The 57671-nt window shown below is 66.7% G+C and carries 45 protein-coding genes, 1 tRNA gene, 1 rRNA gene, 2 pseudogenes and 2 CRISPR repeat arrays (1 of these 51 running past the window's edge); of the genes and pseudogenes, 22 read left to right on the top strand and 27 right to left on the bottom strand.

The features are described from left to right. Together VH569_RS32075 and VH569_RS32070 are read left to right on the top strand one after the other, a co-directional pair. Nucleotides 1-787, top strand: the 3' portion of a protein-coding gene (locus VH569_RS32075) for a (2Fe-2S) ferredoxin domain-containing protein (protein WP_423320946.1). 47 nt of this gene lie to the left of the window's left edge; the window shows 787 of its 834 coding nt (coding positions 48-834); its start codon lies beyond the left edge, outside the window; its stop codon occupies nucleotides 785-787. Nucleotides 788-933: 146 nt separating this feature from the next. Then, complete coding sequence (locus VH569_RS32070) at nucleotides 934-3108, top strand: TonB-dependent receptor (RefSeq protein WP_423320944.1); 2175 nt, start codon at nucleotides 934-936, stop codon at nucleotides 3106-3108. Between the two features lie 52 nt (nucleotides 3109-3160). On the opposite strand, the gene VH569_RS32065 is transcribed toward VH569_RS32070, so the two are convergent. The 3 genes from VH569_RS32065 to VH569_RS32055 are packed head-to-tail and all read right to left on the bottom strand — an operon-like array spanning nucleotide 3161 to nucleotide 6052. Next, nucleotides 3161-3955, bottom strand: a complete 795-nt coding sequence (locus VH569_RS32065; RefSeq protein WP_423320942.1) for an ABC transporter ATP-binding protein — start codon at nucleotides 3953-3955, stop codon at nucleotides 3161-3163. After that, the gene (locus tag VH569_RS32060; RefSeq protein WP_423320940.1) at nucleotides 3952-4959 is read right to left on the bottom strand and encodes a FecCD family ABC transporter permease; all 1008 of its coding nucleotides are present in this window, start codon (nucleotides 4957-4959) and stop codon (nucleotides 3952-3954) included. Before VH569_RS32060 ends, VH569_RS32065 begins: the two co-directional genes overlap by 4 nt. Nucleotide 4960: 1 nt before the next feature. Beyond that, nucleotides 4961-6052: an iron ABC transporter substrate-binding protein gene (locus tag VH569_RS32055; RefSeq protein WP_423320939.1), complete on the bottom strand. Its 1092-nt coding sequence runs from the start codon at nucleotides 6050-6052 to the stop codon at nucleotides 4961-4963. Between the two features lie 147 nt (nucleotides 6053-6199). On the opposite strand from VH569_RS32055, the gene VH569_RS32050 reads away from it, so the two are divergent. Then, nucleotides 6200-6334 (top strand): hypothetical protein, encoded by a 135-nt coding sequence (locus tag VH569_RS32050; protein WP_423320938.1) that lies wholly within the window; start codon nucleotides 6200-6202, stop codon nucleotides 6332-6334. 57 nt (nucleotides 6335-6391) lie between these two features. Here the strand turns inward: VH569_RS32050 and VH569_RS32045 are convergent, their stop codons facing one another. Beyond that, the gene (locus VH569_RS32045) at nucleotides 6392-7813 is read right to left on the bottom strand and encodes a cation-efflux pump (RefSeq protein ID WP_423320936.1); all 1422 of its coding nucleotides are present in this window, start codon (nucleotides 7811-7813) and stop codon (nucleotides 6392-6394) included. Nucleotides 7814-8363: 550 nt separating this feature from the next. Between VH569_RS32045 and VH569_RS32040 the strand changes: the two genes are divergently transcribed. Then, nucleotides 8364-8498, top strand: a complete 135-nt coding sequence (locus VH569_RS32040; RefSeq protein WP_423320935.1) for a hypothetical protein — start codon at nucleotides 8364-8366, stop codon at nucleotides 8496-8498. A 197-nt stretch (nucleotides 8499-8695) separates the two neighbouring features. Next, nucleotides 8696-8968: pseudogene (locus tag VH569_RS32035) on the top strand (transposase); the annotation flags it as partial. A 99-nt stretch (nucleotides 8969-9067) separates the two neighbouring features. Here VH569_RS32035 and VH569_RS32030 read toward each other — a convergent pair. Beyond that, nucleotides 9068-9253: a hypothetical protein gene (locus tag VH569_RS32030; RefSeq protein WP_423320934.1), complete on the bottom strand. Its 186-nt coding sequence runs from the start codon at nucleotides 9251-9253 to the stop codon at nucleotides 9068-9070. A gap of 30 nt (nucleotides 9254-9283) precedes the next feature. Between VH569_RS32030 and VH569_RS32025 the strand changes: the two genes are divergently transcribed. Further along, nucleotides 9284-11350: a putative bifunctional diguanylate cyclase/phosphodiesterase gene (locus VH569_RS32025; RefSeq protein ID WP_423320933.1), complete on the top strand. Its 2067-nt coding sequence runs from the start codon at nucleotides 9284-9286 to the stop codon at nucleotides 11348-11350. A gap of 29 nt (nucleotides 11351-11379) precedes the next feature. Here the strand turns inward: VH569_RS32025 and VH569_RS32020 are convergent, their stop codons facing one another. Continuing rightward, the gene (locus VH569_RS32020; protein ID WP_423320931.1) at nucleotides 11380-13053 is read right to left on the bottom strand and encodes a sensor histidine kinase; all 1674 of its coding nucleotides are present in this window, start codon (nucleotides 13051-13053) and stop codon (nucleotides 11380-11382) included. Continuing rightward, the gene (locus tag VH569_RS32015; protein ID WP_423320930.1) at nucleotides 13044-14033 is read right to left on the bottom strand and encodes a BMP family ABC transporter substrate-binding protein; all 990 of its coding nucleotides are present in this window, start codon (nucleotides 14031-14033) and stop codon (nucleotides 13044-13046) included. Before VH569_RS32015 ends, VH569_RS32020 begins: the two co-directional genes overlap by 10 nt. A 319-nt stretch (nucleotides 14034-14352) precedes the next feature. Between VH569_RS32015 and VH569_RS32010 the strand changes: the two genes are divergently transcribed. Then, nucleotides 14353-15087 (top strand): substrate-binding periplasmic protein, encoded by a 735-nt coding sequence (locus VH569_RS32010; RefSeq protein WP_423320929.1) that lies wholly within the window; start codon nucleotides 14353-14355, stop codon nucleotides 15085-15087. Nucleotides 15088-15211: 124 nt separating this feature from the next. Further along, a complete protein-coding gene (locus VH569_RS32005; RefSeq protein ID WP_423320927.1) occupies nucleotides 15212-16777 on the top strand; it encodes a methyl-accepting chemotaxis protein in 1566 nt (521 codons plus the stop codon). Between the two features lie 240 nt (nucleotides 16778-17017). Here VH569_RS32005 and VH569_RS32000 read toward each other — a convergent pair whose 3' ends face one another. The 4 genes from VH569_RS32000 to VH569_RS31985 are packed head-to-tail and all read right to left on the bottom strand — an operon-like array spanning nucleotide 17018 to nucleotide 21647. Beyond that, a complete protein-coding gene (locus tag VH569_RS32000; protein ID WP_423320925.1) occupies nucleotides 17018-18382 on the bottom strand; it encodes an aspartate aminotransferase family protein in 1365 nt (454 codons plus the stop codon). Nucleotides 18383-18409: 27 nt separating this feature from the next. Next, nucleotides 18410-19672 carry an NAD(P)/FAD-dependent oxidoreductase gene (locus VH569_RS31995; RefSeq protein WP_423320923.1) on the bottom strand — a complete coding sequence of 421 codons (1263 nt, stop codon included), beginning with the start codon at nucleotides 19670-19672 and terminating at the stop codon, nucleotides 18410-18412. After that, on the bottom strand, nucleotides 19669-20499 hold the full coding sequence (gene phnX, locus VH569_RS31990) for a phosphonoacetaldehyde hydrolase (RefSeq protein WP_423320922.1): 831 nt from the start codon (nucleotides 20497-20499) through the stop codon (nucleotides 19669-19671). Before phnX ends, VH569_RS31995 begins: the two co-directional genes overlap by 4 nt. 29 nt (nucleotides 20500-20528) lie before the next feature. After that, nucleotides 20529-21647, bottom strand: a complete 1119-nt coding sequence (locus VH569_RS31985; protein ID WP_423320920.1) for a 2-aminoethylphosphonate--pyruvate transaminase — start codon at nucleotides 21645-21647, stop codon at nucleotides 20529-20531. A 114-nt stretch (nucleotides 21648-21761) separates the two neighbouring features. Here VH569_RS31985 and VH569_RS31980 point away from each other — a divergent pair, with 114 nt between their 5' ends. Next, nucleotides 21762-22739 carry a LysR substrate-binding domain-containing protein gene (locus tag VH569_RS31980; RefSeq protein WP_423320918.1) on the top strand — a complete coding sequence of 326 codons (978 nt, stop codon included), beginning with the start codon at nucleotides 21762-21764 and terminating at the stop codon, nucleotides 22737-22739. Here the strand turns inward: VH569_RS31980 and VH569_RS31975 are convergent. The 5 genes from VH569_RS31975 to VH569_RS31955 form a co-directional block, all read right to left on the bottom strand. Further along, nucleotides 22657-24381 carry a putative 2-aminoethylphosphonate ABC transporter permease subunit gene (locus VH569_RS31975; RefSeq protein WP_423320917.1) on the bottom strand — a complete coding sequence of 575 codons (1725 nt, stop codon included), beginning with the start codon at nucleotides 24379-24381 and terminating at the stop codon, nucleotides 22657-22659. The two genes, VH569_RS31980 and VH569_RS31975, sit on opposite strands and share 83 nt — an antisense overlap. Then, a complete protein-coding gene (locus tag VH569_RS31970) occupies nucleotides 24378-25475 on the bottom strand; it encodes a putative 2-aminoethylphosphonate ABC transporter ATP-binding protein (protein ID WP_423320916.1) in 1098 nt (365 codons plus the stop codon). Before VH569_RS31970 ends, VH569_RS31975 begins: the two co-directional genes overlap by 4 nt. An 82-nt stretch (nucleotides 25476-25557) precedes the next feature. Continuing rightward, complete coding sequence (locus VH569_RS31965; RefSeq protein ID WP_423320914.1) at nucleotides 25558-26607, bottom strand: putative 2-aminoethylphosphonate ABC transporter substrate-binding protein; 1050 nt, start codon at nucleotides 26605-26607, stop codon at nucleotides 25558-25560. Between the two features lie 369 nt (nucleotides 26608-26976). Then, nucleotides 26977-28083: a M14 family metallopeptidase gene (locus VH569_RS31960; protein ID WP_423320913.1), complete on the bottom strand. Its 1107-nt coding sequence runs from the start codon at nucleotides 28081-28083 to the stop codon at nucleotides 26977-26979. Nucleotides 28084-28103: 20 nt separating this feature from the next. Continuing rightward, nucleotides 28104-28940 carry a GNAT family N-acetyltransferase gene (locus tag VH569_RS31955; protein ID WP_423320911.1) on the bottom strand — a complete coding sequence of 279 codons (837 nt, stop codon included), beginning with the start codon at nucleotides 28938-28940 and terminating at the stop codon, nucleotides 28104-28106. A 180-nt stretch (nucleotides 28941-29120) separates the two neighbouring features. Between VH569_RS31955 and VH569_RS31950 the strand changes: the two are divergent. Together VH569_RS31950 and VH569_RS31945 are read left to right on the top strand one after the other, a co-directional pair. Further along, a pseudogene (locus tag VH569_RS31950) lies at nucleotides 29121-29264 on the top strand (arsenical-resistance protein); the annotation flags it as partial. Nucleotides 29265-31199: 1935 nt separating this feature from the next. Next, nucleotides 31200-31322 (top strand): hypothetical protein, encoded by a 123-nt coding sequence (locus tag VH569_RS31945; RefSeq protein WP_423320909.1) that lies wholly within the window; start codon nucleotides 31200-31202, stop codon nucleotides 31320-31322. A gap of 5 nt (nucleotides 31323-31327) precedes the next feature. Here the strand turns inward: VH569_RS31945 and VH569_RS31940 are convergent, their stop codons facing one another. Beyond that, nucleotides 31328-31546 carry a hypothetical protein gene (locus VH569_RS31940; protein WP_423320907.1) on the bottom strand — a complete coding sequence of 73 codons (219 nt, stop codon included), beginning with the start codon at nucleotides 31544-31546 and terminating at the stop codon, nucleotides 31328-31330. 688 nt (nucleotides 31547-32234) lie between these two features. On the opposite strand from VH569_RS31940, the gene VH569_RS31935 reads away from it, so the two are divergent. The 3 genes from VH569_RS31935 to VH569_RS31925 are packed head-to-tail and all read left to right on the top strand — an operon-like array spanning nucleotide 32235 to nucleotide 34172. Further along, the gene (locus tag VH569_RS31935; protein ID WP_423320905.1) at nucleotides 32235-33125 is read left to right on the top strand and encodes a hypothetical protein; all 891 of its coding nucleotides are present in this window, start codon (nucleotides 32235-32237) and stop codon (nucleotides 33123-33125) included. Continuing rightward, nucleotides 33122-33409, top strand: a complete 288-nt coding sequence (locus tag VH569_RS31930; protein WP_423320904.1) for a hypothetical protein — start codon at nucleotides 33122-33124, stop codon at nucleotides 33407-33409. The genes VH569_RS31935 and VH569_RS31930 overlap by 4 nt, the downstream gene beginning before the upstream one ends. Before the next feature lie 37 nt (nucleotides 33410-33446). Further along, on the top strand, nucleotides 33447-34172 hold the full coding sequence (locus VH569_RS31925) for a hypothetical protein (RefSeq protein ID WP_423320902.1): 726 nt from the start codon (nucleotides 33447-33449) through the stop codon (nucleotides 34170-34172). Between the two features lie 771 nt (nucleotides 34173-34943). Further along, nucleotides 34944-35240: direct repeats of the CRISPR family, unit length 32 nt. Nucleotides 35241-35867: 627 nt separating this feature from the next. Further along, nucleotides 35868-40627: direct repeats of the CRISPR family, unit length 32 nt; unit sequence GTTTCGATCCACGCTCCCGCGCGGGGAGCGAC. A 172-nt stretch (nucleotides 40628-40799) separates the two neighbouring features. Here VH569_RS31925 and cas2 read toward each other — a convergent pair. Genes cas2 through VH569_RS31890 form a run of 7 tightly spaced genes read right to left on the bottom strand, consistent with a single transcriptional unit; the run spans nucleotide 40800 to nucleotide 48656 of the window. Continuing rightward, entirely contained in the window at nucleotides 40800-41090 is a 291-nt protein-coding gene (gene cas2 / locus VH569_RS31920; RefSeq protein WP_098734983.1) for a CRISPR-associated endonuclease Cas2, read from the bottom strand. A 6-nt stretch (nucleotides 41091-41096) separates the two neighbouring features. After that, a complete protein-coding gene (gene cas1c / locus VH569_RS31915) occupies nucleotides 41097-42137 on the bottom strand; it encodes a type I-C CRISPR-associated endonuclease Cas1c (protein WP_423320967.1) in 1041 nt (346 codons plus the stop codon). Between the two features lie 4 nt (nucleotides 42138-42141). Next, nucleotides 42142-42816: a CRISPR-associated protein Cas4 gene (gene cas4, locus VH569_RS31910; protein ID WP_423320899.1), complete on the bottom strand. Its 675-nt coding sequence runs from the start codon at nucleotides 42814-42816 to the stop codon at nucleotides 42142-42144. A gap of 36 nt (nucleotides 42817-42852) precedes the next feature. Then, nucleotides 42853-43806 carry a type I-C CRISPR-associated protein Cas7/Csd2 gene (gene cas7c, locus VH569_RS31905; protein ID WP_098734980.1) on the bottom strand — a complete coding sequence of 318 codons (954 nt, stop codon included), beginning with the start codon at nucleotides 43804-43806 and terminating at the stop codon, nucleotides 42853-42855. 3 nt (nucleotides 43807-43809) lie between these two features. Beyond that, entirely contained in the window at nucleotides 43810-45618 is a 1809-nt protein-coding gene (gene cas8c, locus VH569_RS31900) for a type I-C CRISPR-associated protein Cas8c/Csd1 (protein ID WP_423320897.1), read from the bottom strand. Next, entirely contained in the window at nucleotides 45615-46289 is a 675-nt protein-coding gene (gene cas5c / locus VH569_RS31895) for a type I-C CRISPR-associated protein Cas5c (protein WP_423320895.1), read from the bottom strand. The genes cas8c and cas5c overlap by 4 nt, the downstream gene beginning before the upstream one ends. 9 nt (nucleotides 46290-46298) lie before the next feature. Beyond that, entirely contained in the window at nucleotides 46299-48656 is a 2358-nt protein-coding gene (locus VH569_RS31890; RefSeq protein WP_423320893.1) for a CRISPR-associated endonuclease Cas3'', read from the bottom strand. A 205-nt stretch (nucleotides 48657-48861) separates the two neighbouring features. Here VH569_RS31890 and VH569_RS31885 point away from each other — a divergent pair, with 205 nt between their 5' ends. Continuing rightward, nucleotides 48862-50037, top strand: coding sequence for a hypothetical protein (locus tag VH569_RS31885; RefSeq protein WP_423320891.1), 1176 nt, complete (start codon nucleotides 48862-48864; stop codon nucleotides 50035-50037). A gap of 43 nt (nucleotides 50038-50080) precedes the next feature. Here the strand turns inward: VH569_RS31885 and VH569_RS31880 are convergent, their stop codons facing one another. Beyond that, nucleotides 50081-50431, bottom strand: coding sequence for a helix-turn-helix domain-containing protein (locus VH569_RS31880; protein ID WP_423320965.1), 351 nt, complete (start codon nucleotides 50429-50431; stop codon nucleotides 50081-50083). A 479-nt stretch (nucleotides 50432-50910) separates the two neighbouring features. On the opposite strand from VH569_RS31880, the gene VH569_RS31875 reads away from it, so the two are divergent. The 7 genes from VH569_RS31875 (at nucleotide 50911) to VH569_RS31845 (ending at nucleotide 57410) form a co-directional block, all read left to right on the top strand. Further along, nucleotides 50911-51471 (top strand): hypothetical protein, encoded by a 561-nt coding sequence (locus tag VH569_RS31875; protein WP_423320890.1) that lies wholly within the window; start codon nucleotides 50911-50913, stop codon nucleotides 51469-51471. A 391-nt stretch (nucleotides 51472-51862) separates the two neighbouring features. Then, on the top strand, nucleotides 51863-52375 hold the full coding sequence (locus VH569_RS31870; RefSeq protein ID WP_423320888.1) for a hypothetical protein: 513 nt from the start codon (nucleotides 51863-51865) through the stop codon (nucleotides 52373-52375). Between the two features lie 45 nt (nucleotides 52376-52420). After that, nucleotides 52421-52585, top strand: a complete 165-nt coding sequence (locus VH569_RS31865) for a hypothetical protein (RefSeq protein WP_377805896.1) — start codon at nucleotides 52421-52423, stop codon at nucleotides 52583-52585. Further along, nucleotides 52582-52758, top strand: a complete 177-nt coding sequence (locus VH569_RS31860) for a helix-turn-helix domain-containing protein (protein ID WP_423320885.1) — start codon at nucleotides 52582-52584, stop codon at nucleotides 52756-52758. The genes VH569_RS31865 and VH569_RS31860 overlap by 4 nt, the downstream gene beginning before the upstream one ends. Before the next feature lie 158 nt (nucleotides 52759-52916). Beyond that, on the top strand, nucleotides 52917-54641 hold the full coding sequence (locus VH569_RS31855) for a hypothetical protein (RefSeq protein WP_423320884.1): 1725 nt from the start codon (nucleotides 52917-52919) through the stop codon (nucleotides 54639-54641). A 4-nt stretch (nucleotides 54642-54645) separates the two neighbouring features. Next, the gene (locus tag VH569_RS31850; RefSeq protein ID WP_423320882.1) at nucleotides 54646-55731 is read left to right on the top strand and encodes a tyrosine-type recombinase/integrase; all 1086 of its coding nucleotides are present in this window, start codon (nucleotides 54646-54648) and stop codon (nucleotides 55729-55731) included. A gap of 11 nt (nucleotides 55732-55742) precedes the next feature. After that, entirely contained in the window at nucleotides 55743-57410 is a 1668-nt protein-coding gene (locus VH569_RS31845) for a recombinase family protein (RefSeq protein ID WP_423320964.1), read from the top strand. On the opposite strand, the gene VH569_RS31840 is transcribed toward VH569_RS31845, so the two are convergent. Together VH569_RS31840 and rrf are read right to left on the bottom strand one after the other, a co-directional pair. After that, nucleotides 57367-57443: transfer RNA gene (locus VH569_RS31840), tRNA-Met, on the bottom strand. The two genes, VH569_RS31845 and VH569_RS31840, sit on opposite strands and share 44 nt — an antisense overlap. 83 nt (nucleotides 57444-57526) lie before the next feature. Further along, nucleotides 57527-57642, bottom strand: a 5S ribosomal RNA gene (rrf, locus tag VH569_RS31835). Nucleotides 57643-57671: the final 29 nt, after the last annotated feature.

The following is a 57671-nucleotide window of genomic DNA, read 5'->3' as shown; positions in this document are numbered from 1 at the left end:
TTACGGGCGCGCGTCCTTCGACCATGGGCAGACCCTGAAGGCGCTCGCATCGGCTCTGGCCGCCCGGCACGCGGCGCGCGGTGAAACTGTCACGGTGGCGACCGCTCATGCCGACCTGTCCGGCCCCGCATTGCCCGGCGTGCTTGCGGATCTGGAGCGGGACGGCGTGACCGAGGCCCTGGTCATTCCCGCCATGGTTCCGGCCGATCCCAGCCTGTCGGCGTGGCTGCCGGGCGCGCTCAGCCATTGGGCCATGACGACCGGCACCGCGATGGCCGGCACCGCGATGGCCGTCCGGCTGGCGCCGCCGGTGGAAAGCGCGCTCGACCTGCCCGCCGCCCTCGACCGCATCGCCCTCAGCTCCATCGCCGGCAAGCCGGCGGACGCCTCTGCACAGGATGTCCGCAAAACAGAGCCCAGCCTCGGCAAACCCGGCTGGTCGGCCATCCCCGAACATGGCCGGCAGCTCTTCGTCTGTGTCGGCGCCCGCTGCCTGCATCGCGGTGCCGAGCCGCTGTACCAGCATCTGCGCGCGGCGATGAAAGGGCACCGCGCCCTGAACGCCGGTCCGCGCCGGGCGATGTGCGCGCGGACGAGCTGCCTCTATCCCTGCAACCGCGGACCGCTGCTGGTCGTCCAGCCCGACGCCGTCTGGTACGGCGACCTGACGCCCGCGAAGATCGACCGCATCGTCGCCGGCCACCTGCTGTCCGACGCCCCGCCCGCCGCTGACATCCTCCACCGCAATCGCCCGGCGGAGCGGGCGGAGGACGACCCCATGGGGTGATCCGGCCTCCCTGATCTCCGGCCGTCCGATTTTTCCATCTCAACCGAACGGCGCCGTCCACCCAGCACCCCGCACTCCCGTCAGCCGCGAAGCACCGACTTCGCGGAATGCCGTCCCTCGTCCTTTTCCATCCTGAGGAATTGTCCATGCTTCCTGCCTATCCTGCCCGCATCATCTCCGGCCGACACAATCGCCAGCGCTCCGGTTCGCTGGCGACGCTGCTCCTGGTCGCCGCTTCCTTCGGACCCGCAACGGCCGGAGCGGCCGAAACCGAACCGCCGGTCACTCTGGACCCGGTCACCGTCACCGGCCGGGCGGCGGACGCTGCCGCCGGGCTGTCGCTCGACCGGCCGAACACCGGCGGCAGCCGCCTCGGCCTGACGCCGCTGGAAACCCCGGCCAGCGTCGAGGTAATCGATGGCCGGACCATCCGCGACCGCGGCCAGACCAGCGTGACGGAGGCCGTCACCCAGAACGCCACCGGCTTCACCTCGCTGGCGGCTCCCGGCAACGGCGGATCGTCGCTGGCGACGCGCGGCTTCGCCGGCCACGGCTCGGTGATGCAGCTCTATGACGGGACGCGGCTCTATGTCGGGTCGGGCACCGTCACCTTCCCGTTCGACGCCTGGTCGGCCGAACGCATCGAGGTGCTGCGCGGTCCGGCCTCCGTCCTCTATGGCGAGGGCGCCATCGGCGGCGTGGTCAATGTGGTGCCCAAGCGCCCGACCACCGATTTCCACAACGAGGCGACCGTCGCCATCGGCACCGACGGCACCCGGCGCGCCGCCTTCGGCAGCGGTGGTCCGGTCGGGGAAAAGCTGTCCTACCGGCTGGACGCCAGCGGCAACCGCTCCAACGGCTGGGTGGATCGCGGCGACACGAAGACTCTCGCGCTATCGGGCGCGGTGAAGCTCCAGGCGACACCGGATCTCGCCGTCACCCTGTCCAACGATTATGGCGACCAGCAGCCGCAGGAGTATTTCGGAACCCCGCTGATCGCGGGCAGCCTCGACCGCGCGCTGCGGCACCGCAACTTCAACGTGGCCGACAGCGACATCCGCTATCGCGACAACTGGACCCAGCTGAAGACCGAATGGGCGGTGTCAGACGCGCTGACCCTGCGCAACACCGCCTACCACCTGACCAGCCACCGCCACTGGAAGGATGTGGAGAGCTACGCCTGGAATGCCGCCACCCGGAGCATCCAGCGCAGCAGCTACATCGAGATCTACCACGACCAGCGGCAGGTCGGCGACCGCTTCGACGCGACCTGGCGCAACAGCGTCTTCGGCATGAAGAACGAGATGGTCGGCGGCTTCGACCTGAACCGGATCGAATTCAAGCACACCAACAATTCGCCCTATGGCGGGTCGAGCACGGTCGATCCGTTCGACCCGGCGCCCGGCCTGTTCCTCAACAGCGCCGGCACCTCCCCGCGCAGCCGGTCGCGCACCCGCCAATATTCCCTGTTCGCCGAGGACCGGCTGGCGGTGACGCCGCAGCTGTCGCTGGTCGGCGGCATCCGCTACGACGCCCCCACCGTCGAACGCTGGGATCTGGTGGCGGGAACCGCCTACAGCAAGGACTTCCGCGCCACAAGCTGGCGGACCGGCGCGGTGTACGAGGTCGTTCCCGGTCTGGCCCTCTATGGCCAGTACGCCACCGCGGTCGACCCGGTCGGCAATCTGATCTCGCTGTCGCCGACGCAGAAGGACTTCGACCTGTCCACCGGCCGGCAGATCGAGATCGGCATCAAGCAATCCTTCCTCGAAGGGCGTGGCGAGTGGACGCTGGCCGCCTACCGCATCGTCAAGGACAAGCTGCTGACCACCGACCCCAACCAGCCGGCGGTGACGGTGCAGGTCGGGCAGCAATCCTCGCGCGGGCTGGAGGCGTCCCTGTCGCTCGGCCTGTGGGAAGGCGTGCGGGTGGACATGAACGGCGCGCTGCTGCGGGCGAAATACGACGACTTCACCCAGACGGTGTCGGGCCGCGCTGTGTCCTACGCCGGCAACGTGCCGACCGGCGTGCCGGAGCGCACCGCCAATGTCTGGGCGAACTGGGCCTTCCTGCCGGGCTGGGAGGTGCGGGCCGGCGTGCAGTATGTCGGCAAGACCTATGCCGACGCCGCCAACACCAGCGTCCGGCCCTCCTACACCGTGGTCAATGCCGGGCTGGATTACCGGCCGACCGACAACACCAAGCTCAGCCTGCGCGCCTTCAACCTGTTCGACGAGGTCTATGCCGTGGCCGGAAGCACCGGCAGCTGGGTGCTCGGCCGTCCGCGCTTGGCGGAGCTGGCCTTCTCGATGACCTTCTGACCCCTCGGCATTCCGCCCGGTCCGATCGCCGGAACCGGGCGTCCCCTGCCCGTCACGCCCTGCGGTGCAGACCACGGGGCACGCACACGCGCATGCCGGCATCGCCGACCGGCAGCACATCCACCTCCGCGCCATAGACCTCGCGCATCATCTCCGCGGTGATCACGTCCGCCGGCGGGCCGAAACGGGCGAGCCGGCCATCGTGCAGCAGGGCCACGCTGTCGGCGACGGCGAAGGCATGCTCGGGATGGTGGGTGGAGAAGACGACCGCAAGACCTCCCTCGTCGGCCAGCCGGCGCACCTGCTCCAGCACCCGCAGCTGGTTGCCGAAATCGAGGCTGGCGGTCGGTTCGTCCAGCACCAGCACGCGCGGCGCCTGGGCCAGCGCCCGTGCGATCAGCGCCAGTTGCCGCTCGCCGCCGCTGATGCGCAGCCAGTCCCGCCCGGCCAGATGGGCGATCCCAAGACGGTCCAGCGCAGCCCCGGCGGCATCATGGTCGCCGGCGGACGGGGCGGCGAACGGGCCGCGGTGGGCTGTGCGGCCCATCAGAACCATCTCGCCGACGCTGAAGGGAAACTGCCCGGCGCCGGCCTGCGGCACATAGCCGAAGGCCAGCGCGCGGCGGCGCGGGTTCCAGCCGCCGACATCCTCGCCATCGACCAGGATGCGGCCGCCATGCGGGGGGAGCAGGCCGAGGATCGTCTTGAACAGCGTCGTCTTGCCGCCACCGTTGGGGCCGAGCAGACAGAGAACCTGCCCGGCCGCCACGGCGAACCCGACGGCGGCGCCGATGGTCCGCTCGCCATGGCCGAAGGCCAGGTCCTCGACGGCAAGCCGTGCGCTCATAACCAGCCCCGGCGGCCGAAGGCCAGCAGCCAGAGGAACACCGGCGTGCCGATCACCGCGGTCAGGACCCCCAGCGGCAGCTCGACCCGGCCGATCCCGCGCGCCAGCGTGTCCACCGCCAGCAGATAGGCCGCCCCCAGCAGCACGGCGGTGGGCAGCAGGCGCACGAACGCCGGCCCGACCATCAGCCGGGCGAGATGCGGCACCAGCAGCCCCACCCAGCCGACGATGCCGGCGACGGAAACGGCGGCGGCGGTCATCAGCGTCGTCGCCGCGATGACCACGGCACGGACGATGCGCACCGACACGCCGAGCGAGGTGGCCTCCTCATCGCCCAGCGTCATCACATCCAGCCGCCAGCGCAGCAGCACCAGCGGAACCAGCGCCACCGCCACCGGCGGCGCCAGTGCGGCAAGATCGGCGCGGTTGACCGCCGACAGGCTGCCGAGCAGCCAGAAGGTGATGGCCGGCAGCTGGTTGTACGGGTCGGCAAGATACTTGAGCAGGGCGACGCCCGATCCCAGCAGGGCGCCGATGACCACCCCGCCCAGCACGAGGACCAGCACCGGATCCCGCCCGCGCACGACGGAGGCGAGCCCATAGACCGCCGCCACCGCCACCAGCCCCCCGGCGAAGGCAAGCCCCTGGATGGCGATCACCGGAAGCGAGGCGAAGATGCCGAGCACCGCGCCCAGCGCCGCCCCCGACGAGACCCCCAGTATGTCCGGCGAGACCAGCGGGTTGCGGAACAGCCCCTGGTAGGCGGCACCCGACGCGGCGAGCCCGGCGCCGATCAGCATGGCGGCGAGCACGCGCGGCCCGCGGATTTCCCAGATCACCGTCTCCACCGTGCGCGGGACACTCATCGAAGCTCCCGTCGCCTTCGCCCAAAGGAGTGCCGCGATTTCGCCCGGCGACACGGGGAATGCGCCGACATGGAAGGCGACGAGTACAGCCGCCAGCAGCACGGCGGCGACACCCCCCAGCACCAGGGCGAAAGGCATCTCACCCCGGCGGGCGCGAACCGGCGAGGAGGTCGTCGATCTGCCGGTCGTCCGGTGCTCGGTGGTAGAAGAGGGCATAGAAGCGTCGCGTCTCCTCACGCAGGTCTTCCGGGAAAATGTCAGGGTACAACACCTTGCCGAGCCAGCGCAGACCGAGCAGCCGGTTGGCGGAGGGCGGCGAATCGACCCAGGTGAAGGGCAGTCCCGGCGACAGGTAGACACGCCGTTCGCGCACCGCCTTGACGCCCTGCCACAGCGGGTCGGTCCACACGCTGTCGTAAAAGCCGCGGTCGATGGTGACGATGGCATCGGGCTGCCACGCCAGCACCTGCTCCATGGAAACATTGACGATGCCGCCGTCGCCCAGCGCTTCGGCAGCGACGTTGCGCACCCCGGCGACGTCGAGCGCCTCGACATTGATCGAGCCGCGGATGCCGGTCTGCAACCCGCGCGGTCCCCGCGCCATATAGACCTTCAGCCGCCGGTCCGTGGGAATGCTCTCCATGCGCCGGCGCACCTCGGCCAGCGTTTCCTCGGCGTAGCGGGCCAGCCTTTCCCCATGCTCCGGCACGCCGAGCAGCCTGCCCACGGTCCGGAAGGTCCCGGCCGATTCCGCCAGCCGCCCGTCGATCAGCACGGTCGGCACGCCGATCTGCTCCTGAACGCGATCCGCGAGCGACACGAAGGTCGGAGCCGTGCTGCCGATGTCGAGGACGATGTCCGGCCGGGCGCCGACGACCGCTTCCAGGTTGACGGTGTTGCCGCGCCCGGTCAGCCGCCCCAGTTCCGGCAGATCGGCGAATCCTTCCGGCAGGAACGGACGCTCCGGAGGACTGATGGCGCGGGTCCAGCCCAGCAGCTTCTCGGGCGCCAGCATGTAGACGATGACCGAGGCAGGCGGACCGGCGGGAAACACCCGCTCGACGCGGGGCGGCAGGGCGACCCGACGACCGGCCGAATCGACGACCGACTCCTGCGCCGCAGCAATGGGCTGGGCAATGGGTTGTGTGGCACAGACTCCAGGAAAGAGCCCGAAGCTCAGCCAAAGCACGGCAAGCCGGGGGCGAAATGGTTTGGCACGACCGGGCCGCATGATCGCTCCGGATGGTGGACATGTGTCGGCCCAAGACGATGGGGGCTCGTCGCCCCGTCGTCCATAGGCCAATGGAGTTGAGCGGTGGCGGCCCGCTCTTTCCCGACACGATCACCCAGGCGACGGTGACGGGTAAAGCCATCCAGCGTGACGCTGGCGGTTCCATCCTTCGTCCATGCGATGGACCCGCCGGACGACCCCAATGCCGCCCCGGCGCTGAGCGACGAGGACGCCAAGGACCAGCTCCGCTCGATGATCCCGGCGCCGCCGGACGACGATTGACGGGGCCGGGCCGCGTTCCGGATGGCCGGTTGCCTCTGCGGATTCAGAACGGTCCGATCACGCTGCACCCGCCGCCTTCTCGGCCTGCGGTTTGCCGGGCACAGGCCGTTCATCGTGATCGGGTTCGGAATGGCCGATGACCCGGACGATGTCCGGCCAGCGGCTGCGCAGATCGCGTTCCAGGGCGTCGATTGCATCGTGCACCGCCACCACGGTGGTGCCGGGCGCCACATGGCTGTGGAAAGTCACGACCAGACCGGCGGCGCTGCGGCGAACCCGCAGATTGTGGATGTCCCGCAACGGACCGGCCATCGGAAGGGATGCGGAGAGATGCGCCCCGATGGCCCGCAGCAGGTCGGGTTCGGCATCCACCCCGGTCAGGCCATTCTCCTGCAACGGCTCGATATGGCTTTCGACCTCGATGTCCGTGCCCAGTTCCTCCCGGATCGAATCCTCCAGCCGCGAGGACAGCGCATGCGCCGCCTCGACCGGCAGCGAGCCGTCGACCTCCAGGTCGAAACCGACCGCAAGGCGCCCGTTCACCCGCTGGACGGTGACATGGTGGACGGCCAGCCCCAGCCCGGCGGCGCGCACCGCCACCCGGTCCATCACCGTCTCGTCGTCGAGCGCCAGCGGATGGGTGGCGACGGTCACCTCGGCCTCGGGCATCTCGGCCTGGACGGCCCCGATTGCCCGCTCGCGGAGCGCTGCCGCGGCGTCGAGCGTCAGGGTCCGTCCGACCAGAAGGTCGAGGTCGACGAACAGCACGCTGCCGGCCGGGCGGACCCGCACGCGCTGGACCCCGGCGATGCCCGGCATATCCCTCACCACCGCCTCGACCCGCTCCGCGGTGCCGGCCGGTGCCGCATCGATCAGCGTGTCGATGGTCCGCCGGCCGAGTTGATAGCCGGCATGGCAGACGAAGACCGACACGCCGATGGCCGCCAGCGCATCGCCCTTGGGATAGCCCAGCCACACCAGCCCTAGCCCGACCAGCACGACCGCCGAACTCAGGATGTCGGAGGAAAAATGCAGCGCGTCGGCTTCCAGCGCCTGGCTGCGGGTTTCCTTGGCGACACGCGACAGTTCGCGTGCACGGTAGGCGTCGACGGCGATGCAGACCACCACCACCGCGACCGACCACCAGGTCGCCTCGACCTCGACCCCGCCGTCGATCAGCCGGCGAACCGCCTCGTAGGCGATCCAGGCGCTGGTCAGGAACAGCAGCCCGGTCTCCGCCAATGCAGCGACGCTTTCGATCTTGCCGTGGCCGTAGGGGTGCCCGGCATCCGCCGGCTTGTCGCTGATCCGCACGGCGAACCACGTCATCACCGTGGCACCCAGGTCGAGCAGGCTGTGCAGCCCTTCCGACAACAGTCCGAGGCTGCCGGTGGACAGCCCGACGCCGAACTTGCCGACCGTCATCGCCCCGCTGGCCAGGATGGAGCCGAGCGCCACGGTTTCCTTTTCACTGCTCATTCTCGTCTCCCCCGGGGGCGTCGGCGCATAGAAGCCCGGCTGGCGAGGAGCGTCACCATGGTGCTCCTCTGATCGGTTCGAAGACGACGGGCCGCGGGTGAACCTCTGCAAGAGATCAGTCCGCGAACGGCGTCCTCAAGAGTATGGGAGTAGATCGACTTCTGGGGCTGTCCATCTCTTGCCTTTTCGATCCGGCCACCGGCCCGGCCGGTCGGGCGGACAGGATCGATCATGCGGTGGCGATGTCGCCCCTCTACTCCCCCGGCCGCGCAAGATCAAGAGCGGGAGCGCCCGTTCCTTCGCTCTTCATAAAAGCGACACGGTCAAATTTTGCCGGCGGCGACAAGGACTGCGATGGCTCTTGATGCTATACTGTATAGCGTCTGAATTTTAAAATCAGTTCATGAAGATGTATTCATTCGCGGCCGATGTTCTCCTCCGGCGAAAGTGACGGCATTGGCCGAACAGCACACGCAGATGGAAGCTCGACGATCCAGTTCGCCACGCCTGCCTGGTGCCTCAATGCCTGCTATCGTCCGAGGTTCTCAGCATGCCGCTCGACAGCGAGTTCGGCGCGTTGTCCACACTGGTCAAGATCGTCTTCGTCGATCTTCTGCTGAGTGGCGACAATGCCGTGGTCATCGCACTTGCCTGCCGTGGGTTGCCACCGTTGCAGGCGCGCTAGGCCCTGTTGTTCGGCACCGGGGCAGCCATTCTCCTGCGTGTCGTGCTGGCGGCGCTTGCCACCGTGCTGTTGTACGTCCCGTTCCTCAAGCTGGCGGGCGGTGGCTTCATCGACGTTAGCAGGCCGCGGAAAGGCTTTGCTTGGGCGGGCGGTCGTGATTCTTTCCGGCCGTTGAGAATGCGACCGACGAGGGGACGCTGCGGGGCTCGGACGAACGCAGCGATGGTCTTTTCAGCTACGTAAGCTGCGAGGTGCGGGTTCCGGCCAATCACCCGCTACGAGCGATCCGGGCCATCGTGGATGAAGCGCTGGAGATGATGTCGCCGGCCTTCGAGGGTCTGTACTCCAAGATCGGGCGGCCGTCGATCCCGCCGGAGAAGCTGCTGCGGGCGCTGCTGCCCCAGGCTTTCTGCTCGGTGCGCTCGGAACGCCGGCTGATGGAGCAGCTAGACTACAACCTGCTGTTCCGCCTCGATCGCCGTCACATGATATTCATGAATCCGCAATGATCCCACGCCTTCCGAGGTAATAATTTGACACGGTTGGAACAGGTGGGATCCAGGCGGTCATCAATGGAAGCATCCACTGATAACGACGTACTTGATGTAATCGAAGATGACGGCCAGATCGGTGACGTGGCGACAGGGCGGGCATGGCGTCTGTTGCTGGTCGATGATGACGATATCGTTCATGCATCGACCAAGTACTCGCTTCACGATCTGGAAATCCTTGGTCGCCGACTGGAGCTGACCCATGCGAAATCCGCTGAGGAAGCCTATGCCATTTTGCGGGAGGATAGCGATTTCGCCGTCGTTCTTCTTGATGTCGTGATGGAGACGCCGGATGCCGGATTGAAGCTGGTCCGCATCATCCGGGAGGAACTGAAGCTGACCGCAGTGCGGATCATCCTCCGCACCGGCCAGCCGGGCTACGCGCCGGAATTGGCGGTGATCCGCGATTACGACATCGACGATTACAGAACGAAGTCGGAGATGACGCGCAACCGGCTGCTGACATCGCTTTTCACGGCCTTGCGCGCCTACAGCCATATCCACGCGCTGGAACTGAGCCGCAAGGGATTGGAGCGGATCATCGCAGCCTCGGCAGGGCTGTTCCGCCGCAGTTCCCTGCGCTCCTTCTGCGAGGGTATCCTGCTGCAACTCAGCGGCCTTCTCGATGTCGAGGCGAACGGTTTCGTCCTCGCCCGTGTCGCACCATCGACGGCAGCCAGGATCGGCGATGGCGGGGAACCGCTCATCCTGGCGGCGGCCGGTCCCTTCCTTCATCTGTCGGGCACACGTCTCAGCCATGTTGAAGACGAGCCGCTGCGCACCCTGATCGCTTCGGCACTGGAAGAAAAACGAAGCGTCTACCTGGACGGCGTCACGGTGCTCTATATTCCCGGCCAGTCCGGGGACGATCTCGCCATCTATGTCGCAACCGGCCGGGAGATCGGGCCGGACGTCCGGCGTCTGTTGGAAGTCTTCTGCTCCAATGTGGCACTCGGCTTCGACAATGTTTCCCTGCTCGACGATGTGCGGTCGCTCGCCTACTACGACACGCTGACGGGGTTGCCCAACCGCACCCTGTTCCTGGAAGAGATCGGCAAGCGGATCGCACGCCAGTCCGCATCGAGCGGCGTGCTGACGGTCCTTCTCCTCGACCTCGACCATTTCCAGTCGGTGAACGACGGTCTCGGGCATGAGACAGGCGACCGGCTGCTGCTGGCGGTTGCCAACCGTCTGTGCTCGGTGTTCAGCGACCAGCATGCAGTCAGCCGGATCGCCAGCGACATGTTCGGAGTGCTGGTCTCGCTGAAACAGCCGCTCGATCACCGGGATCTGGTCCGGGCAATCGAACTGTGCTTCGTCGATCCCTTCACGATCAACGGGCACCCCATCGATATCCGCATATCGGGCGGCTATGTCCTGGCCGACGACCTGAAACCGGACGTCCATCGGTTGGTCCGCCGGGCGGGGATGGCGTTGAAGGGAGCCAAGCGCGGTGGACGTGGCCGCATCCTGCGGTTCGACCAGGCGATGGAGGAGGAACTGAGCGGGCGGCTCTCGCTGGTCAGCCGCCTTGCCGAGGCACAGGCCAACGGACAATTCTCGCTTGTCTACCAGCCGCAGATCGCCCTGTCGGACGGGATCGCCTTCGGCAGCGAGGCCCTGCTGCGCTGGCAGCTGCCGGAAGGAACCTGGGTCAGGCCCGACCAGTTCATCCCGGTCGCCGAGGATGCCGGCCATATCCTCAGCCTCGGCGAGTGGGTTCTGCGGCAGGCCTGCCTGCATCAGGTCCACTGGCGCGACGGTGCTGTCGGTCGGCTTCGCATGGCAGTCAACGTCTCGGTGCGGCAGTTGCGGGATGGAAGCTTCGTCCGCAGCGCCGGCCGCATCCTCTCCGCCTGCAACGCCGAGCCGCGCGACATCGAACTGGAGATCACCGAAAGCCACGCCATGGAGAACGATCAGGTTCTCGCGACGGTCCGGACTCTGCGCGGCATGGGCTTCAGCATCGCCATCGACGACTTCGGCACCGGCTACTCGTCGCTGTCGCGGCTGCAGCAGCTCCCGGCCTCCGTTCTCAAGATCGACCGCTCCTTCGTGACAGACCTCGGCACTGTCCCCGAAAGCCGCAGCATCGCTGCGACCATCGTGAAGGTCGGTCACGAATTGGGAATGACCGTCCTCGCCGAAGGGGTCGAGACGGCCGAGCAGGAGGATATCCTGCGGTCGCTCGGCTGCGACGCCGCGCAAGGCTATCTCTACGCCAAGCCGATGCCGGCGCAGCAGTTCGAGCGCTGGATTCTGGACAGTGCGCCGGTCCATCGGCCCGCCACGGTAGCCTGACCCGCAAGCCCAGGCCGGGACCGGTCAGGTCAGGACGGCATGGCCACCGCCTCTTCGGCGGCGTCATGCCCGGACTGTCGCGGAGCCACCAGCGGCAGGACCATCGAAAAGCGGGTCCCCTGGCCGATCCGGCTCTCCACCGCCACCACCCCGCCGAGAACCCGCATGACGATCGCATAGACGATATGCAGACCGAGCCCGCTGCCGCCCGACCCGAGCTTGGTCGTAAAGAACGGGTCGAAGATCCGCGGCAGAACCGCCGCCGCAATGCCCGCCCCGTCGTCGGCAACCGTCAGGGTCACGTGCCGGCCATCCTCCTCCAGCACCGCGGCGATGGCGATCGTCCCCGGCACCGTCGCGTCGGCAAAGGCATGGATCATGGCATTCGTGATCAGATTGGTCAGCACTTGGCCGAGAGCCCCCGGGAAACTGTCCAACACCACCCCTGCAGGCAGTTTCAGGTCGAGGGATACCGAGGAATGCCTGTAGGTCGGCCGCAACATGGCGACGACCTCGCCACAGACGACGTCGAGCTCGAACCGACGCCGCAGTTCCCCCGTCTGGTCGACGGCCACCCGCTTGAACCGGCCGATCAGCTCGGAGGCACGCAGCAGATTGCCGACCAGGAGCTGGCTGGCCGTGCCGAAGCTGCCGGAATAGTCCCGGATGACTGAACGGCGCAGCTCCTTCCCCTCCAGAATGGCCTGGAATTCCGTGATCTTCTCGGAAAGCGTCGTCGCGACCGTCAGGCCGTTCCCGATCGGCGTGTTGATCTCATGCGCGATGGCGGCGACCATGCCGCCCAGCGCCGCCAGCTTCTCGGAACGGATCAGCTCGTCCTGAGCCCGCTTCAAGGTTTCCAGCGCAGCGCTCAGTTCCTCGGTGCGTCTGGTGACGATCTCTTCTATCAACTCCATATGGCGGGCCTGATGCTCGATGAACTCCAGTCGCTCCGCCGCATGCTGCTTCAAGGTGCCGAGCGCCGCCGCCATCCGTCCGACCTCGTCCCGGCGGTCGACCCGCGGAATCTCCAGATCGACCCGTCCGGCCGCCAACACCGCCATACCGTCGGTCATCTGACGGATGGGCAAAGTGACGCCACGGACAATGACCGCCAGCAGGCTGCACACCGCAGCCAGCAGACCCAATCCGCTCAAGGCGATGGCCCAGGCCCGGCTGTTGATGATCTGCGCCGCACGCGCGGTCGTCAGGTAAAGCTGCAGCTGCCCGATCCGTTGCCCCCCGGCCTGTCCGCCTGCGGCCGGTCTGATCAGGGAAACCTGTTCCACGATCAGCCCACTGCGCGATGGGCCGGCATCCCCCAACCGGAGGAAAACCGAACCGCCACTTTCGATGATGAGCGCTCCGACGAAGTCAGGGTCCTCCGACAGAGGACGCAGGATTGCCTGTGCCGCAACCCGGTCAACGTTCCACAGCGCGTCGCCGACCCCGCCCGCCAGAAGAGCAACCGTCTGCCGGGCCCTGGCCTCCAGCGCCGTCTGGGCGTCCCGACTGGAAAAGCTGATCGCAACCGCCACCGCCAGACCGACCGCCAGCAGCAGGGGAAGGCAGATCATCCCGACGGTCCGCGCCATCAGGCTTTCCGAGAATCCGGCGCCGATCCGCGCGAAAGCGCCGGAAAAGAACCGATTCAATCGTGGAGGATGCTTCCGGCCGACTTGCGGCATCCAATTCAGCGGCATGATTCGACCGCTTCGGCTGGCCGCACGGCCAGCGATCCGCCAGCGATCTCCGCCGCCGCAGTTTCGAGCCGGGGCGCCAGGCCGGCGACCAAGCTGGCGTTGGCCTCGTCCCTCGCCCAATCCACGCCGTGTTCCGCCAGCCCGAGATACTGCACGCCGGCGGTCCATCTGCCCTCATGCGCATCCTTCAGGGCAAGATAGGCGGCGACGTCGACCCGTTTCAGCGCCGATGTCAGGACATGGCCGGGAAACAGGCCATTCTGGTTCGTGTCCACGCCGATCCCCAGACGCCCGGCTGCCGCCATCGTTTCCAGCACGGCGATCCCGGCATAACCGGCGGCGGCGAAAGTGACGTCGGCGCCGTCGGCGATCAGCTGCTCCGCCATGCTGTGCGCAGCGTCCCTGTCGCGGAACGCGTTCGCTTCGCTGCCGAGAAAGCGGCGAAGCAGCCGGACCGATGGCCGGGTCGCCATCACACCCTGGACGAACCCGCATTCGAAGCGCTTGATCGGCGGAATCGGCATCGCGCCGATGAAGCCGACCGTACCGGTGCCGCTTGCCAATCCCGCCGCCATGCCGACCAGATAAGCGGCCTCATCCTCGCGGAAGAGGACGGAGCGCACGTTCGGCAGATCGACCCGGCCATCGATCAGGGTGAAGTGCACATCCGGAAACTCCCGCGCCACGGTGGAAACCGCGCCTTCATTGACGAAGCCGATCAGCAGGATGTTGCGGATTCCATAATGCGCAAAATTCCGCATCGACCGGACGCTCTCCTCCTCGGTGCGGATGATGTTCTCCCGCGCATCGATGCCGGTTTCGGTCTTGAAGCGCTGCAGGCCGCGCAGGGCCAGCTCGTTGAATCCGCCGTCCGTCTTGGTGTTGTTGAAGATGACGGCGAACTGGCGGTCCGTCGGAATTTCGGCCCGGCCGGGTGAAACCATCGCCACGACAAACAGCAGGATCAGCAGGAAAGGCACCGGGCTTCACCTCGTCAGGACCGATCTGGCGGTACTGTCGCAGACGTGCTTTGCGTCAGAATGAATATTTCATGACGGTTTAGAGTAATTCTCAATAAAAATGAAAGATGAATTCAATAAGCGCCGCTTGAGTTCGAACAACAAGCGAACAATGAATTTTCCGTGAAAACATTCATAAGGCTTATATTGGTAACGGGCAGTTAATGGTGCGGAATCGACATTGCCGTAGCGCATTTCACACCGTGTCTCTCCAACCTGCTGCCCTGTATCGGGTCCGAGGTCTGGCCGCCCAAGGAGTATTGCCGTGATTGGAAGACTGATGGGTCTCACTCTTATCCTGGCCGGCACCGTCCTGGCGTCGGCCGCCGGAGCCAAGGCGGATACGGTTCGCCTGACGACCCTGGAATGGCCCCCCTACTCCGGCTCCCTGCCGGACAATGGCTTCTCCAGCATCGTGGTCCGCGAAGCCTTCAAGGCGATGGGACATACGGTCAGCATCGAGGTGCTGCCCTGGCAGCGCGCCGTCCACAGCGCCAAGGAAGAGCCCGGCGTGGTCGGGTATTTCCCGGAATATCCGGCGGATCTCGATGGCTTCGCCCTTTCCGGCCCAATCGGGGACAGCCCGCTCGGCCTGATCGTTCCGGCCGGTGCCAAAATCGCCGACGCCACCCCCTCCGGGCTGGCCCGCCTCAAGCTGGGCGTGGTCAATGGCTATGTGAATGCCAAGCCGGTGGGTGACGCCATCGCGTCAAACGGCCTGAAGCCGGAAGCGGTGGTGGACGACACCACCAACATCCGCAAGGTCGCCGCCGGCCGGATCGAGGCGGCCGAGATCGACCGCTATGTCTTCTCCTACCTGATGCGCAACACCGCAGAACTGAAGCCTCTTCAGGACAAGGTCGAATTCGGCCCTGTCCTCGAAGCGAAGACGCTGCACGTCGCCTTCAACACCAAACCTGAAGGGCAGAAGTGGGCTGCGATCTTCGCCGAAGGGCTGAAGAAGATCGACATCGGCACCCTCCAGAAACAGCACCTGTCGGCGCTCGCGCAATAGCGGCATCCGCCCGTCAGCCCCACTGCGATCCTGGAGATGGGGCGATCCCGGAGATGGGTGCAGTCCCGAAGATGATGGACGGGGTCCCGGCGTCGCCGGGACTGCCGGGTCAAAAGGAGTAGCGATGTTCGGATTCTACCGCCGCAATCTTACGGTCCGCGTTCTGTTTCCGATCGCCGCCCTCTTCGTCGCTCTTGCCCTCGCCGCGATGACAGGCGTCGCCTACATGAACATGGCCGTTGCCCGCAACGGGCTTACGGAGCGGGCGCAGATGATCGCGACGGCTCTTGCCGGGGGGGCTGGCGAGGCCCTGTGGAACATGGATGGCAATGCGGCGTCGGCCCTGCTTGCAGCATTGTCGGCCGATCCCGACTATGTCGGCAGTTCCATCAAGGACAAGGATGGCAAGGTCTTCGCCTCGCACGGCGCCACGGTCTCGCAGTCCGAGGCCGGGATCGTGGGCAATGCGCCCGTGACTCGCAGCGAGGGCGCGAAAGCGACGGAGATCGGAACGCTCCAGGTCAGGCTGTCGACCCAGCGCATCCAGGACGACATCCGCACGACCACGGCGGTCATCGCGCTGGCCGCTCTGCTGTCGGTCCTGGTGATCTGCGGCGTCCTGGGCGCCATCGTCCGAACCGTCACCCGTCCGATCGCCCAGATGACCCGCGTGATGAGTGCACTTGCCGCCGGCGAAACCAACGTCGACGTTCCGGCCACCGGACGGGAGGACGAGGTCGGCAAGATGGCTTTCGCCGTACAGACCTTCCGGGAAAACGCCATCGAGCGGCGCCGGCTGGAAGCCGGGCAGCTGCGCCTGCGTGAGGAAGCCGAACGGCAGCGGCAGCACGCGCTGGCCTCGGTCGCCGAAACCTTCGACCGCGACGTCGGACGCCTGCTGACGGCCGTCAACAGGACGTCCTCGTCCATGGGCCTGTCGGTCGGCGAGGTGGCCGCCGGCGCCGGCGAGAACGCCACGGTCAGCCAGACCGTCGCCCATACATCGGAGGAGGTCAGCGGCAGCGTGCAGACCGTGGCCGCGGCCGTGGAGGAATTGGCCGCATCAATCCGCGAGATTTCCATCCAGGCGCAAAGCTCGCAGGCCGAATCGCAGGGCGCCAGCCGGCAGGTCGCCGCCACGGTCGATCTCATGAACCGGCTCGTCGGCGATGCCGGGCGGATCGGAGACGTCCTGACGCTCATCACCTCCATCGCAGGGCAAACCAACCTGCTGGCGCTGAACGCCACCATCGAAGCGGCCCGGGCGGGCGAGGCCGGCAAGGGCTTCGCGGTGGTGGCAACCGAGGTGAAGAATCTCGCGGGTCAGACCGCCAAGGCGACGGAAGAGATTTCCGCCCTGATCGGAGCGATCCAGGCATCGACCGGGGATGCTGCCGGCAAGATCGGCGATATCTCGCGCGTCATGGACCAGTTGAACAGCATCAGCGCGTCGATTGCGGCAGCCGTCGAACAGCAGAACGCGGCGACGACGGAAATCAGCCGTGCCGTCCAGCAGGCCGCCCAGGGGACCGAGCGCCTGCGTCTGAACGTTCACGCCGTTGCCGGCTCCGCGCAACGCAACGGCACCGCGGCTGCGACCCTGCATGGCGGCATTCAGGAGCTGGAACGCAGCGTCCATGAACTCCAAACGCAGGTCGACCGCTTTGTCGGGACGTTGCAGGCTGGCTGAGCGCGCGGACTGCAGGCCGAGTTCATGAGGTTCCCGATGAGGCGCGAAGACGGCCCACGGCGATATTGCGGGGCGCTTATGTGCGCGCGGTGCCGGTGGTTCCGGCAGCCGGCCGTGAGGCTGTCGATGGCATGCCGCCACTTCCTCTGACGAGCAGAGGGGAGAGCCTTAATCCGTGTGGATCGGCAAGCGATGCGATGGATTTGTTGCCTAAGCTGTTGAAAATTATCGTGAATATCATCACGCGGATGCGATCGCCCGGGCGACGATTGCCAGAGCCCGATCCAGATCTGCCTGTTCGATGATCATGGGCGGGGACAGGGTCAAAACCGTTCCCTGCGAGATCTTCAGGCTGACACCGGCAGCCAGTGCCGCATAAAACGCCGCCTCCGCCCGGTCGGCCCCGCTGCGACCGTCATGGTCGGCAAGTTCCACCCCGATCAGCAGCCCGGCGCCGCGGATGCCGGCGATGCCCGGCAGGGCCGCGGTCAGTTCGCGCAGGCGATCCAGCGCATGGGCGCCCAGGGTCGCGGCGCGCTCCGCCAATCCCTCGTCCCGGACGATGTCCAGGGTGGTCAGGCCGGCGCGGGCGAGCAGCGGGTTCTTTTCGTGGGTGTAGTGGCCGAGCGCACGGTCGGCGGCAACGTCCAGTCCGGGACGGGCGATCACCGCGGCCAGCGGCAGCATGGCGCCGCCGAGCGCCTTCCCCAGCACCAGGATGTCCGGCGTTGCGCCGAACGGCTCATGGCTGAACAGGCTGCCGGTCTTGCCGAGGCCGGTCGGGATCTCGTCGAAAATCAGCAGGGCGCCGGCCGCGTCGCAGGCCCGCCGCACCTCCGCCCAGAAGCCGGGAGGCGGCACATAGGGCACGGCACGCACCGGCTCCGCCACCACGGCTGCCACGTCCCCCTCCTTTTCCAGCACATAGCGCAGCATCCGCGCGCAGGTCATCCGGCAGGCGTCGAGGTCGGGACCGCCGCCGGGGGCGGGGTCGAAGCCATAGGGACAACGGGCGCAGGCAAACGGCGCCACATGTTCGGTCCCCGGCAGCAGCGGCCCGATTCCATGGGAGCGGAACAGCGCCTCGCCGCCGACGCCGGACGCACCGAAACCGGCGCCGTGGAAGGCGTCCCAGAAGGAGACGGTCTTGAAGCGGCCGGTTGCGACGCGGGCCAACTTCAGCGCGATCTCGATCCCCTCCGACCCGCCGGGCGCGAACAGCACGCGGCTACCGGGACCGGTCGGAGCGATTGCGGCCAGCCGCTCCGCCAACTCCGCCGCCGGTTCGCAGGCGAAGCGGCGCGGCGCGAAGGACAAATCGTCCATCTGCGCCTTCAGCGCCGCCAGCAGCCTTGGGTGGGCGTAACCGATGTGATGGACGCTGTTGCCGTGGAAATCCATGAAGCGGCGGCCGTCCATGTCCTCGATCCAGATGCCCTCGGCCCGGCGGATCGCCGACAGGCAGGGGGTGGACAGGGACTGTCTCAGAAAGGCACCGGCATCGCGGTCCACCAGCGCCCGGGATTTGGGGCCGAGTGCGTCCGCCATCCAGCGTGCCCGCCGCGGCCCAAGATTGACGTCGCCTTCGGAACGGTCGGGCTGCATCGTGTCGTCTTTCGGTTGGCCGGCCCGTCAGCCGGCGGTCTTGCCGGACCGTGCGGCGGCGCAGGCGTCGCGCAGCGCCTGGGAAAAGGGATCGACCGGGCCAAGCCGGCCGGGTGCGAAGGGAGCGAGATCCATCGGTCCCGGCAGGCCAAGCACGGCCGCCGCCACCGCCCGGCCGATGCCTCCCGACGCTGCGATACCGGCGCCGCAGCAGCCGGTCGCCATGAACAGCCCCTCCACCTCATCGACCGCCCCCAGTACGAAGCGGCCGTCGGCGGTGTAGGTGGACAGGCCGGAGACATAGTGGGCGATCCCCGCCTGGAGCAGCGGCGGACAAAGCCGCGCCAACGCCTGCCAGCCCTCCTCCAGCGTTTCCAGGCCGCCATCGCAATCGCCGAGATCGAACCCGGCGGTGTCGGCAGGAAGCAGCGCCGGATCGAGCGCCAGCGACCGGCGCCCGCGCAGCCCGAACAGCAGCGCGCCCAGTTCCGGCCGGGCATAGGCGCCGGCATCGGGCATGACCAGTACCGGCAGATCTCGGGGGAACAGGTCGGGGCGCGGTTCGGTGATCCAATACTGGCTGCGCACCGGCGCCTGCGGCAGTCCGACCCCGGCGGTCCAGGCCAGTCCCGCCGCCCAGGCACCGGCGGCATTCACCACGACGGGCGCGGCGATGAAGCCCCGGTCGGTCTCCAGCCCGGCGATGCGGCCACGCTCCAGCCGGATCGACTGCACGGACAGGCCGGTCGTCATCCGGACACCGGCGCGGCGGGCGGAACGGCGATAGCCGTCGGCCAGCCGGACCGGGTCGAGAAAGCCGTCCAGCGGCATGAAGGCGGCACGCCCGACAGCTTCCGCCGACAGGCAGGGGGCAACACGAGCGGCCCCCTCCCCGTCCAGCCATCCGGCCGGATCGCCGCTGCTGGCAACCAGCGCACGCAGCGCCTCGACACGCGCCGGACTTGCGGCGATATGCAGGGTGCCGACCTGCCGCAGGCCGAGATCCTCGTCCAACTCCTGTTCCAGGCTCGCGATGGCGGCATAGGTGTCCCGCACCAGCGCTGCCGTCGCCGCATCGCCGCGGGCGCGTGTCAGCAGGGCGGCGGCTTGTGCCGTGGCCTGGGTCGAGGGCGGGTGGCGGTCGACCACCAGAACCGACCGGCCACCGCCGGGTCCCAACGCCTGCCCCAGTGCCCAGGCGACGGCCAGCCCCAGGATGCCGGCACCGACCACGACGATGTCGGCACTGTCCAAGGGTGCCCTGTCGATGGAAGCCGGGGCAGTGCTCACGGCTTCTCGCCGCGCGCCAGCCGGGCCTCGATGGCATCGAGCAGCGGCAGCGCCTCGGCCAGCGACCGCACCACGTAATGGGCGCCGGCCCGGGCCAGCCGGTCGGATGCCGCGGCATGCAGCGCGTCGCGCCGATCCGGCGCCAGCGCCTGCCAGTTGGCGAGCGGCAGGCCGACCTCGTTGCCGGTGTCGGCGACCGCGATGGTCCACATGCCCGCGTTCAGCCCCTCCTCGACATCGACCACGGTGTCGCCGATCTTGACGCAGGCCTCCACCGGCGAGATGGACAGCTCGACGACGCAGCGCAGAGCCATCGCGGGACCGGGGCGGCCGGCAGGGGTTTCGCCGGCGCAGACCGTGATGTCGGGCGCGTAGCCCTGCGCCGCCGCCACCCGCTGCACCACATCCATCACCGGACGCGGATAGCCGGTGGTCGAGCCGATCTTCAGCCCGCGCGCCCGCATGGCGGCGACGGTCTCCGCCGCACCGGGGATCAGGTCGGAATGCTGCGCCACCACCTCCACCTGAAGCGGCAGGAAGGTCTCATAGAGCCGGTCGACATCGGCGTCGGTCGGGGCGGCGCCATGGACGGCGGTCCAGGCCTCGGCCACCGGCCCCATCCGGGTGATCGCCTGGATGTGGTGCCATTTGGCCATGCCCATCGGACCGCGCGCCTGATCCAGCGTGATCGAAACGCCGGAGCGGCGGAAGGCTTCCATGAAGGCGCCGGCCGGGGCGAGGCAGCCATGATCGACCGTGGTCCCGGCCCAGTCGAGGATGACGGCCTGGAGCGGGCCGGTGTAGCGGCGCGAATAGACGAAGCTCATCGGATCGGACTTTCGAACGGAAGAAGCGGTCAGGGAGCGCCGGAGGCGACGCCCATCTCCGACAGGGTGTTGCGGATGGCGGCAATGGCGGCGGTCATCTCCGCCGCGCCAAGCCGGCCGATGCAGCCGATGCGGAAGCTGTCGGCCACCGTCAGCTTGCCGGGATAGATGACGAAGCCGCGCTCGCGCAGCCGGTCGTAGAAGTCGGCGAAGACGAAGGCCGGGTCGGCCGGCATGCGGAAGGTGACGATGATCGGGGCCTGGAGATGGTCGGGCAGCAGCGTTTCGAACCCCAGTGCCCGCATGCCGTCGATCAGGATGGCGGCGTTGGCGCGATAGCGGGCGCCGCGTCCCCCGACGCCGCCTTCGGCCTCATGCTCGTCCAGTGCCTGGGCGAAGGCGGCGACCACATGGGTCGGCGGGGTGAAGCGCCATTGCGCGTTCGCCTCGAAGCCGCGCCACTGGTCGTGCAGGTCGAGCGACAGCGAGTGCGCATTGCCCCTGGCGGCCTCCAGCGCATCGCGGCGGGCGATGACGAGGCCCATGCCCGGCACGCCCTCCAGGCACTTGTTGGAGGATGCGGCGACCGCGACGGCCCCCAGCGCCGCCATGTCGAGGGGAAGCGCGCCGAAGGCGCTCATGGCGTCGACCAGCAGGGCGCGGCCACGGGACCGGGTGACTTCGGCGACCGCCTCGATCGGGTTGAGGATGCCGGAGGTGGTTTCGCAGTGGACGACGGCAACATGGGTGATCGCGGGATCGGCGTCGAGCGCCTCGGCCAGCGCGGTCGGCGACACCGGCAGATCCTCCGCCGTTTCCAGCGCGGTGACGGACCGGCCGGCAACCTCGGCGATGCGGACCATGCGGGTGCCGTAGGCGCCGTTGACCAGCACCAGCAGCCGGCCGGCGCGCGGCACCAGCGTGCCGATCATCGCCTCCACCGCGAAGGTGCCGGAACCCTGGACCGGCACCGCGACATGGCTGTCGGCGCTGCCGCCGGCCAGCCGCACCAGCCGGTCGCGAATGGCGGCATTCAGCGCGATGAAACGGCCGTCGCGCGATCCCCAGTCGCGCAGCATCGCCTGCTTGACGGTGGCGGAGGTGGTCAATGGACCCGGGGTCAACAGGTAGGGCACGGTGTCGGACATTTGGGGGGAATTCCGCAGGAAAGGGAAAGGCGTGACGGTCGGAATGGCCCCATGACGCGGATTCGCCTATCATAAATCCAATCCATTCGACCTATGGGTCCATAGATGAAATCAATGAACTTCGCCCAGCTCCGCGCCTTTCATGCGGTGGCGACGGAAGGGGGATTCACCAAGGCGGCGCGGCTGCTGAACGTGACGCAGCCGACCTGCTCGCAGGAGGTGAAGGCGCTGGAGGAGACCTACGGCGTCACCCTGTTCGACCGCGGCAACCGTCAGGTGACGCTGACCGAGGTCGGCACCGCGCTGTTCGCCGTCACCCGCCGCCTGTTCGCGGCGGAGCAGGAGGCGATGGAACTGCTGGCCGGGGTGCGGCATCTGGATGGTGGGACGCTGGCGGTCGGGGCCGACGGGCCGTTCCACGCCGTGCCGCTGATCGCCCGCTTCACCCGTGCCCATCCGGGGCCGACGGTGACGCTGGCGGTCGGCAACTCGCGGACCATGCTGGAAGGGCTGATGGAGACGCGCATCGACGTGGCCGTGCTGGCCGACGTGCCGGGGGACTCGCGGCTTTATGTGCTGCCGCTGCGGCGCGATCCGGTGCGGGCGTTGCTGCCGAAGACGCATCCGCTGGCGCGGCGCCGGGCGCTGGCGCTGGGCGATCTGGTGGCGGAGCGGTTGGTGCTGCGCGAGCCGGGATCGATGACCCGCCGGCTGGTCGAGCGGGCGCTGGCGGCGGCGGAGGTCACGCCGGCCGCCGTCATCGAGATTCAAAGCCGCGAGGCGGTGGTGGAGGCGGTTGCGGCCGGGCTGGGCATCGGCTTCACCTCGGCGGCGGAATTCACCGGCGACGGGCGGCTGGTCCTGCTCCCCATCGCCGGAGCCGGGGCCGAGATCGAAATGGACGAGTATGTGGTCTGCCTGCGCGAACGCCGCCGGCTGGCGGTGGTGCGGGCCTTTCTGGATCTGGCGCGGGAGGTGGCGGCCGAGGCCGGCAGCCCCCTGTCGGGCCTCAGTGCCGCCGCCATGCCTGGGTCCGCGCCTGCAACGCCCGCGACAGCAGGGCATGCAGCGCCCGCACCGCGGCGGAGGTGAGGACGATCATCATCGCCATGGCGGCGGCCCCCGCCACCTCGCCGGCATCGTCCATGTTCAGCACGGCGACCGAGGCCGGCTTGGTTTCCGGCGCATAGAGGAAGACCACCGCCGACACCGTGGTCATGGCGTTGACGAAGAAATAGATGGCGATGTCGAGGATCGCCGGCAGGCAGAGCGGCACCGTCACCCGCAGGAAGGTTGACCAGACCGGCACCTTCAGGCTGGCCGACACCGCTTCGAATTCGGCATCCAGCTGCTTCAGGGCGGTGACCGCGGTCAGGTGGCTGACGGTGTAGAAATGCGCCACCGTCGCCAGAACCAGGATCGCCATGCCGTGATAGAGCCAGCCCAGCGGGTTCCACGGCGCGTTGAAGAAGAAGATGTAGGCCAACCCCAGCACCATGCCCGGCACCGCCAGCGGCAGGATCGCCAGCAGCCGCACAATCCCTTTCATGGCTGCGCGCCCGGGCGCCCGTTCCACCAGCCAGGCGCCGGTGAAGACGATGACTGTACCGGTCAGCGCGGTCCAGAAGGCCAGGGTCAGGCTGTTGGCGTAGCTGCTCCAGCCCGCGGCATCGAATTCGGCGAAGTCATAGTTCGCCAATGTCGGCGTCAGGTTGTAGGGCCAGAAGGTGACGATGGAGGCGAAGCCCGCCACCCCCAGCAGCCCAAACAGCAGACCGCCGACCAGTGCACAGAACAGGGCGGCCAAGCGGTCGCCGACCGGGTTCACCCGCGGCTGGAACGGCACCGAGCGGGCGGACAGCTGCGCCATCTGCCGGCGCTGGCCGAACCAGTCGGCGACGAAGGCCAGCACCGCCGGCAGCAGCAGGACGATGCCGACCACCGCCCCCATGCCGAAATTCTGCAGGCCCACCACCTGCTTATAGACATCGGTCGCCAGCATGTTGGTGAAGCCGCCGATCACCTTGGGCACACCGAAATCGGTGACCACCAGCGTGAACACCACGAAGATGGCGGAGATCAGGCCATAGCGCACGCCCGGCAGGGTGATGGTGACGAAGCGCTTCCAGGCACCGGCCCCCAGCGCCTCGGCCGCCTCGTACAGCCGGGCATCGGAAGTGGACAGCGCCACGGTCAGGATCATCACCGCATGGGGGAAGGCGTAGAAGACCTCGCCTATCACGATGCCGATGGGGCCATAGATGCTCTCCCCCATCAGCAGACCGCGCAGGATGCCCTTGTTGCCGAACAGGTAGACGAGTGCGATGGCCGGCAGCAGCGACGGCGCCAGCAGCGGGATTTGCGCCAGCAGCCGGAACAGCCCCTTGCCCGCCATGTGGGTGCGGGTCAGGCAGAAAGCGTAAAGGAAGGCCAGCGTCACCGTGATGACCGTGGTCAGCAGCGACAGCGTCAGGCTGTTGACAACCGACCGCACCAGCGTCGGCGCCTCCAGAAAGGCGGCGAAGTTGGCGAGCCCGACAAAGGCGCCGTCGCGGTCATAGACGCTGCGCAGGAACAGCATGCAGAGCGGCAGCAGGACGAACAGCGCCAGGAACAGCGCGATGCCGCCCATCCCCAGCCCGAACAGCCAGCGCTCGCCCGGATCGACCGGCCGGCCGGATTGGCGAACAGTGAAGAAGGAAGGCTTCGGTGCGGCCACCTTCAGCATGCTCATCGCACAGCCTCGAACACGCGCAGCCGCTCGCGCGGCAGGGTCACCGCCAGCCGGCGGCCGGACTCCAGCGACAGGTCACGCACCAGATTGGCCGACAGGTCGGCGGTGACGCGGGCATCGCCCAGACCGTCGGCAGCCAGCCGGGCGCGGTGGAAGGGACCGAGGAATTCCAGGCTTTCGATCACCGCCTCCAGCGTGTTGGCGCCGCCGGCCGCGCGCACCTGCACGTCCTCCGGCCGCAGGCAGACGGTGACGGCGGCACCGGGGGGCGCGGATGCCAGATGGTCGTCGGCGCTGTCGAAGCCGCACTCGAAGCCATGCTCGCCCAGCCTCACCCGTCCCGGTGCCTCCAGAACGCCGGGCAGGAAATTCATCGCCCCGACGAAATCGGCGACGAAGGGGCTGGCCGGCCGGCGATAGACCTCGTCGGGGGCGCCGACCTGCTCGATAACCCCGCTGTTCATCACCACGATGCGGTCGGCCATGGTCAGCGCCTCCTCCTGGTCGTGGGTGACCATGATGGTGGTGATGCCCAGCCGGCGGTGCAGTTCGCGGATCTGGCGGCGCAGATGCAGCCGCACCCGCGCGTCCAGCGCCGACAGCGGCTCGTCCAGCAGCAGCAGGCCGGGGGACGGCGCAAGCGCACGGGCCAGCGCCACCCGCTGCTGCTGGCCGCCGGAAAGCTGGGCCGGGTATTTGGGGCCGGCGTCGGGCAGGCCGACCAGCGCCAGCAACTCCTCCACCCGCGCCCGTTCGGCGGCCCGGCCCAGCTTCAGGCCATAGGCAACGTTCCGGTACACCGTCAGGTTCGGGAACAGCGCGTAGGATTGGAAGACGATGCCGTAATCGCGGGCCGATGGCGGCAGGCGCGACACGTCGCGGTCACCCAGCCACACCGTCCCGCCGCTCTGCGGGTCCAGCCCGGCGATCACCCGCAGCAGCGTGGTCTTGCCGCAGCCGGACGGCCCGAGGAAGCAGACGAACTCGCCGCGCCGGATGTCGAGCGACACGCCCTTCAGCGCGATGAAGGTCCCGAACGTCTTGACGATGGAGTCCAGACGGAGATGGGGCGCGGCAGTTGTCTGGGTAATCATTGGCGGCTTGTCCTGGCAGGAAACGGAAAGACGGGCGGGTGCGTCCATGGCACCCGCCCCTAACGCCGGCTTGCGGCCGACCTCAGCTCTTCGGTTCGGACTTGGCGCCGTAGCGCTTTTCCCAATCCGCCAGGATGCGGTCGCGGTTGGCCGCGGCCCAGACGAAGTCGTTGGCCTTGTTCATCGCCGCCTCCGCGTTCTTCGGATAGTTCGGCGTCTCCTTGGTCACGCCGGGATGGGCGGTGACCTGATAGAAGTTCACATACTGCTCGTTGGCCTTGCGGCTGGCCGCCCAGTCGGCGAGCGCCTTCGCGGCCTCGGCCTTTTGGGTGCCCTTGACGATGGCCGTCGCCTCCATCTCCCAGCCCACGCCTTCGGAGGCCAGGATCACGTCGATCGGCGCACCCTTGGTCTTCTGCTGGGCGCCGGTGTATTCGATGGAGATGCCGATGGGGTATTCGCCGGCCGCCGCCATCTTGCAGGGCTTGGATCCCGAGTGGGTGTAGAGCGCGACGTTGTCGTTCAGCCCGTCCATATAGGACCAGCCCCTGTCCGCCCCCATGGTCTGCAGCCAACCGGACACGGCGAGGAAACCGGTGCCCGAAGAGGCCGGGTTCGGCATGACGATCTGGCCCTTGTATTCCGGCTTCAGCAGGTCGGCCCAGGAGGTCGGCTTCGGCAGCTTCTTCTTCTCGGCCTCAACCGTGTTGAAGCAGATCGCCGCCATCCAGGCGTCCATGCCGACCCAGGCTGGCGGGGTCTTGGCGTCACGGAAGCTGGACTTGAGATCCTCCGCACCCTTCGGCTGATAGGGCATCAGCATGCCCTGGGCATCAAGGATCATCAGACTGGAGGCGGCGAGACCCCACACCACGTCGGCCTTGGGGTTGTCCTTCTCAGCCAGCAGCTTGGCAGTGACGACGCCGGTGGAATCGCGCACCCACTCGATCTCGATGCCGGGATTGTCGGCCTCGAACGCCTTCTTGTAGGGGGTGAGCTGTTCGTTCTCCAGCGCGGTGTAGACGGTCAGGCGGGTGGCTGCCCCGGCCGCCGTGGCGGCCCCCGTAGCGAACGCGACGGTGGTCAGCAGCGCAAGCGCACAAGTCCCAGGCAGAGTGGTGCGGCGGATCATCAGGGAGCTCCCGTGGTCGGATCGGCGATGTCTGGAGGCGTCCCGGAGCGGTCATTCGCCGCCCCGGTACAGGAAGCCTCTCTACGCCCAAGCGCCCGTTCACTCCCGTTAAGCTTTGGTGACGCCGGGTTGGTAAAAAACTCTCCGTGCCCGCGGCTGCGACGGTATGTTCATCCCCACCGAAATTGCCCTGTGTGGCAGAGCGCTCGCTTGGTTGGTTGCCGCGCTATCGGCGATTGAACAGCATTGTCGGGTGGACGAAGGAGAATCTCCCTGCTTTCGTCGGGATCGCCGTCGTCTCGCTGCGCCTGAAGCGCTTCGCTCCCCAAGCCATCGGCGCGTGATGCCTGCAAACAGGCACTCAGGAGCTTAATCAGATTGATTGAGGCCCGCCAAAGCCCGCCGGATGACGGGCCGTGACTGACCGAGAACCATGCCTTTCCAAACCGCGGACTGGTCGTAGAAGGCAGCCAGCATTTTGGTGCGGATGCGCTGTCCCTGTGTGGAGATGGGTTCTCCATACCGGTGCAGCCAGGCATCCGCACGCAAGGCGTCGAACGTGTCTTCAATAGCGCAGACGCCAAACTCCAGCGCGATCGCCGTCACCTCCGCATGGGGCAGCAGGCGAAGGATGCCGATCAGGCCATCGCCCGACAGGTCGGCCGAAACGGAGCTGCCGTCTACGCTGGATGTGACGCCTGCGCCGAACCAGCGGGCTGCCCGTGTGAAGACTGCGGTGTCGCGGCGTTCGCTTACGATCTCCTCGGCGACACCCCACGCCCCCAGTCCCGTGTGGTAGTCGATGACCACCACACGGCGAGCGGTGGACAAGCGGCCGGTGAGAATGTCGGACAGCGTGCGTCGTGCGCGGGTTGGCTCCTGACCACCATAGAACAATCCCCGAGGATCGGTGTATTGCCCGCCGGAAACGACTGCCTGGAACCTGGGGAACCCATGTGCGCCAATGTACGCACCGAAGACTTTGGCGCTGGCCGCCCGCGATTTCGGCGTCCACGTCCCGGGCACCAAGGCTTCGCGCAGCATCTCGTAGTCCGGGTTCTGCGGGAGACGAGTCTTGAAATCCACCCAGTTGCGGTTGAGGTCGACGTTCTCTTCGGTCACGCGGCGGGTCCAGGCAAAACCATGGGGGTTGGCTGCATGAATGAGCAGCGCGGCCGTACCCTCCGGCATCCTCGCCGCTTCGCCGCACCGCATCCAGTCGACCTGGGCACCAGAGCCGCAATACCCCTCCACGCCGTGGACGCCGGAGATCAGGGTCAGCACACGCTCGGCCTCACGCGGTCCGATCCAGGCGACGTCGGTCGACAGAGCCTCGCCATCCGGTCCGAGCATCGGACTGGCCAAGCACTCGATGTCGGCCTCGACCGCGTCCGCCGCCGCCCGGAACTTAGCCCGCGCTTCCGAATAGCTGGTGCTGAAACTCTGGATCCTGTCGATGTTCCGCTTCCCGCGCATTACCCCCCTGGACGAGAGCATCAGTGGGTACGGTTCAGAAAATGCTTGGCATACTTGCCCGACAGGTCATCCATTGGGACGATGAGGCAAACATCGGTGGTGTTGAACGCTCGGTCGATGACGGCGCCATCGCCAATGCAGCCGCCGACCCGCAGGTATCCTTTGAGCAGTGGAGGAAGCCCGGCCACGGCCGCACGAGCGCCCAGTTGCATCACCACCGTATCTCCCGACGTTGCCGGTGCCCCCAAGCGGTCCAGCGCAACGCGGCGGTCCGGCAGGGCCCGTGTCCGGAGGGCCGGCGGCGCAAGATGATGGCGGTGCAGATAGGCGAGCATGGGGGCAAGTGCATCGATATCCGTGCCGGGCAGGCTGGCGCAGCCGAACATCAACGAAATGTCATGTTTCAGGATGTAGGCAGCGATGCCCTGCCACAGCAACTGCATGGTCGCCCCGTTGCGGTAAGCCGGGTCGACGCAGGACCGCCCAAGTTCCAGCAGTTCGCCGGGATGATCGAACAGTGGAGCGATGTCGAATTCGGTGGCCGAATAGAAGCCGCCGCACCGGTCCGCCACCGATCGCCGCAGAAGGCGGTAAGTTCCAACGATCGCGCCCCCCATCTCATGGTCCAACGCATGGTCGAGGATAACGAGATGGTCGCAGACGGCATCGAAGGCGTCCACATCACGGCCAGGGACCACGCTCGCGAGCGTGGCTCCGAGTTCATCGTGGAACACGCGGTAGCGCAAGGCCTGTGCGGCGTCGATTTCTCGGGCGCTCGTGGCCAGCCGCACCTCGAAGCGTGCCGCAGTTGGGGACGCTATGGGGGCTGACACGACGTTCAGATTCCACGAGGCCAAGTGCCATCCTCCCGATTATTCCCCCTTAGTCATGCCCGAGATGCGCGACTCTATGATGAAGCGGTGGCGACGGTCATGTTACATGACAACCGCGAAGGCACCGTCGTCAGTAAACCGGATGGCGGTCGGACTGGCGGCCGCTACAGCTACCGCTCCTCTCCGTCGGCGATCTGCACGACCAAGTCCTTCTCGATGGCGCTGCTCGGCACGCTGTTCATCGGGCATCTGTTCGCCCCGCTGCTGCCGCAGGACCAGATTTCCTCCTACATCGCCGGCCTGATCCTGCTGGCCGCCGCCCCCTGCACTGCCATGGTGTTCGCCTGGCGGTGCGTTTCAGCACTGCCGGACCCGCGGCGTCGAGATCGAGTTGGAGGGCGATCTGGTAACGTTGCTCAGCCTCGGGCTGGACCCGAACGCAACGAAGGCCGGCGCTACGGGAGCGGCCGGCCTTCGGTAATAATGGTTGCGGGGGCGCGCAACCACCGAGAATTGAGGCTTCCCACTCTCAAAGTTTGACCTGCGGAAAGAGTAGTGGCCATTGCAATGTACTGCCGACTGACAATCTCATTTTAGATTTCAGCTACGTCCGCTCTTTTGCTCACTGCGTGGTCCACGCCCCACCGCGTAGGGGCGATTGGTTTTGGCGATCGGTCGCTTGCGCTATGGCACGTTTCGACCCACGCCCCCGCATGGCGGCGACAGGGTGCTTACAAGCTGCTCGACGTCTCCACCCCGTTTCGATTCACCCCCCGCGTGGGGGGCGACGAGCGTCCCTCGGTCCGGTCTATGCGGTGTGCCATGTTTCGATCCACGCCCCCGCGTGGGGGGCGACCTGACCACACCGCGCCGCCTATGGGCTGGACGCAGTTTCGATCCACGCCTCCGCGCGGGGCGCGCGACCTTGAGCCATCGGAAATATGCTGTCCTATCGCCTATTTCGATCCGCGCCCCCGGGCGGGGGCGACCGTAGCTGATTTGGTCTTCCTCGCCGATGGCCACGTTTCGATCCACGCCCCCGCGCGGAGGCGACCCGACATCAGGGGGCTGCTGACGTTTCAATCCACGCCCGCGTGCCGGGGGCGACCCTTCAGCCTTCGGAGCGTCGTCCAGCTCGGGATAGTTTCGATCCACACCGCCGCGTAGGGAGCGACGGCAGTGCGTCGGCAGCGGCGTAGAGTTGCTGATGTTTCGACCCACGCCCCCCGGGGAGGCGACATCCTGGTGCCGGTGATGGTGGACGCGGCGCAGCCGTTTCGATCCACGCCCCCGCGTGGGGGGCGACGATCAGTCAGGCGGTGCAGGCGTCCGCCGCGAGACGTTTCGATCCACGCCCCCCGCGGGGGCGACCACCAATCAGTATCTACTTGTCCAAGCTTCCAAAATCTCCGGTCGAGCGCGGATCAGTTCGCGCGCGCCGTTCTGTCGGGCGTCGATCACAATGCCATCGAAGCTAACCCATTGAAAGTGTTCCGCTGCGAACCTCCCAGGAGTATCGGGGACCGGGTAGCAGTGGAACCAGAAACCTAGGTAAGCCCCCTGTCGAAGCACGGAGCCACGTCTTGACAGGCCCTCTGGTGCGTGCGTTGCTCGAAGGGTCAGCCGCCGGCGTTCACGCCGCGCGGCTTTTTTGTTGTCTGGAGAAAGGTGTGATCATGGCCAGAAGACGACCGCTCCGACGCTTTGAGCAGCGGGTTATTCGGAGAACCTGCCTGCGCAGCACGACACATCGCTTTGCTCGCATTTGGGAACTGGAATGCAGCGGCTGTGACAGGCATTACGGTGCGAATAGCTGCGACCACCATCTGCGTAGGTGCCCGTTTTGCGATGGAGGCCCGCCTCCTGAACCTCTTGATGGGGTAGACCCCAGCAAGGCGAGATACTGAGACACTTTCCGCGCCTCGATAGGGTTCTATTCGGCATTCCGAGACCGCCCAGAGGGCCGGTGTAGACCCTATCGAGACGCGCGGGGGCTACCTAGGTTTTTGGTTCCGCTGCTACTCGGATCCCGTCCTGGGCTGCCCCCTGGCGGCCCAGGCGGGGGGTGGTGCAGACCATAGGCGCACGGGGGCGATGCCGCCGGCCGGGGCCGGCGATCGGAAGGGGGTGAGGATGCACGGGATCGAGACGAAGGCGCGGCGGCCGAGAGGCCGGCCGGCGAAGTACCTGGACGACGCCGATCGGCAGGTGGCCGACCGGGAGCGCTAGGCGGGGGAGCTGGCGGCCGGCCAAGTGGCGCGGCGGGTGCTGGGCCGGCCGAAGATGGCCAGCGTCAAAAAGCAAATTGGCCGCCTGATCCATCAGGCGGCTGATCGGAAAGCGGTGCGGGCGGAGTTGCTGGCCTATCTGGCCGCGGTGGGGCGGCCGGACAATGGTTCCGCGTGAGCCGATTACGGGGCGACGATGATGGTCGGTTCCGTGCCCGTCGCCTTGATGATCGCGTGCTTCAACCCGACCATGTCATAGGGGCCGGTCACGCCGGCCAGCTTCGGGTGGGCCGAAGTGACCACCCACCCGCCCTTGTGTTCCACCGTGCCAATTCGCTCCGACTGTTCGTTGATGATCGTGCCGGTGCCGGTCTTGCCGTTGATGCTAACCTGAGTCCACATACTGTTTGTACCTTTTGCAATTGTTGATCGCGGGGCACCCACTGCCGGTGCCCGCAGTCCTACTTATGGCAGAGGGCTATCGCGTTTGTCGAAATTCACGGCCGCTCCGTGTCGCCTCCCCCACGGCGTATGGATCGAAGCGGACCACCTCTTCGCCAAGCGGGTCATGTTGAAGCTGCTGTTCGCCGACCACAGCACCCGCGTTTACAACGTGTCCGACGCCTTGAGCTGCCAGGATGGAGCTGAGGTCCGCACACACCGGAGATGACAAGGAGGAGCGGTAGTCAGCTCCCGCCGGTCGTTCCGCCGACCAGACTCCATTTCAACGTGCTCGGCAACAAGGTGGCCACCAAACTGAGCAATGTCCTCGCGCACCGCTGTTTGCTGCGCCTCGATACCGAACCCCGAACACCCTTGGCGGCTGGTCGAAACGCAGAAGCAGGAGACGAACCTCTTGCCCGTTCCTGCGATGGTTGCTTCTCCCCCGTGTCCGGTCTGACCCGTCAAATGTCGGCACAGACCGGACGGCGCCGTGCTGAGCGTAGGGCGTCGTCCTACCATCTGGAACATGCTTTCGCGGCTTGAGAGGAATATTATATCAGCGATATAATTTCTTATTGACGCGCCACTCGGCTTGAACAATAACAGGGACAGAAGATGATATGGATCATATCATAAAAGGCTTTCGATGGCGCTTCCTCACTTCTCTCTCGATGACCTCCGCGACGAGCTTCGGCGCATCTTCCTCATCCAGGCCGGACTCATCATGCTCGCCCGCGGCATGGAGACCGCCGAAGCCTATGTCGGCTTCCTACCCGAACATGACGACCCAATTGAAGCCGAGCCGTACGACCTCGACACCCTGGACCACGTCGATCTTCTGCTGTTCCCGATCGTGCGCGAGTTCGAGACACTGTACCGCCAAGTGTTCGAGCCGCGGGAAGCACCCGCCCTATGGGGAGGGGACACCCTGCTCGCCAACAACTTCGTCCAGGCCCTTCCCGAAGTGTCGGCGAGCGGAATCGTCTGCGAGTTCCCGCTGGTCCGACGGGTGGCGGAAACCGCATATGCCAGGTCGAAGCTCGACGAGTTCGTCGCGTTGAAGCCTGCGCCCAACCTATCGGTACGGGAAATCGCCTTGCTGGCGGACATGACCGAGGGTGCGGTCCGCAACGCCATCAGCAGCCAGGGGCCGGACCGCCTGCGGACCGAACGTCAGGGCAAGGGCATCAGCATCAAGCCCCTTGAGGCCCTGCGCTGGTTGGCCGGACGCCGCGGGTTCGTGACACGTCCTTGTCGTCCCATGGGCGACGGATGGTTTTGGAAGAACTTCGAGGCGGACCTGAGCCGGAGGTATCTCGCATACTGCCTGGAGATCCTGATCTATAACAACCTCGGCCAGCCCGCCGCCGCCGCCGCCAAGCTCGGCTGGCTGATCGAGGAGGTCGAGAACTGGATCGCCGGAAGGTTCCCGAACGATGCGGCGCATATCGCCGCCATGGCCGACGCGCTCGGACTCGACGCCGACCGGCTGCGCACCGTGGTCGAGCGGGTCGTAAGCATGGAAGCCGCCCGATGAACGCCCATCACCTCGCCATGACCCACCACGCGACCGCCCGCGTCCAGCAGCGGGCCATTCCTCCGGCTGTGGTCGACTGGCTGGTCCGCTTCGGGCGTCCGGAGCAGAGCCACGGGGCCACTGTGTTCGCCTTCGACAGACGCGCCTGGCGGAACCTAGAAGCCTACCTGGGCTCACTCGGGCTGGGCGGCGCAGACAAGATCCGAAACGCCTACGTCGTTCTGGGTGAGGGTGACCGCGTCATCACCGCGGGCTACCGAGCGCAGCGCCGGAAGAGCGCCTGACCTGCCGATCACATCACCTCCAACCAGGCTTCTCACAATGGAACACGGATTCCTCACCTGCCGCCGCTGCTTCGAGGGGACTGAGACGGAGCGGACGACCGGCCTCTTTGCCATGCACAACAACCCCGGCTACTGGGGAGCGCCCGACCCGCTCGTGCTCGTTCTCGGCTTCTCGAAGGGGCGTAATCAGATTCGCGCACTTAAAACCCAGCCGTTCCACGCGGTGGCTTTCGCCGGGTTGCGCGAACGTCTCGGCGAGATTCTTGCCGCTGTCGGTGTGATGCCGCCGGGCACGGGCATGGACGCACTCATGACCGCGGCCGAGAGGGACTTCGGCTTCGCGTCGCTGGTCCGCTGTACGGTTTGGTTGAGCGGGCGCACGTCCGGCGGCATCACCGTCGCGACGTTCCGCGACCCCATCATGAGGGACTGCGCCGCCCGGTGCATTGAGACGTTTCTCGGCGACCTTCCGCCCCGACTCCGGCTCGTCGTGCTGCTCGGGACAACCTTCAACTACGTCGCGGAGGTGAAGGCCGTCTTTCGCAGCCTGCACGGGAACTCCTACCGGGACAGCGGTGCCCTGTCGTTCGAGGTCGATGGCCGGACCTACGTGTTCGCGATGTCGCCGTCCCGGAGCACCGGCAGCCACCACCGGCCCTACGTCGAGCGGCCCGTCCATCCCACGCGCGACGCGGTCCGCCACGCCGTCAGGAGGTCGGGGGTTCCTGAACTGCTTGCACCCCGTTGGGCAAATGGCAGCTGAGCGACCGCGTCAGGTTCTGCTTGGGCACTTGATGAGAGGCGGTCGGTAAGGCGCTACAGGAGGCGTTCCTCTAAGCGAACTGGATCAGCCCGTGCGTCGTCCGAGCCGTCCATGACCAGCAGCTTACCGATCATGGCGCCGGCGAAAGGCGGATCCTGCTGGTCCTTGGTTACCTTCTCCAGCTAGGCGCGCGCTGGGCTACGGCAAGAAGATCGAAGGTGCCGTCCCCAGCCTGGGCAAGCTGCTGGCGAAGGATGCCGGCCACGTCGAGTTCAAGGACATTGAACCGGGCGCGGACCCGCACATGCCATGACCTGGACCCCCACCTTCATCTCCGCCCGCCCGCGGCAGCGGGCGGAGTTCACCAAGTCGGTCTCATCCGGCCTGACGCCCAGCTCGATGTCGAGGCGGCCGACCTGATCGTGGAGCAGGCGGTGCGGATCGCGTGCCTGACCCAGGAGAAGGAGGCCGCCAGCCTCGTATGCCTTTGAACGTGACCTGGAATACAGTACTGCGCACCCGATGGTAGGTGGGCAGGCGCACAACTACCGAAAATTGACTCTGTCGCCCATAGACGTTTGACGCAGTCGTCCCGCGTAGGTGGCGACCACCACGGCGATGGCAGACGCCATGACGCCGGATGGTTTGATTCTGCCCTTGCGCAGGGGCCGATTCGCTTCCCCGGCCAAGGCCACGGCCCTTCGTAGTTTGACCCACGCCCCCGCAGGAGGGCGACGAGACTGAGGTGCTCAAGGGCAAGTTCCGCGACGAGTTTCGACCCACGCCCCCGCGTGGGGGGCGACCGCAGGGCTTCGCGGGTGACCTGCGTCGGAGTAAGTTTCGATCCACGCCCCCGCGTGGGGGGCGACGGGCTGAACCACAGCACACACCGGAGACTGATCATGTTTCGATCGACGCCCCCGCATTGGGAGCGACGCCCTGTGCCTGTCCTGGACGCTGAAATTGCGGCGTTTCGATCCACGCCCCCGCATGGGGGGCGACGAAAGACCGGGCGCCCCTTACGCCCGATGAAGCGGTTTCGATCCACGCCCCCGCACGGGGGGCGACTTTGGGCTTGATGACGCTCAGCTCTGTTTCCGCCGGTTTCAATCCACGCCCCCCGCGGGGGGCGACCGGTGACCGTTGAGGACCTGGAGGTCCACGGTCCCGTTTCGATCCACGCCCCCCGCGGGGGGCGACCAGCGCCGCCACGCCGAGGATGGTGGCGTAGCTGTTTCGATCCACGCCCCCCGCGGGGGGCGACTGATGAACTGCCCCACCTTGAGGCCCAAGGTCGTGTTTCGATCCACGTCCCCCCGCGGGGGGCGACACCCGCTGCTCGGCCAGCAAACGGCGATCCTGAGCGTTTCGATCCACGCCCCCACGCGGGGGGCGACCCGCCTCACCAGCGCCGGCCGTGGCGGAGGGGTGGTTTCGATCCACGCCCCCACGCGGGGGGCGACAGCTGCTGTCCGGCCTCGGCATGACCGTCACGCCGTTTCAATCCACGCCCCACCGCGGGGGGTGGCGACCGCCGACGGCCACCCGGATCATCCGCGAGTACCTGTTTCGATCCACGCCCCGCGTAGGGGGCGACCCGCCTTGCAAGTGATCTGGTCGGCTGTCGGGCAGTTTCGATCCACGCCCCCCCGCGGGGGCGACGCGCCGCGGCGAGCGCAGCCTCGGTCGGCGACTTGTTTCGATCCACGCCCCCGCGCGGGGGGCGACTTGCTCATGGCTCACACTCCCTTCGCAGAGAGGATGTTTCGATCCACGCCCCCGCGCGCGGGGCGACCCCTCACCCAGCTGGAACGCGCCGTCGAGCGCTGGTTTCGATCCGCACCCCCGCATGGGGGGCGACTGGATGAGCAGCAGGTTGCCGGCACCGGTACCATGTTTCGATCCACGCTCCCGCGCGGGGAGCGACGCGTGTTCGGCCAAGGCGGCGTCGATGATGTCGCCGTTTCGATCCACACCCCCGCGTAGGGGGCGACCGACCCTGGAACTCCTGGGCCAGATGACCGGCAAGGTTTCGATCCACGCCCCCACGCGGGGAGCGACTCAGTGAGTCGCGGCATTGGCTTCACGCCACTCCTTGTTTCGATCCACGCCCCCGCGTGGGGGGCGACCCGATGGCGCAGGCGGTCGAGGACATCGCCACGCTGAAGTTTCGATCCACACCCCCGCGCGGGGGGCGACTGCCGCTCAGGCCGATGTGGTCAAGGCACCTGCCTGTTTCGATCCACGCCCCCGCGCGGGGAGCGACTTAAGTGTACTGATTATTACTCACTCAGGAAAATGTTTCGATCCACGCTCCCGCGCGGGGAGCGACCGTCTCATTGCTCATGATTTCGACGTCCTTGCGGTGTTTCGATCCACGCTCCCGCGCGGGGAGCGGCCGCTTCACGTCCCACTCAAGCAGGACTTTGCCCTTGTTTCGATCCACGCTCCCGCGCGGGGAGCGACCCTTGGCGATCTGCTCACGCAGCGGGCAGAAACGGTTTCGATCCACGCTCCCGCGCGGGGAGCGACGACGAGCGTCGGCCGCATCGCTGCGCGGGCCGGCGTTTCGATCCACGCTCCCGCGCGGGGAGCGACCCGCGCCACATCCGCCCCCGCGTCCTCATGCTGGAGTTTCGATCCACGCTCCCGCGCGGGGAGCGACCAAGCCGGCGAACACGTCGCCGGGCGGGGAGTGCAGTTTCGATCCACGCTCCCGCGCGGGGAGCGACTGCCGGGGCCGTGACTGTCACCTATACCGACCTGTTTCGATCCACGCTCCCGCGCGGGGAGCGACGCGAAGATACTCCGGCCGGGGGTGGCGCTATTGATGTTTCGATCCACGCTCCCGCGCGGGGAGCGACCCCTCGATTCCGACTGACGGTACCGGTCAGGACGGTGTTTCGATCCACGCTCCCGCGCGGGGAGCGACGTGGAGCCCTTCCGGCTATGGCAACACGATGCTGTTTCGATCCACGCTCCCGCGCGGGGAGCGACCCTGCATCTGGCGCGCACCGTCGAAGAGCAGGTGTTTCGATCCACGCTCCCGCGCGGGGAGCGACTGGAAAATCGTCAACTAAAACATGAAAGGCTAATGTTTCGATCCACGCTCCCGCGCGGGGAGCGACGCGAGCTGGTCATCTGTCCAGGCGCCCGTCAGGCTGTTTCGATCCACGCTCCCGCGCGGGGAGCGACCGGCCGCGGTCCTTCAAGGCGCGGTCGACGAGGTGTTTCGATCCACGCTCCCGCGCGGGGAGCGACCACAACATGACCGTTCAGGCTATAACTCCCGTGATGGTTTCGATCCACGCTCCCGCGCGGGGAGCGACAGTTTCCGCCGGAAGAGCGCAAGGCCAAGGGATGGGTTTCGATCCACGCTCCCGCGCGGGGAGCGACACTTTCTTCAAGTGCTGCTGTACGCCGCATGAGAAGTTTCGATCCACGCTCCCGCGCGGGGAGCGACTCACTCATGCGGACAGACGTTTCGTCCTCAAAGTGTTTCGATCCACGCTCCCGCGCGGGGAGCGACCGGCGCACGGCAACATCGCGACAATAGTACGAAAGTTTCGATCCACGCTCCCGCGCGGGGAGCGACGGCCAGCTATGGATCGTCCATCCGCATCAACTACCCGTTTCGATCCACGCTCCCGCGCGGGGAGCGACGTTCCGCAAAACCGTTTACAGCGTAATTCTTCTGTTTCGATCCACGCTCCCGCGCGGGGAGCGACGCCCAAACGGGATGAGCGTCTTGGCCGCGTCGATGCTGTTTCGATCCACGCTCCCGCGCGGGGAGCGACCTTCTGGACGTAGGCGCACTTCTGCATGACCTCGTGTTTCGATCCACGCTCCCGCGCGGGGAGCGACCGCCACCAAGCATGGCGATGGGCTGGAATGGTCTGTTTCGATCCACGCTCCCGCGCGGGGAGCGACTCGAGAAGCGCGACCCTGAGACGCGCCAGCCGAGTTTCGATCCACGCTCCCGCGCGGGGAGCGACGGATGCCAGCCAGCACCAAGCGCCGCCTAGAGGTTTCGATCCACGCTCCCGCGCGGGGAGCGACGACGCAGACGAAGGGCTAAAGGCGGAGGGCGGCGGTTTCGATCCACGCTCCCGCGCGGGGAGCGACGACCGCTTAAGCGCAAGCGTGTCGGAAAGCTGCGTGTTTCGATCCACGCTCCCGCGCGGGGAGCGACGCGCGCGGAAGCTGCCAGGGCGCAAGTCCCCGGCATGTTTCGATCCACGCTCCCGCGCGGGGAGCGACGGGCTTGGTACAGCCGCCACCCGGTAAACGGGATGTTTCGATCCACGCTCCCGCGCGGGGAGCGACCCCCCGCCCTTCCGAGCGGGGGTTGTCGTCTTGGGTGTTTCGATCCACGCTCCCGCGCGGGGAGCGACATGATCTGGACTTGCAAATGGCCTTTCTGCACCAGTTTCGATCCACGCTCCCGCGCGGGGAGCGACATACGCCACCGTCCGCAAGCTGCATGCCAAGGGCGTTTCGATCCACGCTCCCGCGCGGGGAGCGACATCGGCAGATCGGGGCTGAGTTCGGCGTGAGCCCGTTTCGATCCACGCTCCCGCGCGGGGAGCGACCATCGTTGAATTGATCATCTGCCCATAGCAGGAAGCGTTTCGATCCACGCTCCCGCGCGGGGAGCGACTGTTCGGCTCCATCCTTAAGGGCATGCGCGACAACAGGTTTCGATCCACGCTCCCGCGCGGGGAGCGACGCGCTGACCTGGACTTCATGCTCAAGCCGAAAAACGCGTTTCGATCCACGCTCCCGCGCGGGGAGCGACTCCACGATCAACATTCCGGCCTGGGGTACGGAGTTGTTTCGATCCACGCTCCCGCGCGGGGAGCGACAAGCGTCCGAGGTTGCGGTGCTTTCTGTTGACCTGTTTCGATCCACGCTCCCGCGCGGGGAGCGACCACCGCTGTATCCGGTATCGTGGAAGGCTTTGACTGTTTCGATCCACGCTCCCGCGCGGGGAGCGACAAGTTACCTACTAAGGAAGAGTGGCTATCGCTCGCGTTTCGATCCACGCTCCCGCGCGGGGAGCGACACCAGTGCTTAGCCACAACAGCCACGCCCAGCAGGTTTCGATCCACGCTCCCGCGCGGGGAGCGACCGGGAGTTGGTGGGCAGAGCCACGCGGACGCCCTTGTTTCGATCCACGCTCCCGCGCGGGGAGCGACGCACTTGCCGGTTTCGGCCTCCCAGGCAATCAGGTTTCGATCCACGCTCCCGCGCGGGGAGCGACTCTGCGCCGCCATGTCAGCCGAGACCTGACGGCGGTTTCGATCCACGCTCCCGCGCGGGGAGCGACCTACGCGTGGCGAGGCAGAGCCGGAGCGGGCCAAAGTTTCGATCCACGCTCCCGCGCGGGGAGCGACTCATCATCTGTCGGCACCAATTAGAACAAATTGGGTTTCGATCCACGCTCCCGCGCGGGGAGCGACCGAAGTGCTTCACCAAGCGCAGGATGTGCTTCACTGTTTCGATCCACGCTCCCGCGCGGGGAGCGACCGCACGCACGGCGGCCCCACCGTGACGGCGGAGATGTTTCGATCCACGCTCCCGCGCGGGGAGCGACGGACGCCGACGCGGTGATGTTCGTGTTCCGAGAGGTTTCGATCCACGCTCCCGCGCGGGGAGCGACCTCCCTGCAATCGGTGTATCGCGGCCAAACCGTGAGTTTCGATCCACGCTCCCGCGCGGGGAGCGACCTTAACGGCGGCGACCTTCTCGTACATCTGGCGGGGTTTCGATCCACGCTCCCGCGCGGGGAGCGACAGCGCATCGCCAAGGCCGCCTCGTTCCCGGCCGGTTTCGATCCACGCTCCCGCGCGGGGAGCGACCCTGACCATGCCGACACCCCAAGAACTCCGGGCTGTTTCGATCCACGCTCCCGCGCGGGGAGCGACCTTCGCAGGCGGCTACGATCTCTTCGGTTGCGATGTTTCGATCCACGCTCCCGCGCGGGGAGCGACCCTGACGCTGGTCGCCCCCTGGATGGTCCAGCAGTTTCGATCCACGCTCCCGCGCGGGGAGCGACCGCTGGGGGTGTACTGCACGGTCTCTCCGGCATCGGTTTCGATCCACGCTCCCGCGCGGGGAGCGACTGGTAGTTGGTCTGCACCATCGACACGTTCGACTTGTTTCGATCCACGCTCCCGCGCGGGGAGCGACGCACCACGTCGGGATGGCTATAGAGGAAATCCATGTTTCGATCCACGCTCCCGCGCGGGGAGCGACAACCGATGCCATCACCAACAGCCCACGCTTCAAGGTTTCGATCCACGCTCCCGCGCGGGGAGCGACCGCCATGCGAGCGCGGACGATGAAGATTGACACGGTTTCGATCCACGCTCCCGCGCGGGGAGCGACGGAGCGCGGCGGTCATCATTGGGTAATGACCTTGTTTCGATCCACGCTCCCGCGCGGGGAGCGACTGGCAGTCAATATCCACTTGTCCAAGCACCCAAAATCTCCGGTCGAGCGCGAATCAGTTCGCGCGCGCCGTTCGGTCGGGCGTCGATCACAATGCCATCGAAGCTAACCCATTGAAAGCGTTCCGCTGCGAACCTCCCAGGAGTTTCCTGTCCGCTTCAGGTTCGCGCACGCTCAGAACACCAGCGTTCCGTCTAGGTCCAATGCGGGTTTGGCACCGACATGTTCAATGCGACGGCTAGCATTGGCGCCAAGATGGTAGAAGCGCAGGCTGTCTGTGCTCTGGTCGATTTCACCGAGCAGCCGGGCACGCAATGCGGTCCATTGTGCCGGATCGACCTCGCATTCGAATACGGAAAACTGAACGCGCTGACCGAAATCCCGGCATGCCTTCGCAACCCGGCGCAATCGGCGGCGACCGGCCGCGTCCTGGGTGTTTACGTCGTAGGTGATCAGCATCAGCATGGCCGGTCATTTCCATAGAAACGGCGGGTAGCCGTCAAGGTCACCGCGCAGATGGCGGGCCAGCAGTTGCGCCTGGATGTGCGGGACCAAGCCAAGGCTGACTTTCTCGTTCAGGAACGGATGGGTGATCTCATCCTTCTTGCGTTCCTGATAGGCGGCAAGGACGGCCTTGCGGGAGTCGTCGCGCAGCAGGACGGCACCGCCTTCAATGAAGGTAAAATCCTTCGGTCCGATCTGCTGCCGGTTGATCAGCGTCAGAACCACCCGGTCAGCCAGCACAGGGCGGAACTCCTCCATCAGGTCGAGGGCGAGGCCGGCACGGCCGGGACGGTCGCGATGCAGGAAGCCGACCTGCGGATCCAGACCAACGGATTCCAGCGCCGAGCGGCAGTCGTGCCCGACCATAGCGTATAAAAAGGACAGCAGGGCGTTGCAGGCGTCCAGCGGCGGACGGCGGCTGCGACCGCGGAACCGGAAGGCGTCGTTGTCGCGACGGATCAAATGGTCGAATGAGCCGAAATAGGCGTTCGCGGCGTCCCCCTCGTGTCCACGCGCGATGTCGATATTCCCCGCCTCCATCACCCGACGCGCCACATCTCCCAGGCGGCGCTGAGCGTCGTCCAATCCCGCGCGGCCGGACTCCACCATCGAAGACCCATGGTCCCGCAGCGCGCGACGCAGCACCGCACGCTGGTTCGCCACCTTAGCCGTCACGATGGCGCGGACGATGACGAGCCCGGCGTCCGGATCGTCGGCCACCCGATACTGACGGCGGCGCAGCAACACATTGCCACTGCACGGCCCCTCCACCCGCGCCAGGAATTTGCCATGCTCGGTCAGGAAGGAGACCGTCACTCCGGCTTCGGCGCAGGCCCCCATCAGCGGCGGCGACATGCCGACCCGTCCGAAGCAGACGATACCGCCCATCATGTGCATGGGCACGCGGCCGATTTCCCGCCGCTCCACCTCCACCACGATGTTGGCGCCATCCTTGGACAGCCACGCGCCTTCGGTGGTGACGAACATCGTATTCAAATGCTGGCGCATGGGATCAGGAGTCTCCCCGGTCGGTTTCTCCACGGTCATCGGGTGGCATTGCGTCCTCGCCGTCTTCCAAGTGCCGGGCGAGCCAGTCGGCCACCGGCGGCGGACGGCCCAGCCGGCGCGGCCGGCAAAGCTCGATCATCGAACAGTTGCGGCATTTGGCCGCCTCGTACACCGGCGGCGGAGTGCGGCCGGACTCCATCATGGCGCGAACGGCGGTCGCCGTCCGTTCGGTCAACCCCCGCAACTCGTCATCGAGCCGGACCACGACACGCCGCCGGTTCTCTCCATAGAAGAGAGCCCCCTCGGCAATGTTCGTGTGGAACATCTCTTCCAGACAGATGGCCTGGGCGCAGAGCTGGACCTCGTCCGCCCGGTGGGCCTTGGGCCGGCCGCGCTTGTACTCGACCGGGTAAGGCCGCTGCTCGGGACCATGCAACTCGACCAGATCGGCAACACCGGCAAGACCGAGTCGCCGCGACCGCAATGGCATCGACCGCACCGTGCGGACGGTGCCGCGCCTGTCCCGGCCCCCCGCATCCACCGCGTCATGAAGCAGCCGGCCTTCGATGGTGGAGGCGTTCTCCTGCCACTGCCGCTCGACATGAATCAGGGCGCATTGGCGGGGACAGAACAGTTGGTGCTGCAACGCCGACAGGGGAAGAAGATCATCGTCGTCCATACCGCGCCTCCTTCCCCGGCTGGCTGCCCGTTTCGTTCAGAACTTCTCGATCATCGTCACCCCGGTCGGCACGCGGGCCGCATCCAGGGCGATCCGGTAATCGGCGAAGCGCCGGGCTGGCGGCAGGTTGCCGGTGCCGGGGCCGTCCAGCTCGTAATCCTCGCCCTGGAAGTGCCGCTTCACGCTGACCAAGTCGAATAGTCGGTGGGCGGGAGCGTTGCCGAGCGCGCTGTCATGGCGGAACAGGACCAGCTTGCGGCCGGCCATCTCGCCGCGGGCGGCCGAGCGGTCATGGTCGAACATCCCCTCCAGCGCGGTCCACAGAAGGTCCAGGTCATCCTCGTCGAAGCCGGTCCCCTCCGCCAGCTTGGCGGAGATGTAGCCATGGCAGCGATACAGGCCGTAGGGGACGACATGCTTGCGCCCCATGGTGCGGTTGTCGCGGCGCCCGTCGTCCGCCGGATCCCCGTCCTTGCGCTCCTTCGCCTCCTTTTCCGACGTGGCGGCCATCCGGGTGATCGAAATCTCCAGCGGCAGGATCGGCTCCACCGAATGGGCAAAGGACAGCTGAACCGGCCCACGCACCTGCCCGCAGTTGATGCTGGTGCTCATCACCGCGCCGAAACTGCGGACGTCGAAGAAGTTGTCGCACATGAACTGCCGGACGGCCTTTTCCTCCGACTCCTTGGGCGACAGCTTCTTCGCGCTCTCGACATCCTTGTCGTCCGGACGGACGGCCCGGTAGGCGGCGCGGTGCTTTTCGTTCAGGATCGCCCCTTCCTGGACATAGATGCCGAAGCGCGGCTCGCCGTCACGGCTGAGCGCGGCGAAGTTGCGGATCTTCCGCTTCAGACAGACATCGGTCACCAGACCCTTGTTGGTTTCCGGGTCGAGCCGCGGCAGGTTGCCGGCGTCGGGATCGCCGTTCGGGTTGCCGTTGGTGACGTCGAACAGATAAACGAACTCATAGCGGTTTTGGATCGCGGACATGGCTCAATCCTCGGAAACGGCTTGTTCAGTGGCGTCGGACCGGTCGGTGGACGCGGCGGCCTTGCCGGCATAGCGCTGGTGGTAGTAGCCGATGGCGAACCGCCCCTGATCCTCGATGCGCAGCGAGCGCGGGAAGCCGCTTTCCAGGCCGCCGAGGATCTGGCCGATTTCCCCCTCGAACCAGCCGCCGAGCCGGGGCTTGTCTCCTTTGCGCAGCACCGCCAGATGGTGGTTGCTGTTGCGCAGCAGCATCGGGAAGACGCTGGCCGGGGTGGCCGACGCAGCGCCGAAATAGCGGTCGCGGATGCTGGCGTTCACATCCCCCAGGGCCGCCCGCTGGGCACCCTCCAGCACGGCGAACAGGCGGCCCAGCCGGTAGGCCGGGTTCGCCTCGTCTCGGTTCAGGCTCACGGGTATCTCCTCCGTCTTCTTCGTTCCCAGGCGGGAGTCGCGGTTCAGGCAGGCCCGGCAGATCGCGGCCTTGACGCCGTTCACCGGGTCGCCGGCCCGCATGCGGGTGATGACCGCCGCCAGCAGGCTGCGGGGATAGCGGCCGCCGGTCAGGATGGCGCGCATCACCTCCCCGGCCAGTTGCGGCGCGATGTTCTCGGTCTTGCCCAGCGGGGCGGTCTCGCGCAGCAGCATCCAGACCGCCGGCGCGGTGCGCCAGGGCGTGGGATCAATCCGCAGATCCTCCCAATGGCGCCCGACGCGTTCGGCGATGGCCGCGAAGCTGTCCTCCAGCCAGAAACGCACCGACAGCCGGGCGATGTTCGGCGACAGGCCGAGCACGTAGAAGCGTGTCCGTTCGTCCAATTCCGGCGCAATCTCCCGCACCGGTCGCCCTTGGCTGACCGGAAGCAGGGCGTTGCGGATCGCCTGCGCCTCGTCGGCATCCTCGGCCGGCGGTGGACTGAGCAAGTCGTGGAAGAGTACCTCCGCCTTCTTGGCGGACTCCTCGCCGCCGGAGGCATCGGCCCAGAACACCGTGGTCGCATCGCCGATCACCAGCCGGTTGCCGCTGCCCCTTGCCAGCAGCGCGTTCAGGGCTGCGCCGTACCCGAAGGCCGCCGCCTCCGACACCGGCGCGTTCAGCCCCTGCTCCTTGCCGTAGGAAGTGAAGGCGTCGTTGTTGAAGGAGACGATGGAGGCTCCGGAACTCTGCGCGTCCATCACCCCCTTGATCGCCGGGTGCAGGCGGGCGATCGGCTGGCGCGTTCCCGTTACCAGGCAGATTCCTTCGCCCCCGGCACCCTCGGCCACCGCGCGCTCCCAGATGCGCCGGGCGGCGGGACGGTCGTGCAGGAAGCGCGGCTCTCCCCGATCATTCCGGTCGCCGTCGAGCATGAACATGAAGTTCTGGTCGAGCATGGCGTCTGTGAAACCGCAGGCGTCGAAGCGATCCGCTGCCCAGACATCGAGGAAACGCAGCAGGGCGACCAACCCGGCATCCTCGGTTCCGGCCAGCAGCCGACGGTGCAACTCCTGGAAGGCTGCATGGTTGGCCGGATGGGCCACCCGCTGCCGGGTCGCCTTGTCCAGCCCAAGGCCGAGCACGAACTTCCCGTTGTCCCACAGGAAGAAGGAGCGCGGCGTTGTCCCTGGACGCTTGAAGGATTGCGGCACTGCCGTTGGGCGCGGTTCCGCCTTCTTCCCCGACAGGCTCTGCCAGGGCAGGATCTCCACCGGCTCGCCATCGGGCGACAGGACGATGATGTGGGCGATCCGCTCCGTCGAATAGCCGAAGGGCGGCACCTCGCCACGGTCGGCAAGGCGGCCATAATAGCCGTTGAGCGCGGCGAGGACGGTCATGACCGCACCTCCACCGAGTTCAGCGGCGGCACCGCCATCATGCCTTCCCGTAGCGCCGCCCGGAAGAACAGCGAAGTCATGTCGTTCGCATGGTCAATGTCGAGTAGCATCCACCCGAGGTCGCGATCACGCTGATCCGCCGGCAGTTCCGACACCGGTGCGGTACCATCCTCCAGCAGAGCGAAATTCGCCGGGAACTCCCGCACGCCCAGGCAGGGCTGCTGGAAGCATTGTCCGCTGGCTGCCCGGCGGTTGAACATCGACAGATGCTTGGCCTCGCTGTCGCCCGGTCCAGCGCGCTCCGTCAGTTCGAAATGGGCGTGGATGACATAGGCGACGTCGACCAGCAGGGTGGCGGCGCGCTGCTGCCGGTTCTCTTCCGCCACCATGCGCAGGTCCTGCACCTCGCCGGCCTTCATTGCTTTGCGCACCGCTACGGTCGGCACGCGCGTCCCGACCTCATTGCGGCGGATCGACTGAAAGCGGATCGGCTTCAGCACCTCGATGGCGTCGATGGCCCAGCGGATTGCCGGCTTCCAATGGATTGCCTCCAGGATGCCGCGCGCCGCCGACGGCGTCATGACGTCGTAGGACACTCGCTCGACCTTCATTTCCGGCCGGGTGAAGCAAGCGCGGTCGCCCCACACGTGAAGTTTCACGCCGTAGGCCATGGTTCTCCCTCAAAAAATGTTGGTTTCGAACCGCCGGAAGGTCGGGTCCTCCCAATCCAGCCCGACGTCGGGGTGGTAGAGGTCGTCGTTGACCAGTGCGACGAATTGATCGCCGAATTCGCCACTCCGGATGCACTCCGCCGCCCCAGCCTTCAGCAATCCGGCACGAGCCGAACGGGGAACCTGGACCAGGTAGGGCTGTAAAGCGCGGGCAATCCCCCCAGTCTTGTCCGCCGGAGCGTGGCGCAGGGCGTCGAGCAGGCGCGGGACGGCGTCCGGCTCACCGGCAGGACGATAGGGTACGATCACCGGCACCAGCAGCGACTCGATGATCCGGAACGCCTTCGCAATGTCGGCAAAGGGGAAGTCGTGCCTACGCCGATGGAGGCGCAAAGCGTTCAGGATGCCGCGGATCGCGGCCGTTCCCTCCCCCACCATGGCGGAGTCCAGATCCTCGTCACCGCGCAGCCAATAAACCTGCTGGAAATAGGCACGCAGGGTATCAAGAGCGAGCGGGTCGTCGTGGGCGCGAAGAACGCTGGCGGCGGTTCGGGCGAACAGGGCCAACTCTGCCGGGGGCCGGTGACCTTCGTTCTCAGGGCTATCGAAGACGAAGACTCGGCCCAATTCCGGCAACTCGCCGTTCCGGTTGCAGCGGCCTGCTGCCTGCGCGATGGAATCGAGCCCGGCCATCGCCCGGTAGACGGCGGGAAAGCTGAAATCCACCCCAGCCTCGACCAGGGACGTCGAAACCAGCCGGACGGTCTTGCCGTCCTTGATGTCCTGACGGATGGCCGTCAACTCCGCCCGCCGGTGTTTGGCACACAGGCAGGTGGACAGATGTCGCGCGCCCTCGGTCACCGCGATCCGCCTGTGAAGGTCGCGCGCGTGCCGGCGGCTGTTGACGATGCACAAGGCTTGTGGCTCGCTCAGCAACCGGTCGGCAAGGGCTTCGTCGGACAGCGGTTCGGCGATTGCGCTGACCGTCACTCGTTTCAAGCGGCGGTATAACGCCGGTGGATCGGGAGCCAGCTCCCGCACCTTGTCCAGGCCGTTCCTGAAGCCGGCCTCCGTCGTCACCGCCGGCTGGGTCGCGGTGCACAGCACCACCGAACTGCGATAGCCGCGCGCCAACTCGCGCAGAGCCTCCAGGCAAGGCCGCAGCACCTTCAGCGGCAAGGTCTGCGCCTCGTCCAGGATCACGACCGATCCGGCAATGGCATGCAGCTTCCGGCATGCTGAAGGGCGGTTGGAGAACAGGCTTTCGAAGAACTGCACCGCGGTGGTGACGACCACCGGCCGGTCCCAGTTTTCGGCAGCGAGCCTCAGTTTTCGGGCGCCGTCTCTGCCTTCGTCGTCACCTTCATTGCCGGGGGCGCCTCCATCCGCCGGCCCGAAATCGAAGCCGCTGTGATGTTCGAGCACGGCGTCATCGCTGCCCAGCGCGTCGCGGAAGATCGCTGCCGTCTGTTCGACCACGGAGGTGAAGGGGATCACATAGATGACCCGCCGCAACCCATGCCGGACCGCATGGTCCAGGGCGAAGGCCAGCGACGACAGGGTCTTGCCGCCACCGGTCGGCACCGTCAGCGAGAACAATCCTGGCTCGTCGTCTGCTCTCGCCCGAACCGATGCCAGCACCTCAGCGCGCAAACTATCGACCGCACCAGTGCGCCCATCAAATCGGGCCAGATGCGCGTTTAGCCGGTCACGAAGATTGGCGACCGTGAGCGTGCATCCCCGCTCGACCGGCTCATCAAGCAGATCGGCATAAAACCGCTCCGTCTCCAACCGATCGGCATCGACGAGACAGGAAAAGAGCATGCGAATGAGGAAAGCGGCTGAGAACTCGTGCGTGAACCCCTCGGACAGCACCGGCGCGGCCAGAGCGACCTCCGGCGGTGCAATATCAAGGTATGGTGTCAGACAACTCTCCGGCAGGGGGGTAGCGGCCCCGGCTGCTAGCCGATCTTTCAGCGACGATAACCCACCGCCAGCAATGTCCCCGTTCGCCAGTCCGGCATGATGGCCGGCGATCCCATAGGCCATCATTCGGCCGAACGGCAATGGGTATTTGCGCTCGCCGATGACAGCACCGGCGGTCGAATGGTCGACGCTCGGCCCTTGACCGCGGATATAGGATTGAAAAGCATCCCGCGCCTTGCCGATGTCGTGGAGCGCCCCCATGGCCCGTGCAAGCTCTTGGCCACCGAACGCGGCTGCAAGCCTCCCCGCCCGATCGGCGACATTGGTCAGGTGAGCCGCCAAGGGCTCCCACAGCTTTTCATCCCTTCCGGAAACAGAATGCGCATAGATCATTGCACTCATAACGTCATTCGCGATCCATTTCCCCGTCAGGGTTGTCATTGTGCGATACAAAATATGCTTTAGCAATGCCTACGGCGAAGCGCCTCCCTTTTTGAGAAAGTTGCTAATTGCTTTGCACACTTAGATCGCTGCCATTTGGAAGGGCAAGCGATGGGTCAGTTCCGACCATCTCACCGATAACCAATCGGGCACAACCGGTACCCAGCGCCAAGAATAGGCACCTTAATGCATCTGGGAGCCCACCGTGTCCGCCATCAGCTTGCTCGACAAACACCTCCTTCTGGAAGCAGTAGCCTGCGATCCTGCCCGCAGCCGTATCGAAATTGGCATTGTCGCCTGCATTCTCCATTGCCTCGATAATAATACTGGCCTCGCTCGCGTTGGATTCGAGCGCCTTTCCGAACGAACTGGCGCCAGCAGGAGCGGTGTCCAGCGAGGAGTCAAAAACTTGGAGCGCGCTGGTGTCTTGCCGGTTCACAGGCGCGGTGGATCGAACAAGGAGGGCGATCGCATGGCGAATGTTTACCACCCGAATTTGTCCTATCGCCCTGCCCATCTTCAAAGCACGACCGGTGTGAATGTGGTTATTGGCCGCATCGGCAGCACGGACGCGACCAGTAGCGCGGACGCCTTCGACCAGGAGCGCCGGCGCGTTGGACTGGTAGCGTCCACGCTCCCCCTTCCCTCTTCTCTCCCCGGGTTTAACCCCGGGGGAGAGGAAGAAGGGGTTACCCCACCGCCGCCCGGCGCCGTCACCGCCGTTGGCGGCGCCGTCGACGGCGGGGTAACGATCAAGGTCCAAGATCACGCAGACCGCTTTGACGAGTTCTGGTCAGTCTGTCCCAAGCGGGAAAAGCGGCAGGAAACCATAGAAGTTTACCGCGAGGTATTGGCTTCTGGTGCCGCGACGCCGTGTGTGTTGATCGCCGCCATGCAGCGATATGCGGTCGCCAAGGCCCACCTTACCGACTCGAAGTACCTCAAGTTCCCGCACAACTGGCTGCGCGGGGAATGCTGGCTTGAGGATCCTCAACCGCCGAAGGCAAAGCCAGTGAAATCACGCCGGTCGTCAACTGAGAAGCAGACCGAGTGTGTCCGTAAGGTGGCTATCTCGGAAGATAAAAAGCAGCCCATTAAGAAGAAGCCCAACAATCCCGAAGTGACAAGGAGGCGCCCGCCCGTAAATAGCCAAAACTCCGATCAAATCGTGAATGCCTCTGCGCCCCTGAAGCCGAAAGCTCACAAACGTATCCATCAACCTGGAAATATCATGGAGCACCATACCTTCGGCCCTGTTGAGGTTCTCGATGGCTGGACGGAAGACGGGTATGTAGAAGTCAAAGTACTAGAAACAAACATAACCCGAATGGTTTTTCAGGGTTACCTTGGAAAAATTATCAGGCCAAGCTGGGCAAAGTAGAGCTAATGTTCATAAAACATGTAATTATTGGAAATACAAAAATCTAAGAACAGTTCTTTCTGATTTCAACGACAACTGCGAGTTGCTTTACAGCAATTTCTAGATCCTCGTTCGACAATTGTCGAACGAGGATCTTGAGGTTGCCTTCCAGGACAAACCGCCTGTCGCTTACCTTTTGCTCAACATCTTCAAAGAATTTCTGTATCGGGACGTCAAGATGCCGACCGAGTTGCTCCAGCGTCTCGATTGTCGGAAAGGTGCGGCCTCGTTCGATGTTGGACACTGCCTCGACCGTCCGGCCGACTAGATCCGCCAACGCTTCTTGGGTAAGGCCGCGGGCCACCCGCGCCTCCTTGACCCTTAACCCGACACGCTGCTTCAAGCTCAATGACATAAGCCGGATCATTACGCCGTTCTGACACCTTGACCACGGCCTAACAGTTCGGTATTTCTTCCAAAAGACGAACCATTGGATCGGCATGAGCCAATGCGAGCCGACAGCCGTATCAGCAGGGGACGTTTCCCCATCAGAAGAACACACATCAGCTGCGCCGACGGGTCTGGCCCGCGGCCCCGCCGGTTACGCCGCTTACCTCGCCAGTCCTCAATGGCGCGCTCTGCGGCGTGATGCATTCGCCCGCGATGGCGGGCGGTGCGTCCTGTGTAACGCGACAGACCAGCTGGAAGGGCACCACCGCGTTTACCCGCCCGGCGGCGACTGGGCCAGGGATCGCCTGGAAGCCGTGACGACGCTGTGCGCGCCCTGCCACGAGACTGTGACCAGCATGCTGCGCGGTCGCCGCTACGCCACGGCCACGGTCAACCTCCCTGACACCAAGCCAAGCCGCCCCCGTCCGCGGCTGGAGGCCCCCGATGTATCAGCCCTTGAGCTTCCAGATCACCGGCGTCTCACCCCTTCTGATGCACAACGGCCGGCTGGCCGATCCGCTCGACCCGCTGGTCAAGGACATCAAGAAGCTGAGCAGCAAGCGGCCGAAGACGGAAGCCGACCTGGAGAGGATGGCCAAGCTTGAGTTCCTCGGCTCGCTGTATCTGCATGGCGGCGAACCCTGTCTCCCCGGCGAGTTGATCGAGGCGGCGCTGATCGAGGGCGCCAAACGCAAACGCCGCGGGCCGTTGGCCAAAGCCGGCATCCTGTGTGACGGCAACATCCCGCTTCAATATGACGGTCCCCGCGAACCGGAAGCATTATGGGATGATGGCCGCTTCCGCTTTCGCACCGGCGTCCGGGTCGAGCGCCTGCGGGTGATGCGGGTCCGGCCGCGCTTCGACGACTGGAGTGCTGCGGTCACCATCCAGTTCATGCCATCGCTGCTGAGCGAGGATGACGTCCGGGACATCATCCGCACCACCGGCGAGGTGGTCGGCCTCGGAGATTGGCGCCCCAAATTCGGGCGCTTCACGGTGCATTGAGGGGCCGACCGGCGCCTCGATGCGACCTTGGCGTGGCACGGATCGGCGTGGCATGGCAAGGCTGGGCATGGCAGGGGAAGGGCGGCGTCAGCCGCCCTTCATGCCGCCGGATGGTCCCGGTATGATCCGACGCGACACGGCGACGTCGTCCCCCTTCGGCATCACAGCGATACCCATTATGACGGAACAGGCACCTCCGCCGACGGAAATGCAGGATGAGCCATGGCGGCCGTTGTTCGATGCTGTCGTCAATCGGCTGCAGTTGTCCGATCCCAGCAGGATTGCGGCATGGCGCCATTACGTCGAGCAACTTCCGGCCCTGGCAGCCTCCCACGCAGTCCTTGACCAGACGCCCGCCCCCAGCGCCACCCGCGACCGAATGAAGCGCATCATGGCGGCCTGCGACGCCCTGCTGGAGGCCATCCAGGACGACACACCGCAGGATGGGCGCCTCCGTCCTGTCCCGCAGCTCCTGTGGGGCTTGGCCGCGCAACTGACGCCGGATGACCCCAACGCCACCATCATCGATGGGCAGGCAGACCACGCGCTTGAGGACGCCTTCAGCGGCGTGCTGATGCTACGGGCTGCGGCCGAACTGGTGCGGGGTGCCGAAGCGGACCGCGTCGCCTCCGGCGTCGGTGGAACGCGCCACAAGGCCGCAGCCGGCTACCACATGACTTTCGACTTCCTGCTGGACGTCTATGAGGCGATCAGCGACCGGCCGCCCGGCACCTCCTGGGACGACATGAGCGGAGCAGCCGGCGGGCCGCTGGTCGACTTCCTCCAGCTCTGCCTGGAGGCGCTGGGCTACACGCCGACCAAGAACGCCCTGCGCACCGCAGTGAAGCGCGCCATCAAAGCCCGGCGAACCGACCCGACCAAATCAGCTGCGCCGCAAAGCTGATCTGGCCCTTTCGGCACAAGAGTCCAGCTTTGGCACGAAGAGGGCATGACCCACCATGTCCTCTCCTCCGACACCGCCCCCTGCACCCCTCCTGAGTCCGAGGCCGCGGTCGAGCGCCTGCGTGCGCTGGCGCGCCTGCTGGGTCGCATGGCGGCGCGGGAGTACCTGGCGGCTTCGGGCGAGGCGACGCAGCCCCAGAAGCCGGAATGAGCAAGCCCCCCTCCCGTCCCCCCGCCCTGCTGACCATCCCTGACGTCGCTGACCGCCTGCAGGTCAGCATCAAGACCGTCCGCCGCTGGATCGTGTCGGGCGACCTGCCCACCGTCCGGCTCGGCCGTCAGATCCGCATCCAGCCGAAGGACCTCGACATCTTCCTGCGGTAGCGCTGGACCAGCTGACCACCACTGTCCACCCTTGTCCAGTAATGGCAAGGCTTTAGACGAACATCGGGAAGAGGTCTCCCTCGTATTTTCGAACCAAAAGCGTGCTACGTCTTCCCAATCCGGACTTCCTGTCCACTCCTGTCTTCCCGAGGCCATGGATGACCATCGCCACCACTTCCCAGCTTCCGCTCAGCCCGTCTGCGGTGCTTGATATGCCGCCGGTGCGCTCCCTGGCCGACCTGCTGACGCGCGTCCTGGCCGACCCCGCCCTACCGCCGCGGCGCGCTCGGGACCATGCCTCCTCCTTGCGCCGTTTCGGCGGCATCGTCGGACGCGACCTCGCCGCCATCCCCGCCAGCTTCGATGCCCTGCGCCCGCTGATCGCCTCCGTCCATCCGGCGGCCCACGGCCTGTCGCTCAAGCGCTGGCAGAACATCCGCTCCGCCGTCGGCACCCTGCTGCGCCGCTACGGTTCCGCCGCGGTCCACCGGCGCCTCGCCTGTCACCTGCCGGAGCCCTGGTACAGCCTCCGCGCGGTGGTCACCGACCCGGCGATGCAGCGCGGTCTCGCCCGCTTCCTGCGGTACTGCGTCGACCACGGCATCGCGCCGGACGCCGTATCGGATACCACCTTCTCCGCCTTTGCCGCCTCGTTGACGACCGGCACCCTCGTCGCCAAGCCGCAGCGGGTCGAGCGGATGGCCCGCCAGCAATGGAACCGGGCCGCCGCCCTCCCCGGCTGGCCGGTCACACTGGTGCCGGTCACCAGTAACCGGGACGACTACCAGCTGCCGTTGGACCGCCTCCCGCCGTCATTTGCCACCGATCTGGAGGCGTGGCTGCGGCGGTTGTCCGGCGCCGATCCGCTGGACGAGTTCGGCCCGGCCCGCCCGTTGCGCCCCAGCTCGCTGAAGACTGCCCGCGGCCATGTGCTGCGTTTCGCTGCCGCCCTCGTCCATGCCGGTGAGGAACCCCGGACCTTGACCACGCTGGCGGCGCTGGTGGTGCCGGAACGCTTCAAGGCCGCCCTGCTGTGGCTGATGACCCGCCGGGGCGGCGCCAGCCCCGGCGTGATCGAACAGGCGAAGTGCCTGCTCGCCGTCGCCCGCCACTGGGTTCAGGTGCCGAAGACCGAACTGGAGCGGCTGAACAAGCTGGTCGCCAAGCTCGGCAACCGGCGCAAGGGCATGACCGACAAAAATCGCGCCCGCCTGCGCGCCTTCGACGACCCCAAGCACCTGCTGGCCCTGCTCACCTTGCCGGAGCGGTTGATGGACAAGGCCGACCGCGTGGCGGTGCCCAGCCGCCGCGACGCCCTGATGGCGCAGACCGCCGTGGCGGTGCAGATTCTGCTGCTGGTGCCGTTGCGCCGCCTCAACCTGCTGCGCCTGGACGTCCATCGCCATCTCTGCCGCAGCCGCTCCGGCCGTCACGCCGTCGTTCATCTCGTCATCCCGGCGGAAGAGACCAAGACCAGCCAGCCAATCGAGGCGGTGCTGCCGGAGCCGCTGGTGCGGATGATCGACCACTTCATGACGCGCTACTGCCCGCTGCTGACGTCGGACACCGGCGGCCTGCTGTTCCCCGGACGCGACGGCGGCTGCAAGCACATCACCGCTTTGACGGCGCAGATCGAGCGGGCGGTGCGCGACCACACCGGCCTCACGGTCAATCCCCACCTGTTCCGCCACCTCGCCGGCAAGCTCAGCCAGCAGTTCGATCCCGGCAATTACGAGATGTCGCGCCAGCTCCTCGGTCATCGTTCCACCGACACCACGGTGACCTACTACACCGGACAGGACACTGCCGCCGCGGTCGCCCGCTATGACGCCAACATCCTGGAGCGCGCCCGCTCGCTTCGCAGCCACGTCGTGGGGCGCTGAGGGGATGAGCAAGACCTCCGTGATGATCGACCGCCGCAGCCTGCCGGTCAGCGCTTGGCCCGAGCAGGACCGCGCCTTGTGGCAAGTCGCCTGCGAAGCCGGCGGACCGCTGGACGACGCCGGTGCCGCCGCCGATTGGGCGCCGGCCACCCGTCGCAGCCGCGCCGCCAACTACGGCCGCTGGCTCACCTTCCTCGACCAACAGGGTCTGCTGACACCGGATGCCGCCCCTGGCGATCGCGTGACGGCGGACGTGGTACGCCGCTACATCGACGCGCTTCGTCCGACCCTGGCGCCGCTGTCCTTGTGGACCACCATCGACCAGCTCGCCGCGATCATGCCGGCCCTGGCCTTCCACGCCGATTGGGGATGGCTGCGCCGCACCGCCGGCCGCCTGAAGCGGGGCGCCGTCAACCAGAAGCCGATCGCGCCGCGCATCCGCAACGCCGCCGACCTCTACCAACGCGCCCTCTCCGCCCTCGCCGGGATCGACGACAAGCCCGAATCCCGGCCGTTCGCCCATGCCACCGCCTTCCGCGACGCCCTGATGATTGCCCTGACGGTCGCCCGGCCAATCCGCCGCCGCACGTTGGCCTGTTTGCGGGTGGGCCAGCATCTCCGGCCGACCTCTGACGGCTTCCTGATCCAGCTGGAACGCGAGGACCTCAAATACGGCGGTCCGATGAGCTTCCCGCTGCCGGCCAGCTTGGTGCCCCACATGGCGCACTATCTCGACCATCACCGGCCGCAGCTGCTGCAAGGCCACGCCGATGATGCCCTGTGGATCACCCGCGAGGGGCGGCCGATGACCCTCAACGGCGTCTCCAGCCGCTTCGAGCGCGCAACCCCGGCCATCCTCGGCGAACGGATCAACCCGCACCTGCTCCGCCATTGCGCCGCAACGAGCATCGCCCTCGACGACCCGCAGGGCGCCCGGCTGACGGCGGCGCTGCTCGGCCACAGCACGCTGCGGACCAGCGAGCGCCACTACACGATGGCCAAGGGGCTGGAGGCCAGCCGCCGCTATCAAGCCACCCTCACCGACCACATCTCCCGCCTGCGCCGCACCGTCCGCGGCGAGCGCCCGTAGGATACCCAATCATGCGTGCCGTCATCTACGCCCGCTACTCCAGCGACCAGCAACGCGAAGCCTCAATCGCCGACCAGATCGAGGTCTGTCGGCGCTATGCCGAGCGCCAGGGCTGGACGATCGTTGACCACTACAGCGATGCCGCCCTCAGCGGCCCCAGCCGTCATCGTCCGGCTTTCCAGAAGCTGCTGCGTGAGGCCGGACAGCGCCGCTTCGACATCGTGCTGTGTGAGGCGATTGATCGCCTCGGCCGCCGTCTCGCCGACACTGCCGACCTTCAGGACCGCCTCGCCTTCCACGGCGTCCGGCTATTCACCCCGCAGCTCGGCGAAATCACCACCATTCATGTCGCGGTCATGGGCATGATGGCGCAGGTCGCCTTGAAAGACCTGGCGGACAAGACCCGCCGCGGCCAGCTCGGTCGCGCCATGGCTGGTCGGATGCCGGGCGGCAAGGCCTTCGGCTATGATGTGCTGGAGGGTGACACCGAGGGGCGCGGCAAGCGGCAGATCAACCCGGCGGAAGCCGCGGTCGTCCAGCGCATCTTCCGCCTGTTCGCCGATGGCGTCAGCCCGCGCGCCATCGCCAAGCGCCTCAACGCCGACGGCGTGCCCGGTCCGGAGGGCCGGCTCTGGCAGGACACCACCATCCGCGGTCAGGTCGAGCGCGGCACCAGCATCCTCAACAACGCGATCTATGCCGGCCGGCTGGAATGGAACCGCTGCTCCTACGTCAAGGACCCGGAAACCGGCAAGCGGGTCGCGCGGCCCAATCCGCCCGAAGCGTGGGAGGTGGTGGAGGTGCCGGAGTTACGCATCGTCGATACCGCGCTGTGGGAGCGGGTGAAGGCCCGGCAGGCATCGATCGGCTTCACCATGGGGCGGGACGACCAGGGCAACGCCCTGAACCGGGCGCACCGCCGCAAGTTCCTGCTGTCGGGGCTGCTGACCTGCGGGTGCTGCGGCGGCGGTTACACCATCATGGCCAAGGACCGCTATGGCTGCGCCAGTCACCGGAACAAGGGCACCTGCAGCAACGATCGCACCATCAGCCGCTTCGACATCGAACGGCGGGTCCTCACGGGTCTGAAGGAGCGCCTGCTGGCGCCGGAACTGGTTCAGGAGTTCGTGGACAGCTTCCGTGCCGGCGTCGAAGCGGCAACGGCCGACCGCGAAGCCAACCGCCGCACGCGCGAGCGCGAGTTGGCGGCTGTCGAGCGCAAGATCGCCGGCATCCTCAAGGCGATCGAGGACGGGCTGTATCACGAGTCGATGAAGGAGCGCCTGACCAGCCTGGAAGCGGACAAAGCGCAGCTGCTCGCCGCAGCCGAGGAGCCCGACGCCGACTTGCCGACGATCCTGCTGCACCCCCAGCTGGCGGACCTCTACCGCCGCAAGGTGGAGGCGCTGGAGGCTGCTCTCGCTGTCGGCGAGGACAGCGCCGAGGCGATGGAGATGGTGCGCGTCATGATCGACCGCGTCGTCCTGACGCCCTCCCCGGCCGGGGCCGGGCTGAACGCCGACCTGCATGGCGAACTGGCCGGCGTGCTGGCGGTCTGCGAGGGCGCCGCTCAGATGCGCAAGGCCCAGACGCACGAACGCCCCGGCTCTTTCGAACCGGGGCGTCAAGTGTCGGTGGTTGCGGGGGCAGGATTTGAACCTGCGGCCTTCAGGTTATGAGCCTGACGAGCTACCGGGCTGCTCCACCCCGCGGATGTCTGTTCTGTGGGATGATGGATGTCGTAAAGATGCAAGCGTGCGCGCTTTGTGTAAGGAGCGTCTCATGTGCCTGAGCGACCTGGCGGCGACCTACTCTCCCACGTCTTAAGACGCAGTACCATTGGCGCGGAGGCTTTTCACGGCCGAGTTCGGGATGGGATCGGGTGTTTGACACCTCGCCATGACCACCAGGTCACCGAGGCACAAGACCGACGCATCGTT

The organism is Azospirillum sp. 11R-A, from assembly GCF_049472615.1.
Lineage (GTDB): Bacteria > Pseudomonadota > Alphaproteobacteria > Azospirillales > Azospirillaceae > Azospirillum > Azospirillum palustre.
Note: the sequence above shows the minus strand (reverse complement) of the source record. Positions and strands in the feature narration are given on the sequence as shown.

Coding starts and splice junctions, on each gene's coding strand:
- VH569_RS31960 (WP_423320913.1), bottom strand. CDS start 28,083: ATGCGCGGGAAGCGGAACATCGACAGGATCCAGAGTTTCAGCACCAGC.
- VH569_RS31855 (WP_423320884.1), top strand. CDS start 52,917: ATGACCATCGCCACCACTTCCCAGCTTCCGCTCAGCCCGTCTGCGGTG.
- VH569_RS32000 (WP_423320925.1), bottom strand. CDS start 18,382: ATGCAGCCCGACCGTTCCGAAGGCGACGTCAATCTTGGGCCGCGGCGG.
- VH569_RS31975 (WP_423320917.1), bottom strand. CDS start 24,381: ATGAGCATGCTGAAGGTGGCCGCACCGAAGCCTTCCTTCTTCACTGTT.
- VH569_RS32045 (WP_423320936.1), bottom strand. CDS start 7,813: ATGAGCAGTGAAAAGGAAACCGTGGCGCTCGGCTCCATCCTGGCCAGC.
- VH569_RS31865 (WP_377805896.1), top strand. CDS start 52,421: ATGACCCACCATGTCCTCTCCTCCGACACCGCCCCCTGCACCCCTCCT.
- phnX (WP_423320922.1), bottom strand. CDS start 20,499: ATGAGCTTCGTCTATTCGCGCCGCTACACCGGCCCGCTCCAGGCCGTC.
- VH569_RS32020 (WP_423320931.1), bottom strand. CDS start 13,053: ATGCCGCTGAATTGGATGCCGCAAGTCGGCCGGAAGCATCCTCCACGA.
- VH569_RS31890 (WP_423320893.1), bottom strand. CDS start 48,656: ATGACAACCCTGACGGGGAAATGGATCGCGAATGACGTTATGAGTGCA.
- VH569_RS31925 (WP_423320902.1), top strand. CDS start 33,447: ATGGAACACGGATTCCTCACCTGCCGCCGCTGCTTCGAGGGGACTGAG.
- VH569_RS31850 (WP_423320882.1), top strand. CDS start 54,646: ATGAGCAAGACCTCCGTGATGATCGACCGCCGCAGCCTGCCGGTCAGC.
- VH569_RS31935 (WP_423320905.1), top strand. CDS start 32,235: ATGGCGCTTCCTCACTTCTCTCTCGATGACCTCCGCGACGAGCTTCGG.
- VH569_RS31980 (WP_423320918.1), top strand. CDS start 21,762: ATGAACTTCGCCCAGCTCCGCGCCTTTCATGCGGTGGCGACGGAAGGG.
- cas7c (WP_098734980.1), bottom strand. CDS start 43,806: ATGTCCGCGATCCAAAACCGCTATGAGTTCGTTTATCTGTTCGACGTC.
- VH569_RS31880 (WP_423320965.1), bottom strand. CDS start 50,431: ATGTCATTGAGCTTGAAGCAGCGTGTCGGGTTAAGGGTCAAGGAGGCG.
- cas2 (WP_098734983.1), bottom strand. CDS start 41,090: ATGCTGATGCTGATCACCTACGACGTAAACACCCAGGACGCGGCCGGT.
- VH569_RS31930 (WP_423320904.1), top strand. CDS start 33,122: ATGAACGCCCATCACCTCGCCATGACCCACCACGCGACCGCCCGCGTC.
- VH569_RS31940 (WP_423320907.1), bottom strand. CDS start 31,546: ATGTGGACTCAGGTTAGCATCAACGGCAAGACCGGCACCGGCACGATC.
- cas8c (WP_423320897.1), bottom strand. CDS start 45,618: ATGACCGTCCTCGCCGCGCTCAACGGCTATTATGGCCGCCTTGCCGAC.
- VH569_RS31985 (WP_423320920.1), bottom strand. CDS start 21,647: ATGTCCGACACCGTGCCCTACCTGTTGACCCCGGGTCCATTGACCACC.
- VH569_RS32055 (WP_423320939.1), bottom strand. CDS start 6,052: ATGCGGCCCGGTCGTGCCAAACCATTTCGCCCCCGGCTTGCCGTGCTT.
- VH569_RS32010 (WP_423320929.1), top strand. CDS start 14,353: ATGGGTCTCACTCTTATCCTGGCCGGCACCGTCCTGGCGTCGGCCGCC.
- VH569_RS31965 (WP_423320914.1), bottom strand. CDS start 26,607: ATGATCCGCCGCACCACTCTGCCTGGGACTTGTGCGCTTGCGCTGCTG.
- cas5c (WP_423320895.1), bottom strand. CDS start 46,289: ATGGCCTACGGCGTGAAACTTCACGTGTGGGGCGACCGCGCTTGCTTC.
- VH569_RS32065 (WP_423320942.1), bottom strand. CDS start 3,955: ATGAGCGCACGGCTTGCCGTCGAGGACCTGGCCTTCGGCCATGGCGAG.
- VH569_RS32040 (WP_423320935.1), top strand. CDS start 8,364: ATGCCGCTCGACAGCGAGTTCGGCGCGTTGTCCACACTGGTCAAGATC.
- VH569_RS31875 (WP_423320890.1), top strand. CDS start 50,911: ATGTATCAGCCCTTGAGCTTCCAGATCACCGGCGTCTCACCCCTTCTG.
- VH569_RS32030 (WP_423320934.1), bottom strand. CDS start 9,253: ATGGGTCAGCTCCAGTCGGCGACCAAGGATTTCCAGATCGTGAAGCGA.
- VH569_RS32070 (WP_423320944.1), top strand. CDS start 934: ATGCTTCCTGCCTATCCTGCCCGCATCATCTCCGGCCGACACAATCGC.
- VH569_RS32060 (WP_423320940.1), bottom strand. CDS start 4,959: ATGCCTTTCGCCCTGGTGCTGGGGGGTGTCGCCGCCGTGCTGCTGGCG.
- VH569_RS31945 (WP_423320909.1), top strand. CDS start 31,200: ATGGCCAGCGTCAAAAAGCAAATTGGCCGCCTGATCCATCAGGCGGCT.
- VH569_RS31845 (WP_423320964.1), top strand. CDS start 55,743: ATGCGTGCCGTCATCTACGCCCGCTACTCCAGCGACCAGCAACGCGAA.
- VH569_RS31870 (WP_423320888.1), top strand. CDS start 51,863: ATGGCGGCCTGCGACGCCCTGCTGGAGGCCATCCAGGACGACACACCG.
- VH569_RS31970 (WP_423320916.1), bottom strand. CDS start 25,475: ATGATTACCCAGACAACTGCCGCGCCCCATCTCCGTCTGGACTCCATC.
- VH569_RS31860 (WP_423320885.1), top strand. CDS start 52,582: ATGAGCAAGCCCCCCTCCCGTCCCCCCGCCCTGCTGACCATCCCTGAC.
- cas1c (WP_423320967.1), bottom strand. CDS start 42,137: ATGCGCCAGCATTTGAATACGATGTTCGTCACCACCGAAGGCGCGTGG.
- cas4 (WP_423320899.1), bottom strand. CDS start 42,816: ATGGACGACGATGATCTTCTTCCCCTGTCGGCGTTGCAGCACCAACTG.
- VH569_RS32005 (WP_423320927.1), top strand. CDS start 15,212: ATGTTCGGATTCTACCGCCGCAATCTTACGGTCCGCGTTCTGTTTCCG.